Source organism: Herbiconiux sp. (genome assembly GCF_023264855.1).
Taxonomy (GTDB): Bacteria; Actinomycetota; Actinomycetes; order Actinomycetales; family Microbacteriaceae; genus Herbiconiux.
Genome location: NZ_JAHFUW010000016.1, coordinates 1 through 56,664, shown reverse-complemented (window position 1 = coordinate 56,664; position 56,664 = coordinate 1). Strand labels below are relative to the sequence as shown.

The 56,664-nt window shown below is 70.4% G+C and carries 53 protein-coding genes and 1 pseudogene (1 of these 54 only partly in view); 25 read left to right on the top strand and 29 right to left on the bottom strand.

What is annotated here, in order from left to right:
- The 7 genes from Q0D75_RS08765 to Q0D75_RS08735 all read left to right on the top strand — a co-directional run.
- Positions 1 to 51, top strand: partial view of a response regulator transcription factor gene (locus Q0D75_RS08765; RefSeq protein WP_291051920.1) — the end only. It extends 573 nt beyond the left edge of the window; only the last 51 of its 624 coding nucleotides appear in the window; its start codon lies off the left edge, out of view; the stop codon is at positions 49 to 51.
- 107 nt (positions 52 to 158) lie between these two features.
- Positions 159 to 686: a metallophosphoesterase gene (locus tag Q0D75_RS08760; protein WP_291051918.1), complete on the top strand. Its 528-nt coding sequence runs from the start codon at positions 159 to 161 to the stop codon at positions 684 to 686.
- A 72-nt stretch (positions 687 to 758) separates the two neighbouring features.
- Positions 759 to 1,361: a histidine phosphatase family protein gene (locus Q0D75_RS08755; protein ID WP_291051915.1), complete on the top strand. Its 603-nt coding sequence runs from the start codon at positions 759 to 761 to the stop codon at positions 1,359 to 1,361.
- A 63-nt stretch (positions 1,362 to 1,424) separates the two neighbouring features.
- A complete protein-coding gene (locus tag Q0D75_RS08750; protein WP_291051912.1) occupies positions 1,425 to 2,327 on the top strand; it encodes a neutral zinc metallopeptidase in 903 nt (300 codons plus the stop codon).
- A gap of 36 nt (positions 2,328 to 2,363) precedes the next feature.
- Positions 2,364 to 2,693: a tryptophan synthase subunit alpha gene (locus Q0D75_RS08745; protein WP_291051910.1), complete on the top strand. Its 330-nt coding sequence runs from the start codon at positions 2,364 to 2,366 to the stop codon at positions 2,691 to 2,693.
- A gap of 108 nt (positions 2,694 to 2,801) precedes the next feature.
- Positions 2,802 to 3,110: a Fe-S cluster assembly protein HesB gene (locus Q0D75_RS08740; RefSeq protein WP_291051908.1), complete on the top strand. Its 309-nt coding sequence runs from the start codon at positions 2,802 to 2,804 to the stop codon at positions 3,108 to 3,110.
- 166 nt (positions 3,111 to 3,276) lie between these two features.
- Positions 3,277 to 4,968, top strand: coding sequence for a thiamine pyrophosphate-binding protein (locus Q0D75_RS08735; protein WP_291051906.1), 1,692 nt, complete (start codon positions 3,277 to 3,279; stop codon positions 4,966 to 4,968).
- A 22-nt stretch (positions 4,969 to 4,990) separates the two neighbouring features.
- On the opposite strand, the gene Q0D75_RS08730 is transcribed toward Q0D75_RS08735, so the two are convergent.
- Positions 4,991 to 6,916 carry an FAD-binding monooxygenase gene (locus Q0D75_RS08730; RefSeq protein WP_291051904.1) on the bottom strand — a complete coding sequence of 642 codons (1,926 nt, stop codon included), beginning with the start codon at positions 6,914 to 6,916 and terminating at the stop codon, positions 4,991 to 4,993.
- A 75-nt stretch (positions 6,917 to 6,991) separates the two neighbouring features.
- Positions 6,992 to 8,365 carry an MFS transporter gene (locus tag Q0D75_RS08725; RefSeq protein WP_291051901.1) on the bottom strand — a complete coding sequence of 458 codons (1,374 nt, stop codon included), beginning with the start codon at positions 8,363 to 8,365 and terminating at the stop codon, positions 6,992 to 6,994.
- A gap of 140 nt (positions 8,366 to 8,505) precedes the next feature.
- Between Q0D75_RS08725 and Q0D75_RS08720 the strand changes: the two genes are divergently transcribed.
- Both Q0D75_RS08720 and Q0D75_RS08715 read left to right on the top strand, forming a co-directional pair.
- A complete protein-coding gene (locus tag Q0D75_RS08720) occupies positions 8,506 to 10,551 on the top strand; it encodes a primary-amine oxidase (RefSeq protein ID WP_366513431.1) in 2,046 nt (681 codons plus the stop codon).
- 7 nt (positions 10,552 to 10,558) lie between these two features.
- Positions 10,559 to 11,203, top strand: a complete 645-nt coding sequence (locus Q0D75_RS08715) for a hypothetical protein (protein ID WP_291051898.1) — start codon at positions 10,559 to 10,561, stop codon at positions 11,201 to 11,203.
- A gap of 82 nt (positions 11,204 to 11,285) precedes the next feature.
- Here Q0D75_RS08715 and Q0D75_RS08710 read toward each other — a convergent pair whose 3' ends face one another.
- From Q0D75_RS08710 to Q0D75_RS08690, 5 genes are all read right to left on the bottom strand, one after another.
- Complete coding sequence (locus tag Q0D75_RS08710) at positions 11,286 to 12,179, bottom strand: phosphatase PAP2 family protein (protein ID WP_366513428.1); 894 nt, start codon at positions 12,177 to 12,179, stop codon at positions 11,286 to 11,288.
- Positions 12,176 to 13,177, bottom strand: a complete 1,002-nt coding sequence (locus tag Q0D75_RS08705; protein ID WP_291051895.1) for a diacylglycerol kinase family protein — start codon at positions 13,175 to 13,177, stop codon at positions 12,176 to 12,178. Before Q0D75_RS08705 ends, Q0D75_RS08710 begins: the two co-directional genes overlap by 4 nt.
- Before the next feature lie 25 nt (positions 13,178 to 13,202).
- Positions 13,203 to 13,796 carry a TetR family transcriptional regulator C-terminal domain-containing protein gene (locus Q0D75_RS08700; protein ID WP_291051892.1) on the bottom strand — a complete coding sequence of 198 codons (594 nt, stop codon included), beginning with the start codon at positions 13,794 to 13,796 and terminating at the stop codon, positions 13,203 to 13,205.
- An 87-nt stretch (positions 13,797 to 13,883) separates the two neighbouring features.
- Entirely contained in the window at positions 13,884 to 15,443 is a 1,560-nt protein-coding gene (locus Q0D75_RS08695) for an APC family permease (RefSeq protein WP_291051888.1), read from the bottom strand.
- A gap of 181 nt (positions 15,444 to 15,624) precedes the next feature.
- Positions 15,625 to 16,350: a helix-turn-helix domain-containing protein gene (locus tag Q0D75_RS08690; protein ID WP_366513427.1), complete on the bottom strand. Its 726-nt coding sequence runs from the start codon at positions 16,348 to 16,350 to the stop codon at positions 15,625 to 15,627.
- A 145-nt stretch (positions 16,351 to 16,495) separates the two neighbouring features.
- On the opposite strand from Q0D75_RS08690, the gene Q0D75_RS08685 reads away from it, so the two are divergent.
- The 5 genes and pseudogenes from Q0D75_RS08685 to Q0D75_RS08665 all read left to right on the top strand — a co-directional run bounded on the left by Q0D75_RS08685 (position 16,496) and on the right by Q0D75_RS08665 (position 23,071).
- Complete coding sequence (locus Q0D75_RS08685) at positions 16,496 to 17,152, top strand: TetR/AcrR family transcriptional regulator (protein ID WP_291051882.1); 657 nt, start codon at positions 16,496 to 16,498, stop codon at positions 17,150 to 17,152.
- Positions 17,149 to 18,894: pseudogene (locus Q0D75_RS08680) on the top strand (MDR family MFS transporter). The gene Q0D75_RS08685 and the pseudogene Q0D75_RS08680 overlap by 4 nt, the downstream one beginning before the upstream one ends.
- Before the next feature lie 189 nt (positions 18,895 to 19,083).
- Positions 19,084 to 20,523 (top strand): aldehyde dehydrogenase family protein, encoded by a 1,440-nt coding sequence (locus Q0D75_RS08675; protein ID WP_291051879.1) that lies wholly within the window; start codon positions 19,084 to 19,086, stop codon positions 20,521 to 20,523.
- Entirely contained in the window at positions 20,523 to 21,386 is an 864-nt protein-coding gene (locus Q0D75_RS08670; RefSeq protein ID WP_291051876.1) for a molybdenum cofactor biosynthesis F family protein, read from the top strand. The genes Q0D75_RS08675 and Q0D75_RS08670 overlap by 1 nt, the downstream gene beginning before the upstream one ends.
- Positions 21,383 to 23,071 (top strand): amidohydrolase, encoded by a 1,689-nt coding sequence (locus Q0D75_RS08665; RefSeq protein WP_291051873.1) that lies wholly within the window; start codon positions 21,383 to 21,385, stop codon positions 23,069 to 23,071. The genes Q0D75_RS08670 and Q0D75_RS08665 overlap by 4 nt, the downstream gene beginning before the upstream one ends.
- Before the next feature lie 99 nt (positions 23,072 to 23,170).
- Here the strand turns inward: Q0D75_RS08665 and Q0D75_RS08660 are convergent, their stop codons facing one another.
- Together Q0D75_RS08660 and Q0D75_RS08655 are read right to left on the bottom strand one after the other, a co-directional pair.
- Positions 23,171 to 23,431 carry a type II toxin-antitoxin system RelE/ParE family toxin gene (locus Q0D75_RS08660; RefSeq protein ID WP_291051871.1) on the bottom strand — a complete coding sequence of 87 codons (261 nt, stop codon included), beginning with the start codon at positions 23,429 to 23,431 and terminating at the stop codon, positions 23,171 to 23,173.
- The gene (locus Q0D75_RS08655; protein WP_291051869.1) at positions 23,428 to 23,691 is read right to left on the bottom strand and encodes a type II toxin-antitoxin system Phd/YefM family antitoxin; all 264 of its coding nucleotides are present in this window, start codon (positions 23,689 to 23,691) and stop codon (positions 23,428 to 23,430) included. Before Q0D75_RS08655 ends, Q0D75_RS08660 begins: the two co-directional genes overlap by 4 nt.
- A gap of 61 nt (positions 23,692 to 23,752) precedes the next feature.
- On the opposite strand from Q0D75_RS08655, the gene Q0D75_RS08650 reads away from it, so the two are divergent.
- Positions 23,753 to 24,253 (top strand): GNAT family N-acetyltransferase, encoded by a 501-nt coding sequence (locus tag Q0D75_RS08650; protein ID WP_291051866.1) that lies wholly within the window; start codon positions 23,753 to 23,755, stop codon positions 24,251 to 24,253.
- Between the two features lie 27 nt (positions 24,254 to 24,280).
- Positions 24,281 to 25,297, top strand: coding sequence for an alcohol dehydrogenase catalytic domain-containing protein (locus Q0D75_RS08645; protein ID WP_291051864.1), 1,017 nt, complete (start codon positions 24,281 to 24,283; stop codon positions 25,295 to 25,297).
- Positions 25,298 to 25,301: 4 nt separating this feature from the next.
- On the opposite strand, the gene Q0D75_RS08640 is transcribed toward Q0D75_RS08645, so the two are convergent.
- The 7 genes from Q0D75_RS08640 to Q0D75_RS08610 form a co-directional block, all read right to left on the bottom strand.
- The gene (locus tag Q0D75_RS08640) at positions 25,302 to 26,390 is read right to left on the bottom strand and encodes an epoxide hydrolase (protein ID WP_291051861.1); all 1,089 of its coding nucleotides are present in this window, start codon (positions 26,388 to 26,390) and stop codon (positions 25,302 to 25,304) included.
- A 19-nt stretch (positions 26,391 to 26,409) separates the two neighbouring features.
- A complete protein-coding gene (locus Q0D75_RS08635) occupies positions 26,410 to 27,138 on the bottom strand; it encodes an ATP-binding cassette domain-containing protein (protein WP_291051859.1) in 729 nt (242 codons plus the stop codon).
- Positions 27,135 to 28,892, bottom strand: a complete 1,758-nt coding sequence (locus tag Q0D75_RS08630) for an ATP-binding cassette domain-containing protein (RefSeq protein ID WP_291051856.1) — start codon at positions 28,890 to 28,892, stop codon at positions 27,135 to 27,137. Before Q0D75_RS08630 ends, Q0D75_RS08635 begins: the two co-directional genes overlap by 4 nt.
- Complete coding sequence (locus tag Q0D75_RS08625) at positions 28,879 to 29,736, bottom strand: branched-chain amino acid ABC transporter permease (protein ID WP_291051854.1); 858 nt, start codon at positions 29,734 to 29,736, stop codon at positions 28,879 to 28,881. Before Q0D75_RS08625 ends, Q0D75_RS08630 begins: the two co-directional genes overlap by 14 nt.
- Before the next feature lie 14 nt (positions 29,737 to 29,750).
- Positions 29,751 to 30,950 carry an ABC transporter substrate-binding protein gene (locus tag Q0D75_RS08620; RefSeq protein ID WP_291051851.1) on the bottom strand — a complete coding sequence of 400 codons (1,200 nt, stop codon included), beginning with the start codon at positions 30,948 to 30,950 and terminating at the stop codon, positions 29,751 to 29,753.
- A 579-nt stretch (positions 30,951 to 31,529) separates the two neighbouring features.
- The gene (locus Q0D75_RS08615) at positions 31,530 to 32,927 is read right to left on the bottom strand and encodes an HNH endonuclease signature motif containing protein (protein ID WP_291051848.1); all 1,398 of its coding nucleotides are present in this window, start codon (positions 32,925 to 32,927) and stop codon (positions 31,530 to 31,532) included.
- 163 nt (positions 32,928 to 33,090) lie between these two features.
- Entirely contained in the window at positions 33,091 to 33,939 is an 849-nt protein-coding gene (locus Q0D75_RS08610; protein WP_291051845.1) for a MoaF C-terminal domain-containing protein, read from the bottom strand.
- 177 nt (positions 33,940 to 34,116) lie between these two features.
- Between Q0D75_RS08610 and Q0D75_RS08605 the strand changes: the two genes are divergently transcribed.
- Positions 34,117 to 35,628: a GMC family oxidoreductase N-terminal domain-containing protein gene (locus Q0D75_RS08605; protein ID WP_291051842.1), complete on the top strand. Its 1,512-nt coding sequence runs from the start codon at positions 34,117 to 34,119 to the stop codon at positions 35,626 to 35,628.
- Positions 35,629 to 35,707: 79 nt separating this feature from the next.
- Here Q0D75_RS08605 and Q0D75_RS08600 read toward each other — a convergent pair whose 3' ends face one another.
- The 6 genes from Q0D75_RS08600 to Q0D75_RS08575 form a co-directional block, all read right to left on the bottom strand.
- Positions 35,708 to 36,673 carry a helix-turn-helix domain-containing protein gene (locus Q0D75_RS08600; RefSeq protein WP_291051980.1) on the bottom strand — a complete coding sequence of 322 codons (966 nt, stop codon included), beginning with the start codon at positions 36,671 to 36,673 and terminating at the stop codon, positions 35,708 to 35,710.
- A gap of 130 nt (positions 36,674 to 36,803) precedes the next feature.
- On the bottom strand, positions 36,804 to 38,207 hold the full coding sequence (locus Q0D75_RS08595; protein ID WP_291051977.1) for an NAD-dependent succinate-semialdehyde dehydrogenase: 1,404 nt from the start codon (positions 38,205 to 38,207) through the stop codon (positions 36,804 to 36,806).
- 83 nt (positions 38,208 to 38,290) lie between these two features.
- Entirely contained in the window at positions 38,291 to 39,382 is a 1,092-nt protein-coding gene (gene hpaD / locus Q0D75_RS08590; protein ID WP_291051840.1) for a 3,4-dihydroxyphenylacetate 2,3-dioxygenase, read from the bottom strand.
- 29 nt (positions 39,383 to 39,411) lie between these two features.
- Entirely contained in the window at positions 39,412 to 40,968 is a 1,557-nt protein-coding gene (gene hpaE, locus Q0D75_RS08585) for a 5-carboxymethyl-2-hydroxymuconate semialdehyde dehydrogenase (protein ID WP_291051838.1), read from the bottom strand.
- A gap of 2 nt (positions 40,969 to 40,970) precedes the next feature.
- Entirely contained in the window at positions 40,971 to 41,696 is a 726-nt protein-coding gene (locus Q0D75_RS08580) for a GntR family transcriptional regulator (protein ID WP_291051835.1), read from the bottom strand.
- On the bottom strand, positions 41,686 to 43,221 hold the full coding sequence (locus Q0D75_RS08575; RefSeq protein ID WP_291051833.1) for a fumarylacetoacetate hydrolase family protein: 1,536 nt from the start codon (positions 43,219 to 43,221) through the stop codon (positions 41,686 to 41,688). The genes Q0D75_RS08580 and Q0D75_RS08575 overlap by 11 nt, the downstream gene beginning before the upstream one ends.
- Before the next feature lie 98 nt (positions 43,222 to 43,319).
- On the opposite strand from Q0D75_RS08575, the gene hpaH reads away from it, so the two are divergent.
- From hpaH to Q0D75_RS08555, 4 genes are all read left to right on the top strand, one after another.
- On the top strand, positions 43,320 to 44,105 hold the full coding sequence (gene hpaH / locus Q0D75_RS08570; protein ID WP_291051830.1) for a 2-oxo-hept-4-ene-1,7-dioate hydratase: 786 nt from the start codon (positions 43,320 to 43,322) through the stop codon (positions 44,103 to 44,105).
- 38 nt (positions 44,106 to 44,143) lie between these two features.
- Positions 44,144 to 44,968: an HpcH/HpaI aldolase/citrate lyase family protein gene (locus tag Q0D75_RS08565; RefSeq protein WP_291051975.1), complete on the top strand. Its 825-nt coding sequence runs from the start codon at positions 44,144 to 44,146 to the stop codon at positions 44,966 to 44,968.
- 77 nt (positions 44,969 to 45,045) lie between these two features.
- Positions 45,046 to 45,372, top strand: a complete 327-nt coding sequence (locus tag Q0D75_RS08560; RefSeq protein WP_291051827.1) for a helix-turn-helix domain-containing protein — start codon at positions 45,046 to 45,048, stop codon at positions 45,370 to 45,372.
- Entirely contained in the window at positions 45,369 to 46,697 is a 1,329-nt protein-coding gene (locus Q0D75_RS08555) for a type II toxin-antitoxin system HipA family toxin (RefSeq protein ID WP_291051825.1), read from the top strand. The genes Q0D75_RS08560 and Q0D75_RS08555 overlap by 4 nt, the downstream gene beginning before the upstream one ends.
- A 25-nt stretch (positions 46,698 to 46,722) precedes the next feature.
- On the opposite strand, the gene Q0D75_RS08550 is transcribed toward Q0D75_RS08555, so the two are convergent.
- Together Q0D75_RS08550 and Q0D75_RS08545 are read right to left on the bottom strand one after the other, a co-directional pair.
- On the bottom strand, positions 46,723 to 47,001 hold the full coding sequence (locus Q0D75_RS08550) for a hypothetical protein (protein ID WP_291051822.1): 279 nt from the start codon (positions 46,999 to 47,001) through the stop codon (positions 46,723 to 46,725).
- A gap of 176 nt (positions 47,002 to 47,177) precedes the next feature.
- A complete protein-coding gene (locus Q0D75_RS08545; RefSeq protein WP_291051819.1) occupies positions 47,178 to 47,375 on the bottom strand; it encodes a hypothetical protein in 198 nt (65 codons plus the stop codon).
- Between the two features lie 116 nt (positions 47,376 to 47,491).
- Here Q0D75_RS08545 and Q0D75_RS08540 point away from each other — a divergent pair, with 116 nt between their 5' ends.
- From Q0D75_RS08540 to Q0D75_RS08530, 3 genes are all read left to right on the top strand, one after another.
- Positions 47,492 to 47,809, top strand: a complete 318-nt coding sequence (locus Q0D75_RS08540) for a hypothetical protein (protein ID WP_291051817.1) — start codon at positions 47,492 to 47,494, stop codon at positions 47,807 to 47,809.
- Between the two features lie 154 nt (positions 47,810 to 47,963).
- On the top strand, positions 47,964 to 48,740 hold the full coding sequence (gene aqpZ / locus Q0D75_RS08535) for an aquaporin Z (protein ID WP_291051814.1): 777 nt from the start codon (positions 47,964 to 47,966) through the stop codon (positions 48,738 to 48,740).
- 163 nt (positions 48,741 to 48,903) lie between these two features.
- Positions 48,904 to 49,656 (top strand): GntR family transcriptional regulator, encoded by a 753-nt coding sequence (locus tag Q0D75_RS08530; protein ID WP_291051811.1) that lies wholly within the window; start codon positions 48,904 to 48,906, stop codon positions 49,654 to 49,656.
- A gap of 11 nt (positions 49,657 to 49,667) precedes the next feature.
- Here Q0D75_RS08530 and Q0D75_RS08525 read toward each other — a convergent pair whose 3' ends face one another.
- The 5 genes from Q0D75_RS08525 to Q0D75_RS08505 form a co-directional block, all read right to left on the bottom strand.
- A complete protein-coding gene (locus tag Q0D75_RS08525; protein ID WP_291051809.1) occupies positions 49,668 to 51,032 on the bottom strand; it encodes an FGGY family carbohydrate kinase in 1,365 nt (454 codons plus the stop codon).
- 80 nt (positions 51,033 to 51,112) lie between these two features.
- Entirely contained in the window at positions 51,113 to 52,159 is a 1,047-nt protein-coding gene (locus Q0D75_RS08520) for a cell wall-binding repeat-containing protein (RefSeq protein WP_291051806.1), read from the bottom strand.
- A 14-nt stretch (positions 52,160 to 52,173) separates the two neighbouring features.
- Positions 52,174 to 53,664: an FGGY family carbohydrate kinase gene (locus Q0D75_RS08515; protein ID WP_291051803.1), complete on the bottom strand. Its 1,491-nt coding sequence runs from the start codon at positions 53,662 to 53,664 to the stop codon at positions 52,174 to 52,176.
- Positions 53,661 to 55,133 carry an FGGY family carbohydrate kinase gene (locus tag Q0D75_RS08510; RefSeq protein ID WP_291051801.1) on the bottom strand — a complete coding sequence of 491 codons (1,473 nt, stop codon included), beginning with the start codon at positions 55,131 to 55,133 and terminating at the stop codon, positions 53,661 to 53,663. The genes Q0D75_RS08515 and Q0D75_RS08510 overlap by 4 nt, the downstream gene beginning before the upstream one ends.
- A gap of 47 nt (positions 55,134 to 55,180) precedes the next feature.
- Positions 55,181 to 56,023, bottom strand: a complete 843-nt coding sequence (locus Q0D75_RS08505) for a class II fructose-bisphosphate aldolase (RefSeq protein ID WP_291051798.1) — start codon at positions 56,021 to 56,023, stop codon at positions 55,181 to 55,183.
- Positions 56,024 to 56,416: 393 nt separating this feature from the next.
- Between Q0D75_RS08505 and Q0D75_RS08500 the strand changes: the two genes are divergently transcribed.
- Positions 56,417 to 56,664: substrate-binding domain-containing protein (locus tag Q0D75_RS08500; RefSeq protein WP_291051795.1), on the top strand; the 248-nt coding region annotated here is incomplete at its 3' end.

The following is a 56,664-nucleotide window of genomic DNA, read 5'->3' as shown; positions in this document are numbered from 1 at the left end:
GACCGCGCCTCTGCGGTGGCCCAGGCGATCCGCCGCGGTCTGCTCAGCTGACGCGCCGGAACGCGACGACCCGTTCGGGGGCTACTCAGGCCGCGCGGCCGGATGCTGCATCAGCGGGGTGCAACGACGCCCCGTCGGGGCGGTGCCACGATGGAGCCATGGCGAGCCGCATCCTGTTCCTGGCCGATACGCATCTGCCGAAGCGGGCCAAGGTGCTCCCGCTCGAGGTGCTCGCCGCGGTGGCCGAGGCCGACGTCGTGATACACGCGGGCGATTGGGTCGACCTCGCGACGCTGGAGCTGCTCGAGGCCTCGAGCCGGCGCCTGATCGGGGTGTGGGGCAACAACGACGGGCTCCCGCTGCGCGAGCGCCTGCCCGAAGTGGCGCGCGCCGAGATCGACGGGGTGCGCTTCGCGGTCGTCCATGAGACCGGGGCCGCCGCGGGCAGGGAGCGGCGGATGGACGAGCAGTTCGGCATCGACGCCACCGCGGGAGGATCCACCCCGCCGCAGGTGCTGGTGTTCGGGCACAGCCACATCCCCTGGGACACGGTGACGCCGGGCGGGATGCGCCTGCTGAACCCCGGTTCCCCCACCGATCGCCGCCGGCAGCCGCACCGCAGCTACCTCAGCGCCACCGCCGACGCGGGTGCGCTGCGGGACGTGGAGCTGCATCTGCTCAGGTGAGTCGCGTCAGGCGAACGCGACGGCCCGTTCGGGGGCTGCTCCCGCCTTCACCACAGGTGGGAGGATGCCCCTGTGCTCCACGACGACCCGCCCCGCCCTGCGCCGACTCATCCCGACGAACCCCTGCTGCTCGTGCTCGCCCGCCACGGGCGCACCGCCCTCAACGCCGAAGGGCGGCTGCGGGGGCTCGCGAATCCGCCGCTCGACGAGGTGGGTGCAGCCGAGGCCGAGCGCTTGGCCGCCGCCCTCGCCGGGTTCCGCTTCGGGCGCGTGCTGTCCAGCCCGCTCGATCGGGCGGTGAGCACGGCGGCGATCATCGCCGGGGCCGCCGGGGTGCCCGCCGCATCCGACGACCGCTTCAACGACCGCGACTACGGGCCGTGGACCGGGCATCCGAAGGACGACGTGGTGGCCGAGTTCGGCAGCGTCGACGACGCCCCGGGGGTCGAGCCGCGCGAGGCGGTGCTGGCGCGCGTGCTGCCGGCGCTCGACGACGTCATCGCCGACGGGCCTCTGGTCGTGGTCACGCACGACGCCGTCATCCGGCCTCTGCTGCAGGCGATCGATCCCGAGCTCGGCGATCTCGTGGTCGACACCGCCAGCTGGAACCTGCTCGAACGCGTCGACGGCGGCTGGGTGGTGCTCAGCACCGACAACAAGCCGGCCGCGCCGTGACCATCCTCCGGGAGACCGGCACGGGCCGAGCCGTCGGGGCGCTAGCGCAGTAGTTTTCTCGGTATGAGCTTCAACCCCGATTCGAAACTCGACCCGAGCAAGGTCTCCAAGCGCACCGGCGGCCGCGGCCGCACCGCGGCGATCGGCGGCGGAGGGGCGATCGTGGTGGTCGGTCTGGTGCTGCTGTCGCAGCTCGTGGGCGTCGACCTCACCGGTTTCGCGGGGCTCGTCGGCGGGGGCGGCGACTCGGGGTCGAGCAGCCAGTCGGAGACCGCCCTCGACTGCCAGACCGGGGCCGACGCCAACGCGAACGTCGAGTGCCTGATGGTGGGCGCCGCGAACTCGCTCGACACCTACTGGATCACGACCGCCCCGGCCCTCGGTGTGAACTACCACTCCCCCGACGACTTCGTGCTGTTCGAGCAGGCGACGAGCACCGGATGCGGCCAGGCCTCGAGCGCGACCGGCCCGTTCTACTGCCCGCCCGACGAGACCATCTACCTCGACACCGCGTTCTTCGGCGAGCTGCGCTCCCGCTTCGGCGCCTCCGGCGGCACGCTCTCCGAGATGTACGTGGTGGCGCACGAGTGGGGCCACCACATCCAGCAGCTCACCGGCACGCTCTCCTCGACCGACCACTCCGTCACCGGGCCGGCCTCCGACTCGGTGCGCACCGAGCTGCAGGCCGACTGCTTCGCCGGGGCCTGGACGGGCGCGGCCTCGACGACCGCCGACTCGAACGGAGTCGTCTTTCTCGAACCGGTCACCTCCGAGCAGATCGCCGACGCGCTGAACGCGGCCTCGGTGATCGGCGACGACCGCATCCAGCAGCAGAGCGGCGGCCAGGTCGATCCCGAGAGCTGGACCCACGGCTCCAGCGCCTCCCGGCAGAAGTGGTTCGAGACCGGCCTCAACAGCGGACCGGCCGCCTGCGACACCTTCTCGGTCGACGCCTCGCAGCTCTGATTCGGTCCTGGGCGCGCACCGGCTTAGGCTCGAACGGTGAGCAGTTACGAGCCCCGACCGCGCGGACGCGCGAGCCTCGAAGTGCTGCGCGCCGAGGCGAACGACGAGTTGCAGACCGTGGTGCACGAGCGCCTGCTGGCCGGCGAAGACCCCTGGGAGTTCATGGAGGAGCTGCCGAGCGTCGACGAGATCGTCGTCTACCTGCTGCGCGCCGACAGCATCGCCGGCGACAACGGCCGGGCTCCGACGGCCGCGCGCGACTACCGGGTGCTGCGCCAGATCGCGCTGGAGTACCCCGAGCTCACCCGCACGGTGTGGCGCCTGATCGGGCGGCACAGCTCGAGCATCGACGGCGTCAGGGTGTGAGCAGCCGAGTCTGAGTATCCTCGCAAAGCCTTCCGGGATCGGGTTGTGCGCATCCTGCAGACCAGGAAGGGTGGAGGACTTCTGACCGCAACGATGGAAGGAGAGCTCATGCTCACCCTCACCGACAATGCCGCAGTAGTAGTGAACAACCTCACGCAGCGCACCCTGGGACAGGATCCCGTCGCGGCCGAGACCGCGCCCGAGCAGGGCGGTCTGCGGATCGCCAGCACCCCGGCCGGCGACAACTTCGAGGTGGCCGTCGCACCGCGTCCGGAACCCTCCGACCACGTGGTGGAGACGGCCGGAGCCCGCGTCTATCTCGAGCCGGTAGCCGCCACCGCCCTCGACGACAAGGTGCTCGACGCCCAGGTCGACGAGCAGGGCGCGGTGCGCTTCTCGCTCGCGCACGCGGGCTAGCAGGCGCGACCCTCCGAGCAACCCGCCCCTCATCCCCGTAGGATGATCAGGTCTGGTCGGGCGAGCGACCAGTGCCTGAAAAAGGGGCACGAAGCCGGGCAGCCGTGAGGCGCCGCGCGAGACACATACGGATTCCTCCCGTCACTGTCTCGAAAGGCCGTTCATCGTGCCCACCGTTTCCGCGCACGTCGCGCACACCCTCTCCCGCTTCGTCGACCACGTCTTCGGCGTGATGGGCAACGGCAACGCCTACTTCCTCGACGCCCTCGAGCGCGACACCGCCGTGCAGTACACCGCGGTGCGCCACGAGGCCGGAGGGGTCGTGGCCGCCGACGCACACTACCGTGCGGGTGGCGGTCTGGCAGCCGCCACCGCCACCTACGGCGCCGGTTTCACCAACACGCTCACCGCACTGGCCGAGGCCGTGCAGGCGCAGGTGCCGCTGGTGCTCGTGGTGGGCGACGGGCCGACCTCGGGGCCGCGCGCCTGGGACGTCGATCAGATCGCCCTGGCCTCGGCGGTCGGGGCCCGCACCTACACCGTGGGGCGAACGGATGCCGCGGCCACCACGGTGATCGCCATCGAGCACGCCCTCACCTACCGCGTGCCCACCGTTCTGGCCATCCCGTACGACGTGGCCACGCTCGAGGCGGGCCCGGTGCCGGCTGCACCCGAGCCCCGCCTGCCGCAGCCCCTGGCACCCTCGGGCCCCTTCGCCGAAGGCGCCGTCCACGACCTCGCGGCCCTGCTGGCCGGGGCGGAGCGGCCGCTGCTGCTGGCCGGCCGCGGCGCCTGGCTCGCCGGCGCCGGACCCGCCCTCGGCGAGCTGGCCGAGATCACCGGAGCCCTCACCGCCTCCACGGCGCTCGGCCGCGGCCTCTTCCCCGACGCCCGCTTCGACCTCGGGGTCACCGGCGGTTTCGGTGCCGAGCGCGCGATGGAGCTCATCCGCGAGTCCGACGTCGCCGTGGTGTTCGGCGCCTCGCTGAACCAGTTCACGATGCGCTTCGGCGCCCTCTTCGCGCCCGGCACCCGGGTGGTGCAGGTCGACGTGGCGCCGACCGCCACACACGCGAACGTGGGCGGGTACATCCGGGGCGATGCCGCCGTGGTGGCCGGGCAGCTGGTCGAACTGCTCCGGGCGGGCCGGACGGGCGGCACGAGCAGCACGGGTGGCACGGCGTCGAGCGGATGGCGCGAGACCGCCGACCTCGCGGGCGCTCTCGACGGGGCGCAGGCACGTCATCCAGGCGACGCCCTCGCCTCCGACGGCCGGCTCGACCCGCGCTCGGCAGCCCGGCGTATCGCCGAGCTCCTGCCGCAGAATCGCGTCGTGGTGTGCGACGGCGGCCACTTCATGGGCTGGCCCAATGCGTACTGGCCGGTCGCCGCCCCCGACCGGATGCTCATGGTCGGCACCGCATTCCAATCGATCGGTCTGGGCTTCGCGAGTGTGCCCGGTGCCGTGCGCGCGAAGCCGGATGCCACCGTGGTGCTGGCCACGGGCGACGGCGGCGGCCTGATGGCGCTCGCCGATCTCGAGACCGCGGTGCGGGTCGCCGGCGGGCACGGGCTCGCCGTCGTGTGGAACGACGCCGCCTACGGCGCGGAGGTGAACCTTTACGGACTCAAGGGCCTCGCAGAGGCACCGATGCTCATCCCCGAGGTGGACTTCGCGGCGTTGGCCTCGGCCGTAGGTGCGCACGGTGTGGTCGTGCGCGCGCTCGACGACCTCGACGTTCTCGGCGAATGGGCCGCCAGATCGGCCGGCGAACGTCCCTTCCTGCTGCTCGACCTGCGGATCTCGGGTGCGGTGCTGTCGCCGCACCAGGAGGAGATCATCCGCGTGAACTCGTAGCGACCGGGCTCGCCCGGGTGGTCTAGGCGAGCACGGCGGCGGGCTTCTTTGCCGGCAGCAGGTTGCCGGCGAAGAAGTCCGCCAGCTCGGCCCGGGCGGTGAGCGGGAGCACGTGCGCGACGTACTGATCCGGGCGCACCACCACGACGCATCCGTTCTGCCGGTCGATCTCGCGCAGCGTGAAGATGTCGTCGCCCGGAGCGGCCGCGTAGACCTTCTCGTAGTCGATCAGGTCGAACGGCCCCGTGCGCGGCAGGAACACCTTCGGCACCCGCGTGATGTCGACCTCGGTGTGCCGCTGCGGGAAGACGGCCTTCACGTCGAACACCGCATCGGATGCGGCCCCCTCGGGCGTGTAGGCCACCACCGGCGAATCGGGCGCGGTGGCGAGCCACTCGGCCCACTCGGCGAAGACGCCCTGGTCGCCGCTGCCCGCGGACTCCGGGGCGAAGGCGTACAGCCGCCAGCGCCCGTCGGCCCGCGCGTGGTGGCCGAGGTGGATCGGGTTGCCGTCGGCCACCCGCACGGTGGGCACCGACTTGAAGCGCTTGCCGATGGGGAATCCGCCGGCCAGTTCTTGGTGCACGGCCTCGCCGATCAGCATCGACGGCGGGTACTGCGTCATGAAGCCGGCGGGGAACTCGATCGTGCGCACGTAGAACTCGGCGAGCTCCTCGGGGCTGTCGAACTCCTCGGGCTTCCTGGCCATCAGGGTCGACCACTCCTTGTCGAAGTCGATCAGATTCTTCGCGATCACCTGCCGTTCATCGGAGTAGGTCTTCAGCAGGCTCTCGGGACTCTTTCCGAGCAGCACCTGCGCCAGCTTCCAGCCGAGGTTGAAGCCGTCCTGCATCGACACGTTCATGCCCTGGCCGGCCTTGGCGCTGTGCGTGTGGCAGGCGTCGCCCGCGATGAACACCCGCGGGCAGCGCTCGTCGCCGTGCGGCACGTCGTCGAACTTGTCCGTCAGGCGGTGGCCCACCTCGTAGACGCTCGACCAGGCGACATCCTTCACGTCGAGCGAGTACGGGTGCATGATCTGGTTCGCTTTGGCGACCGCCGCCTCGACCGTGGTCTTGCGCACGGCACCGTTGTCGGCCGGGTCGACCTCGCCCAGGTCGACGTAGGTGCGGAAGAGGTAGCCGCCCTCGCGCGGGATGTGCAGGATGCTGCCCGCTTTCGACTGGATGGCGCACTTCAGGCGGATGTCGGGGAAGTCGGAGACCGCCAGCACGTCCATCACGGCCCAGGCGTGGAAGGCCTGATCCCCGTCGAGCGTGCGGCCGATCGACTGGCGCACACCGCTGCGGGCGCCGTCGCAGCCCACCACGTACTTGGCGCGCACGCGGCGCTCGCGGCCGGCATCCGGGCCCGCCGTCATCCGCAGGGAGACCTCGACGGGGTAGTCGCCCGAAGAGCTCGCGCCGGCCTCGTCGATCTCGAGGCCCAGGAACTCGTACCCGTAGTCGACCTCCATGCGGGCCGGTGCGTTGCGCGCAGCCTCGGCGAAGTAGTCGAGCACCCGCGCCTGGTTCACGATCATGTGCGGGAACTCGCTCACGCCGTGCTCGTCGTCGACCGGGCGCGAGGTGCGCACGATGCTCGACGGATCGGCCGGATCCGGTGCCCAGAACGCCATCTCGCTGATCTGGTACGCCTCGCTGATGATGCGCTCGGCGAACCCGAAGGCCTGGAAGGTCTCGTTGCTGCGGGCCTGGATGCCGTCGGCCTGGCCGATCTCCAGCCGCCCCGCCCGGCGCTCCACCAGTCGCGCGTCGATCTCGGGGAACTGAGCGAGCTGGGCGGCGAGGATCATGCCGGCCGGGCCCGCCCCGACGATGAGCACGTCGACCTGATCGGGGAGCTCGGCCGGGCGGTCGATGCCGACGCCGGCGGCCGGGGCGATCCGCGGGTCTCCGGAGACGTAACCGTGGTGGTGGAACTGCATGGGATGTCCTTCGGGTCGGTGCAGAACGCTGCGGTCGAGGGGGCGGGTGAGGTGGGCGAGCGCCGGATGCCGGGCTCAGGCGCGCTTGGCGCCGTAGATCGGGCTGGCGGCCTGCTCGGCCTCGTGGTCGGGCCCGAGCGGGATGCCGCTGCGGTCGCGCAGCAGCAGGGTGGCGACGAGACCCACCACCGTCATCCCGGCCAGGTACCAGGTGACCGACATGGTCGTGCCCGTCGCCTGCACCAGCGCGGTGGCGATGGTGGGCGCGAAGGCGCCGCCGAGGATCGCGCCGATCGCGTACGAGATCGAGACGCCCGAGAAGCGGATCGAGGCGGGGAACAGCTCCGAATACAGCGCCGCCTGCGGCCCGTAGGTGAGGCCGAGCCCGATGGTGAGGATGGCGACACCGCCGAACAGTCCGCCCACCGTGCCCGTGTTCACGAGCGGGAAGAGCGCGAAGACGCCGATCAGCTGCAGCACCCAGCCGAGGATGTAGGTGGTGCGGCGCCCGATCCGGTCGGAGATCCAGCCGGCGAAGAGCGTCGACAGCAACCAGGTGACCGCGCTGCCGGCCACCGCCCAGAGCACCGGGCCGCGCTCGAGGCCGATCGGGCCGTCGGGGTTGGTGGCGTAGTTCTGGATGTAGCCGCCCGTGGTCATGTAGCCCACGGCGTTGTTGCCCGCGAACACGAGTGCGGCGATCACGACGAGCAGCAGGTGCTTGCGGAAGAGCTGCACGATCGGCATCCGCGCCTTCTCCTTGCGGAGGGCGAGCTCTTCGAACACCGGGCTCTCCTCGACCTTGCGGCGCACCCAGTAGCCGATCAGGATGAGCACCACGCTGAGCAGGAACGGCACCCGCCAGCCCCACTCGAGGAAGGCGTCGCCGGGCGCGATCACGGCCATCAGCGCCATGATGCCGGAGGCGAGCAGGAGACCCAGTGGCACACCGAGCTGCGGCGAGGCGCCGAACAGGCCGCGCTTCTTCGTGGGAGCGTGCTCCACGGCCATCAGCACCGCGCCGCCCCACTCGCCCCCGGCCGAGATGCCCTGGATGATGCGCAACAGGATGAGCAGGATCGGCGCGAGGATGCCGATCTGCGCGAACGTCGGCAGCAGGCCGATCAGCGCGGTGGCGGCGCCCATCAGGATCAGCGTGAGCACGAGCACCACACGCCGCCCGTACTTGTCGCCGAAGTGGCCGGCCAGGAAGGCGCCGAGCGGCCGGAACAGGAAGCTCACGCCCACGGTCGCGAACGACAGCAGGATGGCGGCCTGCTCGCCGGCGGGCTGGAAGAACAGCTGCCCGAACACCAGGGCGGCGGCCGAGGCGTAGACGAAGAAGTCGTACCACTCCACGGTGGTGCCGATGATCGTGGCGAACACGACGCGGCGGCGATCACCGACCGCGGCCAGGGATCCGGTAGGGGTGAACCTCGTTGAGCTCATCGGATGTACTCCTTCGTACAGGCTGTCGTCGTTGTCAGTGCCTTCGTGGCTGCGCCTCGTGGGCTGCGTCGCGGCGTTCGGTTCGTTCGATTATCGAACACGCTATTCCACTATCGAACCCATGCTAAGTCGGGTTCCGGATCAGCGCAACCGGCTCTTGCGCCCCGTCGCGCCCGCCTCCTATTATCGAGCAATCGCTAAATAAAGCAGAGGATGCTCGCATGACCGCTCCGGATCCGCTCCGCCCGTCCCTCTCCGCCGACGAGATCGGCGCCCTCCGCGTCGCCGTCGAAGCCGCCGGACTGGGCGGACCAGGCGTGCGCTACTCCTATGTCGGCGTGCGCGAACCCGACAAGGCGCTGGTGCGGGCCGGGGGTGCCGGCGGCGCGGTGCCGCGCGAGGCATCCGCTCTGCTGACCGATCTGACGGCCGAGGGCGGCCCGGTGCTGCGCGACGTGATCGTGACGCTCGACGCGACGACCGGCGTCGGCTCGGTGACCGCCGTGCGCGACGTCGACCCCGCCCGCGAGGGCTGGGGGCCCACCTTCGACGAGGACTTCGCCACCGCCGAAGCCGTCGTGAAGGCCGACCCCGCCTGGGTCGACGCCATCGCCCGCCGCGGCATCACCGACCTCGACCAGGTGCGCGTCGTGGCGCTCTCGGCGGGCGTGTTCGGCTACGCCGACGAGGTGGGGCGCCGGGTGTTCCGCACGCTGGCGTTCTGGCAGGCGCATCCGCGCGACCTGGCGTGGGCGCATCCGATCGACGGCGTGGTGGCCCACGTCGACGTGACCAGCGGCAGCATCCTGCGCCTGATCGAGACCGACGTGGTGCACGTGCCGCAGGAGTCGGGCGACTACCTCGACCCCGAGGTGCGCGGGCCGCTGCGCAGCACGCTCAAGCCGATCTCGATCACCCAGCCGGAGGGCGTCTCTTTCACCCTCGACGACGACGTGCTCGAGTGGGAGAACTGGCGGGTGCGCCTCGGCTTCAACGGGCGCGAGGGGCTCACGCTGCACGGGCTGGCGTTCCGCGACGGCGAGCGGATGCGGCCGATCATCAACCGGGCCTCCGTGTCGGAGATGGTGGTGAACTACGGTGACCCCACCCCGACGCACGCCTGGCAGAACTACTTCGACGTGGGCGAGTACCAGTTCGGGCGGCTCGCGAACTCGCTCGAGCTCGGCTGCGACTGCGTGGGCGAGATCACCTACCTGGATGCCGTGGTGGCCGACGACTTCGGTGCGCCGACGACCATCCGCAACGCCGTCTGCATCCACGAGGAGGACTACGGGATCCTCTGGAAGCACAAGGACGACTTCGCCGGCACCTCGGAGACCCGCCGCCAGCGCCGCATCGTGATCTCGTTCTTCGTGACCGTCGGCAACTACGACTACGGCTTCTACTGGTACCTCTACCTCGACGGCACGATCGAGCTCGAGGCGAAGGCGACGGGCATCGTGTTCACCTCGGGGCATCCGGGGGGCGACTACCCGTACGCCACCGTGCTCGCGCCGGGCCTCGGCGCACCGGTGCATCAGCACCTGTTCAGCGCGCGGCTCGACATGGCGGTCGACGGTGACCTGAACGCGGTCGACGAGCTGGATGTCGCGCGCGTGGCGTCGGGGCCCGGCAACCCGTGGGGCAACGCCTTCACCCGCACGGTGACGCGGCTCGCCACCGAGAAGGCCGCCGTGCGCGACGCGGATCCGCTGGCCGGCCGGGTGTGGCGGATCAGCTCGGCCACAGCCACGAACCGGCTGGGCGAGCCGACCTCGTACGTGCTGTTCCCGCAGGGCGCCCCGACGCTGCTCTCCAGCGACGACTCCTCGGCCCGGGCGCGTGCGGCCTTCGCCACGCACCATCTCTGGGTGAGCCGGTACGACCGCGAACAGCTCTGGGCGGCGGGGCGCACCGTGAACCAGCATCCCGGGCACGCGGGCCTGCCGGACTACATCGCCGGCGACCGCGACATCGACGGGCAGGATCTCGTGGTGTGGCACACCTTCGGGCTGACCCATTTCCCGCGGCTGGAGGACTGGCCGATCATGCCGGTCGACTACGCCGGATTCACACTCAAGCCGCACGGCTTCTTCGACCGCAACCCCACGCTCGACGTGCCCGCGACCGAGTCGGCGCACTGCGCGCCGGGGCATCACGCGGGGCACGCGCACGACGAGCACTGATCTGCCGATGCACCTGCTGCTGTCGGTCGTCATGGTCGCTGCGGCGGGCGTCGGGGTCGTGACGGCCGCCGCGGGCCGGCGGCCGCATCCGCTCGCCCTCGCGCAGGCCGTGATCGCGACCGGCGCGATGCTGCTGCACGCCGTGGGACTGCTCGGCGCGGGCTCCGTGCTCGGGGTTACCGGGCTGTTCGCGGTGGCCGCGCTGCTGGTGGTGAGCTCGCTCGCAGGTCTGGCACGTGCGCGCCGCTCGCCTGCGGCGCTCACGCGAGCCGTGATGGGCATCGCCATGGCGTTCCTGCTGGTGGCGACCTCGTCGTACGCCGGCCCCGACCCGCTCGGTTCGTCGGGGGCGTCTGCCGCTGTCGGCGCACCCGTCACCGCAGACCCCACCGGCGGGGCCTTCACCACTGGCACCGCCGCGGCCACCACCGCCGGTACCGGGGCGGTCGCCTCCGCCACGCACCACTCCGCGATGGCGGCGGGGGCCGGCTCGGGTTCCGCCCTGACCGCAGCGCTGCTCGGGGCTCTCGCCCTGGCCACGGCGACCGCGGTCGGCGTGCGGATGCTGCGCACCCGCCGCTACGGCACCGGTGTCGAGTGCCTCAGCATGGGGGTGTGCCTGGCCGGCATGGGCGCCATGGCGCTGGTCTGATCGACCTCCGCCCGATCCATTGGTCGCATTTTCGGTCGTTCACTTGCGATCGAACGCACGAAAGTGCGACCAAAGGAGCCCGTCAGGGGTGCGCGGGCGCGGGTGCCACCTCTTCGCGGCGTTTGCGCGTGGTGAGGTACAGGCGGTGCGCGGTGATGATGATCGCGAGCCAGGCCGCGCCGAGGATCCAGCCGGCCAGCACATCGGTGAACCAGTGGTGACCGAGGAAGACACGGCTGAGCCCCACCGTGATCGCGAACACGGCCGCGCCCACGGCGAGGGCCACCCGGGCCCGCCTGGTGTGCCGGCGCAGGATGAGCAGATACGCGATGATGCCGATCACCACGACCGCGTTGAGGGTGTGCCCGCTCGGGAAGGAGGGCGAGTACTCGAACGGCGGCACGGCATCCGAGAGCGGCGGGCGCTGGCGATTGATCAGCTCCTTGCCCGCGACCGTCATGAGCAGCGATCCGCCGCCGGCCGCGACGATCAGCACGACCGGGGTCCACGACTTCCGATGAACCGCGAGGATGATCATGCTCACCACGGCGATGGTCGGCATCCCGATGGTGCCGGCGATGTCGGTGTACCCGGTGATCACGGCATCCGCCACCGGACTTCGCAGGGTGAGGGCGAAGTCGAGCAGGGGACGGTCCAGGCCCGCGACACCGTCGGCATCCGCCACCGCGTCGTACACCGCCACGGCCAGGAGGCTGAGCGCGAAGGCGATGCCGGCGCCGATGACGATCGTGACGACGAGGGTGAGGTACGGACCGAAGAAGTCCGACACGCGGCGCGACCCCGCCGCCAGCACGCGGCCGGCTGGGGTGTACCAGTGCGTGAGGTCGGTCTCACCCAGGTAGCGGTCGACCCGCAGCTCGCCCGCGACGCCCGGATCGGGGCCGACGACGGGAGGCCGCTCCGGGAGGCCGGGCGTGCCGGAGTGTGCGGTCTTCTCGGGGAGGTCGGGGCTCACGAGGCGGTGTCGTCCACGGCGCCGATCGTCTCGGCCGTCTCGGCCGTGGCGGTCGGGGTCAGGCCGATGGCCTTGCCGGCCGGAACGGGCAGACGCACGATCAGCGAGCCCGGGTCGACGCCGAAGCGCCCGCGAGTCGTCTCCCCCACCGGGTCGCCGTCGAGCTCGGCGAGCACGGGCTGATCGAGCTCGAACTCGAACTCGCGGCCCGGCCACTGCTTGATCGAGGCGAGGCCGTTGCGGTTGCGGGTGGCCACATCGATGGCCACGCCGAGCCAGCCGGCCACGGCGTTGGGCTGCAGCATCACGAGCTCGAGGTCACCGTCGTCGAGCACGGCGCCGGTGGCGAGCTCGATGTTCGCCACCACCGAGCTGCAGTTGCAGGCGAGCACCATGAGGGTGTTGGTGGGCTCCTCGGCCTTGCCGTCGACGGTGATGGTCGCCTCGAAGCCGCCCTTGAACAGTGCGGGTGCGCCGGCGGCGACGTAGGCGCCCCAGCCGACCTTCTTCTTGAGCTCGTCATCGGTGTTGTCCATGATCTGCGCGTCGAGACCGACGCCGCCCATCACCACGAAGACGCGCTCCTCGCCGTCGTCGAAGGTGGCGGTGCCCACGTCGATCGCGCGGTCCTGCCCGAGCAGGGCGATCTCGACCGCGTCTTCGAGAGACCCGAGCGGCAGGCCGAGGTTGCGCGCCAGCAGGTTTCCGGTACCGCTCGGCAGCAGCCCGTACGGCACCTTCGTGCCGCGGAGCACCGCGGCGACCGCGCGCACGGTGCCGTCGCCGCCCATCGCGCACACCAGGTCGGCGCCCGCATCGAGAGCCTCGTGGGCGGCGGCGGTTCCGGAATCCTCGACCGTCGTCTCGAACCAGAGAGGCTCGTTCCATCCGGCGCGCTCGGCGCCCTGGGCCACGGTCGCCTTCACGGCGTCGACGTCGGCGAACTTGGACGGGTTGATCACGACGGCGACGGTGCGCTCAGCGGCTTCAGTGGGCATGCTCGGACTCTATCCTGAGTGCCGCTCAGTGGCGACGCCAGGGGCGGAGGGCGTGCTCGACCAGGGACCACTGGCGGGCCGCGACACCGATCGAGGTGCGCACCACGTACTCCACCTGCTGGCCGGTGGTGAGCACGAGGAGGGTGTCGACGAGGTCGGCGACGGGGGTGTCGGCGCGCAGGGCGCCGTCGACCACGGCCTCGTCGGCGTGGGCGGTGAGGATGGCGCCCCAGCGGTTCTCGACCTCGATCTGCGTGTGACCCATCTGCGGCTCGGTGGCCACGCGGCCCCAGAAGATCACCACCACGGCGGCCTCCTCCTGGGTGACCTGCTCGAGCGGGAGCATCTCGCGCACCGCCGCTTCGAGGGCGGGCAGGCCGCGCAGCCCCTCGGTGCGGTTCAGGATGCGGGCGGTCGTGTTCTCGAAGATGTGGTGGAAGGCGGCCGCGATCACCGCGTCGAAGTCGTCGAAATAGTGCCAGAGCGAGCCCGTGGCCACGCCGAGCTCCGTCGCCACCGCCCGGCTCGTGCCGGCGCGGCCGCCATCGCGGGCGAGCACCCGCAGGTAGGCGTCGACGATCTCGGTGCGGCGCTTCTCACGGTCGACGATCTTGGGCACGGTGCCATTCTCCCGGATCCGGCCGCGCGGCCGGACGCCGCCCGCCGCGCCCCACCCGTCTCAGGAGGGCGCGGCGCATCCGTCCGCTCAGCCGAGCTCGTTCGGGTGCTCCTCGGCCCCATGGCCGATCTGCTCGTACACCCGCGGGTTGCGGCGGCGCAGCACCAGGCCCCAGACGATGCCGATCAACCCCGGAACGATGACGATCGCCGGCAGGATGAACGTGGTCGCGGTCGCCGGAGCCGTCGGGTCGCTGGTGAGCAGCACGGTGAAGTTCGCGATGATCAGCACGAGCACGGTGGCGAGCGCCACAGCCGCGAGGGCCGGCGCGATCACCCGCGACCAGGGGCCGGCATCCGCATCCCGATGCCGCCGGAAGAAGCCGATCACCGCGATCGACACCACCGTCATCAGCAGCACCAGGCCGAGCGCTCCGGCGTTGGTGAGCCACGTGAACAGCGTCAGCACCGGGAAGAGCTCGGTGGGCAGGCCCTCCGGCGGCACCCACGAGGCACCGGCGATCGCGAAGACCGCGACGACCACCACGGCGAGCACGGTCTGGGTGAGCGATCCGACCGCCGGCGCCCCGCTGCGTTCGCGCACCCGGCCGAGCGCGGCGGGCAGCACGCCCTCGCGGCCGAGCGAGAAGAAGTAGCGGGCGACCGCGTTGTGGAAGCTCACCAGCGCGGCGAACAGGCTCGTGATGAAGAGAACATGGCCGAGGTCGGCGACGATCTGGCCGAGGTGCAGCGCCATGAAATCGAAGATGAGGTCGGGTCCCTGGGTGGCCGACTCGCCGATCACGGCGCTCGGCCCGATGCCGACCGTCATCGCCCAGGCGGACACCATGTAGAAGAGGGCGATGATGCCCACGGCGAGATAGGTGGCACGGGCGACGGTGCGCTTGGGATCTTTCGACTCCTCACCGTAGATGGCGGCCGATTCGAAGCCCATGAACGCGGCGATGCCGAACGCGAGCACGGCGCCGATGCCCGGAACGAAGAGGTTCGCGGGGTCGAGCGCGGCCACGCTCGGGCCTTCGGGTGCCACGGCGAACGAGGCCACGTCGAACACGATCACCACGACGAACTCCAGCACCACCAGGATGCCGAGCACCTTGGCCGAGAGATCGACCCGGTTCACGCCCAGCACGCCCACCACGGCGATGCCCACGAGCACCGGCACCCACCACGGCACGCTGATGCCGAACCACACGGCCAGCTGCGACGACACGGTGAAGCCGAACAGCCCGTAGATGCCGATCTGCATCGCGTTGTACGACACCAGCGCCACGAGCGACGACCCGACGCCGAGCGGACGCCCGAGCCCCTGGGCGATGTAGGCGTAGAAGGCGCCGGCGTTCACCACGTAGCGGCTCATCGCGGCATACCCCACCGCGAACACCGCCAGCACGAGGCCGAGCAGCAGGTAGGAGAGAGGGACGCCGATCACGCCGGTGACCGCGAAGGCGGTCGTCACCCCGCCCGCGAGCACGGTCAGCGGCGCCGAGGCCGCGATGATCATGATGGTGACCGCCGGCACACCGAGGCGCCGCCGGCTCGCCCCGGCCCCGGTGGTTCCGGCCCCGGTGGTGGCTGCGGCCCCGGTGGTGGCCGCCCCGGCGGCGGTAGATTCCGTGCTCGTCATGGCGACGCACCTCCAACTCTCCGGTACCGCCCCGTCGCGATCCCGAAAGCCATTATCGAGCGGATGCTCAGAAACGGATCAGCCCAGAGCGCTCGGCCCTTGACTCAGAGCGAACGGATGCGTGCGCGTGCGGCCCCCGGGCGCTCCAGGCTCATGCGCTCCGGCCCCGGACGCTCCGCCCTCAGGCGACGTCGGCGGCGATGCGGGCGGCGGACTGCTGCAGGCGTTCGGCGATCGCCGCGGCGGGGACGTCGTGATGCACGTAGACGACAGCGAGGGCGGCGGCGGCACGGCCGGGCACGCGGAGCGGCACGGCGATCGCCGAGAGACCGGGGATGACCTCGTCGTGGCTCGTGGCGAAGCCGCCCTCGAGCGGGCCCGTGGCGAGATCCGAGAGCTGCGCGAGCCGTGAGGCCTCCGAACCGTCCGCCACCGCCGCATCGCGGAGCGCCTTCCGCTCGGCCGCCGTCAGGATCGACTGGATGGCGGCACCGGGCGCCCCCACGAGCAGCGAGTGCCGCGTGCCGGGGCGCTGCGCCACGGTGGCGCGGCCGTGCCGCGGCTCGACACTGAAGAGCGTCACGACCTCCGAGCCGTCGAGGATGGTGAGGAACGCCGTCATCTCGAGCTCGGCCGCCAGCGCCCCCAGCTCGGGGAGCGCGGCGCTCTGCAGATCGCGAGCCACCGAGCGGGCCAGCGCCGCGAGCCGCGGCCCGAGTTCGAGCAGGCCCCCCGCATCCCGCACCACCAGCCCGTGCTCCTCCAGCGTGCGCACGATCCGGTAGGTGATCGAGCGGTGCAGCCCGAGCCGCTCGCTCAGCTCGCCGATCGAGAGCGGCTTCTCCGCATCGGCCAGCAGCTCGAGCGCGGTGATGCCCCGCGAGAGTGTCTGCGATGCGGCGGCCATGCCCACCATCCTGGCGCATCACGCGCGGGCGGATCATCACGACGCAGAGGAGTCGACGAGCTGGGCAGCCGGCGACGCTGTGAATTACTGCAGAGAGCGCAACTTTGCGCGTCCGCAAGCTTGCAGATCGTGCAATAATGCAGTTATGCAGAATTCAGTGGACGGGGGCCTGAGAGAGCGCAAGCGCGCCCAGACCTCTGAAGCCATTCATGTGGCAGCGGCAGAACTGGTGCTCGAGCGCGGGCTCGAGGCGACCACCATCGACGCCGTCAGCGAGCGCGCCGACGTGTCGCCTCGCACCTTCTTCAACTACTTCCCGTCGAAAGAAGACGCCGTCCTCGGCATCGACGAGATCGCCGTCTCGGCCGAGCTCGACCGCGAGCGCGACTACACGGGCGATCCTCTCGCCGCCACCTTCGACCTCGTCTACGCCCTGTTCGAGGCGAGCGGCGGGCGCCACGCCAAGACGGCCCTGAAGCGCGAGGTGCTGCAGAAGAACCCGCAGCTGATGACCCGCCAGATGCTGCGCGTGGCCGAACTCGAAGGCCGGCTCAGCGGCATCCTCGCCGGATGGCTGGCCGACGACCCGCGCTTCGCCGGCGGCACCGAGTCCGAGCTCCTCGAAGAGGCCCAGGTCATCCTCGGCATCTGCCTCGCCACCGTGCGGGTGAGCATGCGGCGCTGGGCGACGAACAGCGACGGCGACCCCGGGGGCGCGCCCGAAGCATCCGCCCCCGACCCCCGCAGATCTTACGAGCAGGCCATCACCTCGCTCAGAACCGTATTGGAGAAACTCTCATGACGACCACCGTCGCCACGCACTCGAAACAGACTCCACCGGCGAAACCCGCCGATGGGCACACCGAGGGCACCCCCTCGACCCGCACCATCCTGCTCGTCTTCGCGGGCCTCATGGTCGCGATGCTCCTGGCCTCCCTCGACCAGACCATCTTCAGCACGGCCCTGCCCACCATCGTGGGGCAGCTGAACGGCGTCGAGCACATGCTCTGGGTCACCACCGCCTACATCCTCGCCTCCACCATCGTGATGCCGGTCTACGGCAAGCTCGGCGACCTCATCGGGCGCAAGTGGCTGTTCATCGGCGCGATCTCGATCTTCCTCATCGGCAGCGTGATGGGCGGCCTCGCCGACTCGATGGGAACGCTCATCGCCGGTCGCGCCGTGCAGGGCCTCTGAGGCGGTGGCCTGATGATCCTGGCGCTCGCCATCATCGCCGACGTCGTGCCCGCCCGCCAGCGCGGCAAGTACTCGGGCATCATGGGCGCGGTCTTCGCCGTGTCCAGCGTGGCCGGCCCGCTGCTCGGCGGCTTCTTCACCGACGGCCCCGGCTGGCGCTGGGCGTTCTGGATGAACATCCCCCTGGGCATCCTGGCCATCGTCTCGGCCATCTTCTTCCTGAAGCTGCCCAAGCGCGCGTTCAGCAAGCCGAAGATCGACTTCCCCGGCATGATCGTGCTGGCCCTCGCCGCGACGAGCCTCGTGCTCTTCACCACCTGGGGCGGCACCACCTACGACTGGAACTCGCCGATCATCATCGGCCTCATCGTCGCCACCGTCGTGTTCGCCGTGCTGTTCGTGTTCATCGAGAGCCGCGCCGCCGAGCCCGTCATCCCGCTGAAGCTGTTCACGAACCGCAACTTCAACCTCACCACCGCCGCCGGTCTCATCACCGGCGTGGCCATGTTCGGCGCCCTCGCCTACATGCCCACCTACCTGCAGATGGTCACCGGGGTCGGGGCGACGGATGCCGGCCTCCTCATGATCCCCATGATGGGCGCGCTGCTCGTGGCCTCGATCGGCTCCGGCCAGATCGTCTCGCGCACCGGCAAGTACAAGCTCATCCCGATCGTCGGCATGTTCGTGACCGCACTGGGCCTGTTCCTGCTCTCGACCCTCACGGCCACGACCGCCATCCCGATCATGTGCCTCTACCTCGCCGTGATGGGCCTCGGGCTCGGCATGTCGATGCAGATCCTGGTGCTCGTCGTGCAGAACTCGTTCCCCCGGGCGATCGTGGGAACAGCCACCTCGTCGAACAACTTCTTCCGCCAGATCGGCTCGTCGCTCGGCGCCGCCATCGTGGGAAGCCTGTTCGTGACACGACTCACCGACATCCTCGCCTCGAGCCTGCCGGCGGGTTCGACCGGCGACGGCGGCACCAACTCGCTGACTCCGGCCATCGTGAACGCGCTGCCGGATGCGGCCCGCTCGGTGATCGTGAACGCCTACAACGACGCGCTCACGCCGATCTTCCTGCTGATGGTGCCGCTCGTGCTGGTGGCCGCCGTGCTGCTGATGTTCGTGCAGGAGAAGCCGCTGGCCACCCGCATCGAGAAGACGGATGCGGAGAAGGTGGACGGCGAGAAGGCGGACGGCGACACGGACGCCACCGCCGCGGCATCCGGGGACGATGAGATGTCGCTCAGCCGCGAGCTGCTCGACGAGTCGCTCTCGACCGGGGCCAACCCCACGGCCGAGCCGGTGCTCTCCGGCCGCACCGGGTCGATCCGGGTCACCGACTAGCACCTCCACCCCCGAAGGGCCCGGCTTCCTCGTCGAGGAGCCGGGCCCTTCGTCGTGAGCCGAGCCGCGCATCCGGGCGCTCCTGCACAATCCCCGTTCCTCCAGAGACAAACGGATGCCCGCCCTCCCCGCCGACACTGGACCGACGGCGCACCGAAGCGCCCGGAACCACGTGCAAGGGAGCAGACCATGGCGAAGAGCCTGTACATCGACGGAAGCTGGCAGGACGCCACCGGCGGGAGCTTCGAGACGATCGACCCGGCCACCGCGAACGCGATCGAGGAGGTCGGCAACGCCTCCGAGGCCGATGTCGACGCCGCCGTCGCCGCAGCACGGGCCGCTCTGTCGAAGCAGGAGTGGGCGGGCCTCCTGCCGGTGCAGCGCGCGCACCTGCTGTTCAAGCTCGCCGACGCCATCGAGGCCCACGCCGAAGATCTCGCCCGCCTCGAGACGCTCGACCAGGGTCAGCCGCTCGGCATCTCGCGCAGCGTGAGCGTGGCGGGCGCCGCCGAGCACTTCCGCTACTACGCGGGCTGGGTCACGAAGATCCAGGGCACCACGAACCCGGTCTCCTTCCCCGACACCCTGCACTACACGCGGCGCGAGCCGGTGGGCGTGAACGCGCTGGTCACGCCCTGGAACTTCCCGCTGATGATCCTCGCCTGGAAGCTCGCCCCCGCGCTGGCCACCGGCAACACCGTGGTGATCAAGCCCAGCGAGGTCACGCCGCTCACCAGCATCCGTCTGGTGCAGCTGGCCGAAGAGGTTGGCTTCCCGGCCGGCGTCATCAACCTGGTCACCGGTGGCGGCGATGTGGGCGCCCTGCTCTCCAGCCACATGGACGTCGACCACCTCTCGTACACCGGGTCGACCGCCGTCGGCCGCATCATCACCAAGGCCAGCGCCGACTCGAACCTCAAACGCCTCACCCTCGAACTCGGCGGCAAGGCGCCGAGCATCATCGCGGCCGACGCGAACATCGACGCGGCCGTGGGCGGCAACCTGATGGGCGGCACCCTCAACAGCGGCCAGGTCTGCGCCGCGTACACCCGGTTCTACGTCGACAAGAAGCGCGAGCAGGAGTTCGTCGACAAGCTGTCCGGCGGCCTCTCCGGCCTCACCCTCGGTTCGGGCCTGGACGAGTCGAGCCAGCTCGGCCCGCTGGTCTCCGAGAAGCACATCGGCCACGTCGAGCGCCTCGTGCGCACCGGCGTCGACGAGGGCGCCTCCCTCGTCACGGGCGGCAACCGCACCGGCGAGAACGGCTACTTCTTCGAGCCCACCCTGTTCACCGGGGTGACGGATGAGATGACCATCATCCGCGAAGAGATCTTCGGCCCGGTGCTGGCCGTCACCACCTACGACGACGCCGACGAGCTCGACGCGCTGATCGCCCGTGCCAACGACTCGCAGTACGGCCTGGCCGCCACCATCTGGACGCAGGACATCGCCACCTCCCAGCGGCTGGCCAACGGCATCAAGGCCGGCGCCGTGTTCGTGAACATGCCGCCCATCCCCGACATGGCCGCTCCCTGGGGCGGGTACAAGGCCTCCGGCTGGGGCCGCGAGATGGGGCCGTGGGCGATCGACGCCTACACCGAGGTCAAGTCGGTCTGGCTGCACTACTGATGAGCACGGCACTGAACCCGTCCGACACCTCCACCTGGTTGCCGCTGGACGGGCTCGCGCCCGGCTTCGACGCCAACCGCGCGCCTCTGTCGTCGGTTCTGGCCGGCCGCACCCTCACGGTGACCGACCCGCGCGGCACGCGGATCGTGCACCGCTTCGGCGACTCCCGTGTCGACTGGGAGTACCGGCCCGGCGAGGGCGACCCCATCGCGGCCGCCGCCCACAGCGACGACTACGAGGCCTTCGACGTCGACGACGAGCTGGTGTACGTGCAGTTCCACCACGAGTACCTGCCCGAGGAGGCGGTGTCGATGGTGCTCGATCTGCGCTCGGGCGAGGTGCTCACGGTGATCAGCATCGTCGGGCCCGAGGGCCAGGTGCCGCGGGTGCAGCAGATCGTCGCGCCCGGGCGCCTGGAGGAGGTGGCGTCGCCGGCCGGCCCGGCCACCCCGGCGGCCCCGCATCCGTCGACCGAGTTGATCGGCCGGCGCGCCTTCTGGGTCTACAGCCCCGAGCACGCCTACGAGCACCTCTACCTCTCGCCCGAGTGGTACACCTGGCAGTGCCTGGCGGGCCCCGAGCGCGGACTCGCCGATACGGATGCCAACACGGTCTGGCAGATCCGCCCCGGTATCTACCTGTTCGCGTGGCGCGAGAAGGTCATTCCCTGCGCCTCGGTGACGATCGCCGACCACCGCAGCGCGCAAGCCCTGCGCTCGCACGGTGCGCTCTTCGGGCTCGACGGATCGGGCGCGGGGTACGTGCACTTCACGTTCGGGGCGCACGGGCGGCTGCTGTCCACCACCGTGCATCCGGAGGGGTTCTCGCCCGAGCAGTTCGGCGGGGTGGAGGCCGCGTCGTGAGCGCGCCCGTGCTCGCCGTTCGCCTGTTCACGAACGGACGCATCTTCACCGGGCACCCGGGCGGCGAGCGCTTCGTCGAGTGCGTGGCGGCGAGCACGGCCGACGGCCGCATCCTCGCGCTCGGCGGCGAGGCCGAGGTGCGCGCGGCGGTCGACGCGTGGGTTCAGGATGCCGGTGCGCCCGATCCGCAGATCGAGCTCGTCGACCTCGGGGGCGCGTTCGCCATGCCCGGCTTCGTCGACGTGCACAACCACCACGCCCTGGCCGGGCGCAGCGCCCTGTTCGAGCTCGAGGTCTCGCCGACGGCCTCTCTCGACGAGTTGCTCGACGCGGTGCGCGGGCACGCGTCGACCCTCGGGGCCGACGACTGGGTCGTGGGCGGCGCGTGGGGCAGCACCCTGCTCGACGAGCTCGCGACCCGAGATGCGCTCCGCCGCCTGGACGACGCCGCGGGCGGGCGGGCCGTGATGCTCGCCGACGACAGCCGGCACAACCGCTGGGTGAGCTCCCGCGCGCTGGCGCTGGCCGGCATCGGAGACGACTTCGTGCCGGAGGGCGGCGGAGTCGCGCTCCGCGATCCGTCGACCGGCGCGCTCACCGGCGTGCTGCTCGAGGCGGCCGGCATCCCGGTCGCCGAGGCGCAGGCCCGCGCCGGCGGCCTCGATGCCGCCCAGCACCGCGCGAGCTCGAAGAAGGGCGTCGAGATGCTGTCGGGCTTCGGCGTGACGGCGTTTCAGGATGCGGCGGCCTCGCTCGACATCCTCGCCGCTCTCAAGGGTCTCGACGACGACGGGGAGCTGGATGCCTGGGTGGTCAGCTCGGTGCTCGTGAACGACGAGATCTTCGGCTTCTCCCCCATCGGCGACGAGCTGATCGAGCGCGCGGAGGCCTTCCGCAGCGCCCACCACCGCCCCGACTTCGTGAAGATCTTCCTCGACGGGGTGCCGCCGGCGCGCACGGGCGCCTTCCTCGAGCCGTACCTGCCCGACGACGCCCACGGCGATCACTTCCACGGGCACAGCACGATGGATCCGGACGAGTTGTACGACTGGCTGCGCCGCACGGCCGCGCGCGGGCTCTCGGCGAAGATCCACTGCACGGGCGACGCTTCGGCCCGGCAGGTGCTCGACGTGGTCGAGCGGCTGCGCGCGGAGGGCGTGACCGCGCGGTACCAGATCGCCCACGGCCAGTTCGTCTCCGACGCCGACATCGCGCGCTTCGCCGCCCTCGACGTGGCCGCCGACATCTCGCCGTTCATCTGGTTCCCGGGCGTGATCCCGGATGCCATCGCCGCGGTGCTGCCCGCCGGCCGGGCCGAGCGGATGCAGCCCAATCGCGCGCTGCTCGACTCGGGAGCGCTGGTGGCCGGCGGATCCGACTGGCCGGTGAGCGAGTCGCCGAACCCGTGGGAGGGGATCGAGAGACTGGTGACGCGCGCCGACCCTCTGGGCCGCGCATCCGGAACCCTCTGGCCCGAGCAGGCCATCTCGCTCGAGGACGCCCTCGCGGTGTTCACCCTCTCGGCCGCCACGGCCATGGGCCTCGGCGCCGAGACCGGTTCGCTCGCGGTCGGCAAGTCGGCCGACCTCATCACCCTCGACCACGACCCCTTCGAGGTGCCCCCCACCGCCCTGCACACCCTCAGAGTCGCCCGCACCTACTTCGCCGCCCGCCGCGTGCACTGACCCCCGCGCGCCCCGCGCCGCCCACCCGTCACGGTGTGCCGCTATGACCCACGAATAGCGGCACACCGTGACGGGTCGACATCGGTTGCGCCTCGCCTGTCAGCGGTCGTAGACCTCACGACGGTGGGCTGCCCGAACGACCGAGACGACCAACTCGTCATCGAGCACGTCGTAGATGACCCGGTAGTCACCGACGCGGATACGCCAGGCCGTCTGTTCTCCGACCAGCTTCTTGGCCCCGTGAGGACGCGGATCGTCTCCCAGGTCGTCGATCGCATCGAGCACGCGGTCCCGAGCCGGACGCGGAAGCTTTCTGATCTGCCGGGCGGCGGCTCCGGTGAATTCGACCTCGTAGCTCACGAAGCCAGGTCGGCCCGCAGTTCAGCTAGAGGCACTCGAGTGCCGTCATCCGTCGCCTTGGCCTCACGATAGGCCGCGACGTCTTGCGCCATCTCGAATTCTTCCAGCGCCTCCAGATCGGCGACGCTGACGAGCACCGCAGCGAGCTTGCCGTTGCGAGTCACCCCGATGCGCTCCCCGGCGTACATCGTGCGCCCGAGCACGTCAGAGAGCTGACTGCGCAGCTCGCGCGTGGTGATCTCGCTCTTCACACTGTCCATGTGTACATGGTAGCACTTAGCGTTATTGTGTACACACATCGACCTCCGCTAGCCTCTGCGCATGATCGAACTCACGCTGCCGCCCGCACTGCTTCCGCCGTCGACCTCGGTGAAGACCTCTTACCTCGTCGGCGAGCAGGCCGACATGCTGCACCGCGGGGAGGACACCGCGTGGCTGCGCGAGGCCAGTCGCGACTTCGACGCGTTCGTGGCCGAGCGCACCGGCGTGCGGGAGCGGTGGGGCGTTCCGTCGGAGCTCTTCTGGTACACCTCGGGCGAGTACTACCTCGGCTCGCTCGTCATCCGGCACCGGCTGACCGACGACGAGGGCGGCGGGCACATCGGATACCACGTGGTCTACCCGTGGCAGCGCCAGGGGCACGCCACACGGATGCTGCACGACGCCCTCGCACGCTGCGCCGACCTGGGCATCGAGCGGGCGCTGCTTACCGTCGCGCCGGACAACGCCGCCTCGCTCGAGGTCGTGCGCCGTAATGGCGGCGTCGCCGACGGCATCAACCACGAGGGCGAACTGCGCTTCTGGGCCGACACCCCCCGCTGACCGGCATCCGCCCCTACGATGTGGAGCATGAGGGCGTACGTGATCACCGGGCCCGGCGAGGGCGCCGTGCAGGATGTGGAGGCACCGGCCGCGACGGCCGGGAACGTCGTGATCGACGTCGAACGGGTGGGCGTCTGCGGCACCGACGCCGCGTTCTACAGCGGGCAGATGCCGTTCCTGCACAACGGGCTGGCGGAGTATCCGCTGCGCCTCGGCCACGAGTGGAGCGGCACGGTCACCGCCGTCGGCGAGGGGGCGGATGCTGCGCTGCTCGGGCGCCGCGTGACCGGCGACACCATGCTCGGCTGCGGAACCTGCCGCCGCTGCCTGGGCGGCCACCAGCACGTGTGCGAGTTCCGCTTCGAGGTGGGCGTGCGCGGAGGCTTCCCGGGTGCCCTCGCCGAGCAGCTCGCGATGCCCGCGCGGGCCATCCATCCGCTTCCCGACGAGCTCGACCCCGACCTGGGCGCTCTCGTCGAGCCCGGCGGCAACGCCCTGCGCGCGGTCTGGGGCGCGGCACTCACCGAGGGCGATCGCACCCTCGTGCTCGGCGCCGGCACCATCGGCCTGCTCGCGGCGATGTTCGCCCGGGCGCAGGGAGCCGAGGTGCACCTGATGGGCCGCTCGGAGCGATCCCTCGAGTTCGCCCGCACGCTCGGTTTCGACGGGGTCTGGACCGCCGACGAGCTGCCGGATCTGCCGTTCGGCGCGGTCATCGACGCCTCGAACGGCCCCGCGCTCCCGGCGAAGGCGCTCGAGCTCGTGGAGCCCGCCGGCCGGGTGGTCTACATCGGGCTCGCGAGCACGCCGAGCCTCGTCGACACCCGGAACCTGACCCTGAAGGACGTCACGGCCGTGGGCGTGCTGAGCGGTTCCCCGAGTATGAGCGCCGCGATCGACCTCTTCGCCGCCGGCGCCATCGACCCGCGCCCGCTCATCGGTGCGACGGTCGGCCTGTCGGCGGTCGGTGCCGTGCTGTCCGGCGAGCGCCCAGCCGACGCGGGCCCCGGCCCGAAAATGCTGGTCGACCCGCAGTCGGCGTGATGCCTCAGCCCGCGAGACCGATGGCTGCGCGCACCCCGGTGAGGTAGTCGCCCGGGCGTTCGAAGGCCGCAAAGTGACCTCCCCGTTCGAACTCCTGCCAGTGCTGCACCGCGAAGAAGCGCTCGGCGAACGCACGCGGGGCGTTCACCAGGTCTTTCGGGAAGACCGTGAACGCCGTCGGGGCGGTGATCGGCTCCCAGGCCATCGCCGAGCCTTCGGCATAGGGCGAGAACGACGTGCCGATGCAGTTCTCGAACCAGTACGACGAGATCCAGGTCAGCAGGTCGTCCTTCGGGAAGATCGACTCCACGTCGCCGTCGCAGTCGGTCCAGCCGTGCAGCTTCTCCAGGATCCAGGCCGCCAGCCCCGCGGGCGAGTCGCCGAGAGAGGCGGCGAGGGTCTGCAGCTTGGTGGACTGCTCGTGCATGTAGCCGCCCTCGGCCGCCTGCCAGCGCGCACCGTGCTGCACGTAGGCCTGCTCGGCCGGGTCGAGATCGGTGGGCGGATTCTGCAGATAGTGCAGCTGCGACACATCGGTCAGGTGCAGGGCGGCCACCTCGTCGCGCCGTTCGGCGGCGAGCGCCTCGGCCACGTCGCAGCCGATGTCACCGGCCGACAGGATGTACCGGTCGTACCCCAGGTCGGCCAGCGCCTCTCCGACGACCGAGGCCATCGCCTCCGACCCGAGGCCGCGCTCGGGCACCGGATGGGCGAACGGGAAGCCCGGCAGCGCGGGCACCACCAGGTTCACGTCCTGCAGCTGCGGCAGGATCCGCTCGAAACGCAGGATCGAGTCGGGCCAGCCGTGCAGCAGCACCACGGTCGGGGCATCCGGACCCACCCGCTGATGGATGGCCCGCAGCGGCCGCTCCCGGCCGGCGACGACCCAGGGGTAGCTGCGGATGCGCTCTTCATGCGCCCGCCAGTCGTACTCGGTGCACCAGTACTCGACGAGCTCGGCCAGGTACTCCGGCGGAACGCCCCTCGACCATCCCGGAGCAGCTGCCACCGGGGCCGGGCGGTACCGTTCCAGACGCTGCCGGAGATCGTCGAGCGCTTCGGGAGACACGGCGGCGGGGGCATCTGTGGACATGCCCTCAACCTAACCCCCGCTACCCCAGGTACGCCTTGCGGAGCGTGTCGGGCTCGTCCAGCAGGCGGGAGGCGGGGCCCGCGTAGCTGACGCGGCCGCTCGTGATGACCAGGGCATCCGTCGAGATGCCGAGCGCGAGCTGCGCGAACTGCTCCACCAGCAGCACACCCACACCGGTGGCCGCGAACTGCTGCACGATCGGCAGCAGCCGGAGGAACACCACGGGCGCGAGGCCGAGCGACATCTCGTCGATCAGCAGCACCTTCGGGCGCGCGGCGAACGCCCGGGCGAGCACCACCATCTGCTGCTCGCCACCGGAGAGCAGCGCGGTCGCCGAGTCGAGGCGCTTCTCGAGCTCGGGGAAGTACTCCAGGGTGCTCTGAACGACGGATGCGTCGCGCGAGGCCAGCTGCAGGTTCTCGCGCACGGTGAGCGAGGGGAAGATCGCTCGCCCCTGCTCGACGTGCACGATGCCGAGCTTCGCGCGGCGGCGCCGGGAGAGCTTGGTGATGTCGACGCCGTCGAAGACGGCCGATCCGGAGCCCGCCTGGATCACCCCCGAGATCGACTCGAGCAGGCTCGTCTTGCCGGCGCCGTTCGGGCCCACCACCGCGGTGATGGAGCCGGGCACCACCGCGAGCGAGACATGCGAGATGACGGGGCCGATGCCGCGGCTCACCGTGAGGTCGTCGAGCACCAGGGTTCCGGATGCTCCGGCCCCGGCGGTCACGTCTGCGTGCGTGTTCACAGCATCTCCGTCTCGCCCATGTAGGCCTTCAGTACCTCGGGGTCGTTCATCACCGTCTCCTGCGAGCCGCTCGCGAGCACCGCGCCGAAGTTCAGCACCGTGATGCTCGAGCAGACGCTGCGCACCAGATCGAGGTCGTGCTCGATGATCAGGATGCTCGTGCCGTAGCGCGCCGGGATCATCCGCAGCCGCTGACCGAACGCCACGTGCTCCTCGTGCGAGAGACCCGCAGCGGGCTCGTCGAGCACGAGCAGCCGGGGCTTCGCGGCGAGGTTCGCCGCCACCTCCACGAGCCTGCGCGTGCCCACGTCGACGTTCACGATGCGGGTCGAGGCCGGCGGGCAGCCGATGAACGCCAGCACCTCGGCGATCGCCACCGGCTCGGCCTCGCCGCGCGCGATGAACGCCACGTAGTCGCCCACGGTGAGGCTCGGCGGCACGCGGTCCTGCTGGAAGGTGCGGCGAAGGCCGAGACGCGCCCGCTTGTGTGGGGGCAGCCCGTCGAGCGCATCGCCGCCCAGCCGCACGGTTCCCTCGTGCTGGGGCAGGAAGCCGGCGACCGCATCCACGAACGTCGACTTGCCGGCGCCGTTCGGGCCGATCAGTCCGACGATCGCGCCCTCGTCGACCGTGAGATCGACGTTCTGCAGCGCCTTCACCTGCCCGAACGACACCGAGAGGCCGGTGACCGTCAGCAGCGGCTTGCCCGACCCCGAGCCGGACCCCGACGCCTGGAGGCTCGCCTCGAACGCCTCGTCGCTCAGCGGCACGAGCCCGGTCGAGGTGCCCGCACCGCGCCGGTGCCGCCGCTTCGTGAGGGCGTTGCGCAGATCCTGACCCAGGTTCGAGTTGGTGGTGAGCGCCTGGATGCCGAGCGCGCCGAACACCACGAAGCCCCAGTCCTGAGGGATCCCGAAGCGCTTCAGCAGCTCCGGGATGAGCACCCAGAGGATGCCGCCGAATACCGCCATCTCGATCAGGTACGCGCCCGAGACGATCGCCAGCACGTAGAGCGCGAGCGACTGGATGGTGCTGAATCCGGCCGGGTACGCGGTGCCCACCTGGCCCGCGATCAGGCCGCCCGCGATGCCCGCGATCGCGGCGCTCACGGCGAAGGCCGAGAGCTTGGCGAGCCGCACGCTGGTGCCCGCCGAGGCGGTGCCGCGCTCGGAGAACGCGACCGAGCGCCATCCGCTGCCGAACCGGCTGCGCTGCAGGTAGTGCACCGCCACCGCGATCACCACGAGCACGATCGCGCAGAAGAAGAAGAACCCGCGGTCATCGAGAAAGCCCTCGGGTCGCGGCACCTTCGTGCCCTGCGGAGCGCCGGGGAACTGGGTCTTCAGAAGGGTCGCATCCGCCGCCGCCGCGAAGCCGAGCGTCACCACGGCGAGGTTCACGCCCCGCAGCCGCAGCGCCGGCAGACCGATCACCACACCGGCGAGACCGGCCACGACCCCGCCCGCGACGAGCCACAGGATGTAGCCTCCCGGCACGTCGAGCACGGTGAAGAGCGAGACGATCCAGGCGCCGACGGCGGCGAAGGTGAGCTGGCAGAGCGCGATCATGCCCGCGGTGCCGGTGACGATGCCGAGGCCGAGCAGCGCGATCGTCGCCACGATGGCGGTGATCGCGAGATACACGAGGTAGGTCGGCAACAGCGCGCTGAGCGCGAACGCCACCAGCACGGCGACGACGCCGAAGACGAGGGGCGAGATCCGGCGGGAGCGGAAGAGCGTGTCAACGAGCGGCATCCCACACCTCCTTGCGCTGGTTCCAGAGAAGGAAGACGACGATGAGCACGAGCGGGATCCAGTCGCGCACGAGCGACAGCTCGGGGAACTGGGCGGTGGCCCCCTGCAGCATCCCGAGCCCGAGACCGCCGATCACGGCGAGGTCGAGCCGGCGGAAGCCGCCGACCAGGGCCGCGGCCGAGGCCGGGATGACCAGCAGCGAGAGCGAGGCCGCGTCGCTGGTCTGGGTGGGGGCGACGATGGCGATGGCCACCGCCACGATCAGGCCGGTGACCAGCCAGACGCCGATGGCGAACGGCTTCACCGGAACGCCCATCAGCTCGGCGGCCACCGGCCGGTCGGCGATCGCCCGGAGGGTCGTGCCGACTCCGGTCTTGGAGAGCACCACCTTCGCGGCGATCGCCACCACGATGGCCAGCGCCACCATCACGACGGTCACCTGGCTGACGACCACCCCGCCGACCTCGAAGGCGGGGCCCGGGAAGATCGCCCGGAAGGTCTTCGGCTTGGTGCCGAACAGGATGTACGACATCGAGATCAGCAGCAGCAGCGAGGCCACCGTCACCGCCGAGCGGGCGCTGATGGATGCCTCGGGCAGCCAGGTGGCGATGATCCAGCCGATCAGCCCCGAGAGCACCACCCCGCAGAGGATGCCGAGGAAGACGGCGAGCCCCTGCGGGACATCCGCTTCGGCGAACATCACGGCGATGAACGCGCCGAACATGCCGATCGCGGCTTGCGAGAAGTTGATGACCTTCACCAACTGCGCCATGAGGGTGAGGCAGACGGCGATCACGGCATACACGCCGCCCGCCGCCAGCCCCGCCAGTGCTCCCTGAAGCATCTGAGCTCGACGCCTTACTTCGCGAACGACTCGGCGGTCACCCAGGTGTCGGCCGCGTTCGACCAGGTGGTCGCTCCGGGCTCGATCACGATGGGCCAGCCGGCCGTGTTGGAGGAGTGCGCGTCATCGGGACCGAACAGCCACGGGGTACCCGCCATCGGGGTCTCGTAGCCTTCGGTCTGGGCCTTGAACGCCGCCGTGACGGTCTCGCGGGTGATGTCGCCGTCCATGCTCTTGAGCATCTCGATGAAGTTGTTCGCCGCGAGGTAGCCGCCCTGCGCGAACGAGGTCAGCGGTACGTCGTGCTTCTCCATCAGCGCCCGCCAGTCGCTGTTCGCCTCGTTCGACTCGTCGGTGTACGGAGCGAACTCGGCCGGAACGTACACGCCCTTGCCCACGAAGCTCGCCGCCTCGGCGAACTGCGCCGAGTAGGCCGAGGTGAGGAAGAGGAAGGTCATGTCGGTCATGCCCTGCGCCTCGGCCGCCTTCAGCACGCCCGCGGCATCCGGCTCGACGCCGTTGCTGTAGATGGCGTCGCAGCCGGCCTCCTTGGCCTTGATCACGTAGGGCGTGTAGTCGGATCCGCCGTACGGCACGGTGTCGTCGAGCATCGCGAAGTCCTTGCCGGTGGCCGCGGTCCAGTTGTCGAAGGCCTCCTGGTAGGCCGCCCGGGTGGAGCCGGCGATCTCGAGCAGGCCGCAGATCTTCTTGAGGCCGAGCGTCTCCGATCCGTAGCTCAGGGTCAGCTGCGTGTCGAGGTAGGGGCCCGCGTTCGTGGGCGAGATGTTCGGGGTGCTGAAGCAGAACGGGTCGACGCCGGTGCCCTGCACCGAGACGATGCCGCTCTGCTCGTAGTAGTCGGCGTTGACCTCGCAGTCGAGCAGGCTGGCCGAGCCCACGAGGGCGACGGCGTTGGTGCTCTCGACCGCGTCGCGAGCGGCGGAGGACGCTGCCGAGGGGTCGCCCTTGTCGTCGAGGGCGGTGTACTCGATCGGCCGGCCGTCCAGGCCGCCCGCCGCGTTGAACTCGTCGAACACGGCCTGCGCCGCGGCGGAGGCCTCGGGGAAGGTCGCGGCGCCGCTCAGCGCGTTGACCGAGGCGACGACGATGGGGTCGCCGGTCGCGGTGGATTCGTCGGCGTTGCTGCCGGAGCATCCGGCCAGCACCAGGGCGCTGCTCGCGGTGATCGCCGCGAAGACGATAGTGCGCTTCATGTTTCGCATGTGCGTTACCTCTCGGGATTCCGTGCGCGACCTCGGTGTCGCGCATCGGCACTGCTCAGCTGCGGGAGCTGTGGTTCTGGTTCACAGTAGGGACGGCCTCGCGCCCCCTGCTTGTCACCGACGGCACACGTCTTGACTCTCCGCGAAGTCTCCCCAGGCGGCTGCCTCGGAGTGAGGTCGTGCGTATTTTGCGATCCGAGGTGGCCGAAGGCGAGTCCCCTGGTGCTCGGGAGCAGACGGTGATGGCTCGGAAAATGGCGCCTCAACGTTGGGCGGAGGCGAGTTTGGCCCAGCGGGTCGCGATGGCCCGCTGTTGCGTCACGGCGGCGAGGTTCCGTTCGACGACGTTGCGTGCTTAGTAGCCGACCTCATCGAACTCTGGCGAATCTCAACTGACCCAGATGCGAGCAGGCTTTTGTCGACCCAGCCATGACCATCGTCGGCAAGCGCGAAGCGCGCGGCAGCCTCGTACGGTTCGGTGTCCGGAGGCTTGGCTTGGCAGGTTGCTGCCGCGCGCTTCGCGCTTGCCCACGATGACCGTGCCCGGTTCTCAAAGGCGAGCGCGCGTGATCAGGCGGCTGGGCGGTGGGTGGTGCGTCGGCGGGTGGTCGGGATCGGTGTCTGCTCGATGTCGATCCAGCGAGGTGGGATGAGGTGCGGCACCCCCGATTGCATGGTGAGTTTCCAGGATGACTTGTGCAGGTGCGAGTGATGGAAGTGACAGAGCAGCACGCCGTTGTCGATATCGGTACGACCCGGTGGATGATCGGCGGAAACCCATTCGTTGGCGTGGTGTGTTTCGCAAAACGACGGTGGTCGGTCGCAGTCGGGCCAGACGCATCCGCCGTCTCGCGCTGCGAGCGCCCGGTTCTGGGCCGGAGTGAAGAGCCGTTCTGTTTTGCCGTGGTAGAGCACCGCGCCGCGGTCGTTGAAGAGTGTTACGGCGGTGGGGGAGCTGCAGCGCAACTGCGCGATCGTGGAGGCGGGGACGGGTTCGTTGATGCCGTCGATCCACCCGACGCCGCGCCCTGTTTCGAGGTTGTCGAGGGTGATGTGGACGTTGAGGGTGGTGGTGGCGCCGTTGAGGCGGGGCATATCGGGGGCGCCGGCGGCGCGGGCGATGAGTTCGGTGATCGTGTCGGCGTTCTTCTGCACCTGCGAATGGATGTCAGCGGTGGCGGTCTGCGCCACGTATTCGTCTTCGGTCAGGAACCGCGGCCCACTAGAGGGTGAACCTGCGATGCGGGGGCTCTGCATCGCTTGGATGCTCGCCAACCACACACTGCCCTGCTCGGGCGTTAGCGCGAACCGGCCGCGGATCATGCCGTCACTGGCCTGGCCGATGGTGAGCGAGCGCTGCTGCTGGAGCCGCTCATCCCGAGGCTCGGCCCCATCGGGGTCGATGACCTCACGAAGATGGGTGGTGAGCCTGGAGGTCTGATCGGCAGTGAGATGGTTCGTGATGGTTTCGTCGACGAGGGTCTGCTCGGCGCTGGCCACGACATCGGGGGCGCATCCGCGCTCTGCGAGTTCGGCGCAGCGGCTGGCGATGATCGATGCCGTCTCAGCCCCGAGGGAGCCTTCGTCGAGGGCCTGGGCTACGGCCGGGAACGGGGCCGGACCTTCGCCGCCACCCAAAAGTACGGTGCCGCGAAGTCTGCGCCCGATCTCGAGGCGTGACTTGCTCTCCCGCGCCGACGTGCCGGTGACGGTCGAGACGAGCTTGACCGGGCTGGTGAAGTTCTGCGATCGGCTCAACCCCTCATCACCGAGCTCGCTACGGGACCGCACCCCGACCTCCCCGGCAACCCGAATCTGCCAGGCCGAGAGCGCCCGCCCGGCCGCCTCAATTGCGGCCATGACCTCGAGCAGATCCTCGTCACCGAGCCCCGCCATCGCGGCATCCTTCTCGCCCGCGTCACCACGGAGATCGGCGGCGATCCCTTGGAATCGAGCGGCTATTTGCATACTGAGATTCTATCAGAAACACCTGATGAAAGCTCGATTAATTTGCGGAGGATAGGCGCACGATCGCCCCCGGAACCCACCGAAACCACCCAGCCGACCAGGCCGCCAGACGCCGGTAACACCTTCACACCTCTGCCACGCCCCCTCCCCCGCATCCGACCGATCAGACGGGCTGCACGTCGGGGTAGGTAACGGCACCGAGGGGGTAGATGTGGCCGCCCGCGCGGGAGTGGGCCGCGGCGTCGGAGGCCGTGAGACCGAGGAAGACGCCGGTGGTGCGCAGGTCGTAGCCGAGGTCGTGCAGCCACACGCTCGCCACGGCGATCTTGAACTCGCGGAAGCAGAAGAGGTAGAGGCCGTCGTCGAACTTCCAGACGGTGGAGCGGTCGACGTCGCCGTGCCCGCGCTGCACACCCTGCAGGCACTGCCACATGTAGCGCTCCGACGACATGTAGGTGTGCTCATAGAGGTGCTCGGGGCTGTAGCGGTAGACGTTGCGCTTGCCGATCAGGTCGCGCGAGGGAGCCGGCGCGGGCCCTGAGGGGGCAGCGGCCGGGCCCGCCTCGGTGGCCGTGAGCACACCGGGGTGGAAGGTCTGCGTCACCTGCGGCTCGCCGTCGGCGGCGGCCTCCTCCGAACTGCGGATGCGCGAGTGCGTCACGAGGGCACGCCCGGTGCGCGTCGACCAGATCACCGTGATCGCCTCCCGCTCGCGGCTGCGGAGCTCGAGGTTGACGAACACGACTCCGGGGCGCACCTGCACGGCGTCGTAGGGGTCGACGGATGCCGGGCCGTCGGATGCCCGCCCCGTACCGAACGCGGGCGACGACCAGCGCGCGAGCCCCGCATCCGGGAACTCGAGGCGAAGCCGATCCCCACCCAGGTCGAGCTCGACCCATCGGCCGGTCAGGTCGGCGGAGGGCAGGCGGTAGGTGTCGATTCCGGCGGCGAACTCGTCGTAGCTGCGCCACTGGTCGCCCGCGGCCTCAAGGTGGTCTGAGATGTCGGCCATGGTGATCCCTTTCGTCGTCGGAGGGGGGATGCCGCCAGCTTTTCCGCAGAGCCGGGGGCCGAGGTTGTCGGGCCGGGCACGGGGATTGACTCTCAGCGAACGGATGCTCCGCCGGGGTCCCGCGGCCGGGCGCGCTCTGGCACCGTGGTCGCAGTGTCATCAGAGAGGAGACGCAGGATGATCGAACGTCCGGATGTGATCGTGGTCGGTGCGGGGTCGGCGGGGTCGGTGCTGGTGCGCCGCCTGGTGGATGCCGGGCGCCGCGTCGTTCTGCTGGAGGCCGGTGGGCACGACACGAATCCTGCGATCCACGACCCGGCCCGTCTGGGCGAGATCTGGCACAGTGCCGACGACTGGGACTACTTCACCGTTCCCCAGGCGCACGCCGCCGACCGCCGCCTGCACCTGCCCCGCGGCAAGGTGCTCGGCGGATCGCATGCCCTCAATGCCATGATCTGGGTGCGCTGCGCCCCGCAGGACTTCGACCACTGGGCCTCGCTCGGCAACGAGGGCTGGGGCTGGGACGACGTGCTGCCCGTCTACAAGAGCATCGAGAACTGGCACGGCACCCCCTCCGAGCTCCGCGGCACGGATGGCCCGCTCGACGTCACCACCTACGACCTCGCTCCCATCCAGCAGTCGATCATCGACGCTGCGGTGCAGAGCGGCGTTCCCGAGAACCCCGACTACAACGGCGAGCGCCTCGACGGCGTCTCGAAGGAGCAGGTGACGGTGCGCGACGGCAAGCGCCTGAACACCTGGCTCGCCTACGTGCAGCCCGTCATCGACAGCCCCCTGCTGGATGTGCGCACCGGCGCCTGGGTGCACCGTGTGCTCGTCGAGGGCACGCGCGTGATCGGCGTCGAGTACGAGCAGGAGGGCGCGCTGCACCAGGTGTACGCCGACGAGACCGTGCTCTCGGCCGGCGCCATCGACTCCCCGCGCGTTCTGCTGCGCAGCGGAATCGGCCCGGCCGACGACCTGCGCGAGCTCGGTTTCGACGTGGTCGTCGACTCTCCCGGCGTGGGCCGGAATCTGCACGACCATCTGCTCAGCCCGGTCATCTTCTCGACCGAGCGGCGCATCGATCCGCCGGCCGCCGGCAACGGCGTCACCGAGACGCACCTGTTCGCCCGCAGCCGCCCCGACCTCGAGCTGCCCGACACGCAGCCCATCCACTTCAGCGTGCCGATGTACGAGCCGTGGATGACCGGGCCCGAGTGGGGCTTCACCCTGATGGGCGGCATCGTGGCGCCGAAGGCCCGCGGGCGCCTCACCCTGGCGGGCTCCGACCCGCACGCCGAGGTGCTGATCGACATCGACGCGCTCGGCCACGAGGACGACCTCGCCGCGCTGGTGTGGAGCGTGCGGCAGGTGCGCGAGATCGGCCGGGCCGCCGCCCTGGCCGAGGGCTGGGGCGCGACAGAGCTCTACCCGGGCCCGGATGTCGACGACGACGAGGCCCTGCGCGACTACGTGCGCCGCACTGCCATCACGTACCACCACCAGGTCGGCACCTGCAAGATGGGCGTCGACGAGCTGGCCGTGGTCGACCCGCGTCTGCGGGTGCGCGGGGTGACGGGCCTCACCGTGGCCGACGCCTCGATCATGCCGCGGATCACGACCGGAAATACCAACGCCCCGGCCGTGCTGATTGGCGAGAAGGCGGCGGAGTTCCTGCTGGATTGAGTCCTGCGCGGCTGGCGGTGCGGATGCTCGGCCGACTCGCAGAGAGCGCGGCCGGGTATCCGCTCAGGGCGTCAGCAGCTCAGGGCGTGAGCCGCAGCGAGGCGAGCCTCAGCTCGCTCGGCGAGGCGCCGTGCGCCGCCTTGAACACGCGCGAGAAGTGCGCAGCGTCCAGAAATCCCCAGCGCGCTGCGATCGCGCCCACCGAGAGGTGCGCGTTCAGCGGGTCGACCAGATCGCGGCGGCACCGGTCGAGCCGACGTTCCCGGACCCAGGTCGACACCGTCGTGCCCTTCTCGCGGAAGAGTCCGTGCAGGTGCCGGGTGGAGATGAAGTGCGCGGCGGCGATCTGCGCCGGTCCCAGCTCGGGCGAGCCGAGGTTCGCGTCGATGTAGCCCCGGATCTGCTGCATCAGCAGCTGGTGCGAGTCGCCGGACGACGCCTCCAGGTCGAGCTCGCTGGCGAACATCGTGGTGATCAGGTCGAGCGCGGTCTGCACCAGCCGCGGCCCGGCGAGCCCGCCCACCCGGTCGATGTTCTGCGACACCGTGTTCAGGAACGGGATGATCATGCCGCCGAGCCCGTCGTCGCTGGAGAAGCGGTGCGCGGTGAGCTGCCCCACCATCTCCGGCGGAAGGCCGATGCTCTCGCGCGGGAACATCAGCACGAGCATCCGGATGTCGTCTTCGAAGACGAGCGAGTACGGCCGGTCGGTGTCGTAGATGGCCAGGTCGCCGGGCTGCAGCAGCGCCTCCCGGCCGTCCTGGATGAGGAGGCCGGTGCCCGCGACCTGCAGGCTCGCCTTGTAGTACCGGGGATCGTTCGCCTCGATCAGCAGCGGGGTGCGCTCGACGGTGTGCCGGGTCGCCGTCACCTCGGTGACGTGCACGGCGTCGACGTCGACCGTGCGCAGGCGGCCCCAGAACGGGCCGGCGCCGAGGCTGCCGACCTCCAAGGGCACGAACGAGCCCGCCACGGCGTCTCGGAAGTCGCGGAATCCGTTCGACACCGTGGCACGCACGGGGCCGGTCGGCCGGGGAGAAGCCATCTCGTTCACGTATTACCACCTTGTAATAGCGAGTCGTCGCCCGCCGGGGTTCAGGGCGGGCTGGTTGTGATTTTATCGCGCCGCGAGTCGGGGCGATCCGGTGAACCCCGGGAGGTTCACCGGATCGTGATCACGCGAACGGATCGGGTGTCAGCACGTACTTCGTCTCGAGGTACTCGTGGATGCCCTCGAAGCCGCCCTCGCGGCCTAGCCCCGACTGTTTCACGCCGCCGAAGGGAGCCGCCGCGTTCGACACCACGCCCGTGTTGAGGCCCATCATGCCGGTGTCGATCGAGTCGATCAGGCGCTGGCCGCGGGCCAGATCCTTCGTGAACACGTACCCCACCAGGCCGTACTCGGTGGCGTTGGCCTTGGCCACGGCGTCGGCCTCGTCGGTGAAGCGGATGATCGACACCACCGGCCCGAAGATCTCCTCGCTCAGGATGTCGCTGCCCTGCTGCACGTCGGCGAGCACCGTCGGCTCGTAGAACGAGCCGCGACCCTCGACGGCGGATCCGCCGGTCAGCAGGGTGGCCCCGCGCCCGACGGCGTCGTCGACGAGCGAGCCGACCTTGGCCACGGCCTTGTCGTCGATCAGCGGCCCGATCGTCACGCCCTCTTCGGTGCCGCGCCCGATCCGGAACGCCTTGACCCGCTCGGCCAGGCGACGGCCGAACTCGTCGGCCACCTTCTCGTGCACGATGAAGCGGTTCGCCGCGGTGCAGGCCTGGCCGATGTTGCGGAACTTCGCCAGCAGCGCGCCCTCCACGGCCTTGTCGAGGTCGGCGTCGTCGAACACCACGAACGGGGCGTTGCCGCCGAGCTCCATCGAGGTCTTCAGCACGTTGTCGGCCGCCTGCTTGAGCAGCTGCACGCCCACCGGGGTCGAACCCGTGAACGACAGCTTGCGCAGCCGCGGGTCGGCGATGATCGCGCCGGAGACCGGGCCGGTCGTGGTCGTGGTGACGACGTTGACCACACCCTTGGGTAGGCCGGCCTCTTCGAGCAGCTTCACCAGGAAGAGCGTCGTCAGCGGGGTGAGCGCGGCGGGCTTGATCACGCTCGTGCAGCCGGCCGCGATGGCGGGCGCGAGCTTGCGGGTGGCCATCGCGAGCGGGAAGTTCCACGGGGTGATGAGGAAGGTCGGGCCGACCGGGCGCTGGGTGACGATCATCCGGCCGGTGCCCTCGGGGTTCGAGCCGTAGCGGCCCGAGATGCGCACGGCCTCCTCGCTGAACCAGCGCAGGAACTCGCCGCCGTAGGCGACTTCTCCCCGCGCCTCGGCGAGCGGCTTGCCCATCTCGATGGTCATCAGCAGCGCGGCTTCTTCTTTGCGCTCCTGCAGCAGGTCGAAGGTGCGGCGCAGGATCTCGCCGCGTACGCGGGGCGGGGTCGCGGCCCAGTCGGCCTGCGCGGCGACGGCCGCATCCAGGGCCCGGGCACCGTCGTCGACGCCGGCATCCGCGATGCTCGCGATGACCTCGCCGGTCGCGGGGTCGTAGACGTCGAGGGTCTTTCCGGATGCCGCATCCATCCACTCGCCGCCGATGAAGAGCCTCGTGGGAACGCCGTCGAGCAGCGCCTGCTCGGCCGGAGCGAGGCCCGTGCCGGCGGCGCTCACAGCGTGTTCCCGAGCTTGAAGCCCTCGACCGTGTCGTCCTTGCGGGTGTACGAGAAGCCGTCGGCACCGACGGTGACCGCCATCTCGCTGGCATCGGTGCGCTTGATCACGGGCTGCGGGTTGCCGTCGAGGTCGAGCACCAAGGAGGCCTCGGTGTACCAGCTCGGCACCACCGGGTTGCCCCACCAGTCGCGGCGCTGGTTGTCGTGCACGTCCCAGGTGACGACGGGGTTGTCGGGGTCTCCGGTGTAGTAGTCCTGCGTGTAGATCTCCACGCGGTGACCGTCGGGGTCGGTGATGTAGAGGTAGAACGCGTTCGAGACGCCGTGCCGGCCGGGGCCGCGCTCGATCAGGTCGCTCTTGCGCAACGCGCCGAGCTTGTCGCAGATGTAGAGGATGTTGTGCTTCTCGTGCGTCGAGAACGCGATGTGGTGCATCCGCGGGCCGTCGCCGCCGGTGAGGGCGGTGTCGTGCACGGTGTCCTTGCGGCGCAGCCACGCGGCGTAGGTGACGCCGTCTTCGTCCTGGATGTCTTCGGTCACCCGGAAGCCGAGGTCTTCGAGGTACTTGCGGCCGCGCGGCACGTCCGGGGTCACCTGGTTGAAGTGGTCGAGGCGCACGAGGGCGCCGGGGCCATAGAGGTCGTAGCGCCAGGCCAGGCGTTCGACGTGCTCGACCGAGTAGAAGAACTCGTACGGGAAGCCCAGCGGATCGGTGACCCGCACGGAGTCGCCGATGCCGTTCACGAAACCGTCGCTGCGGCGCTCGGTGCGGCAGCCGAGTTCCTTGTAGTAGGCCTCGGCGAGGTCGACGTCTTCGGGCGTGCGCACCCGGTAGGAGAAGGCGGCGACCGCGGCGATCGGCCCCTGGCGCAGCACGAGGTTGTGATGGATGAACTCCTCGAAGCTGCGCAGGTAGATCGCGTTCTCGTCTTCTTCGGTCACCACGAGGCCGAGAATGTCGACGTAGAACTCGCGCGACTTGGCGAGGTCGGTCACCACGATCTCCATGTACGCGCAGCGCAGGATGTCCGGCGGCGTCGCGGAGGGGGTGGGGATGGGTCCGGTCAGGATGTCGTCATTCGTCATTGAACTGTCTTTCTCGAAGTCGTGAGGGGTCAGTGGGCGGCGGGGGCGTTGGCGCCGAAGCGGGCGGTGTGCACGGGGCCGAGGGTGATGTGCACGGCCTGCTGGTCGCTGTAGAAGTCGAGCGAGCGGTAGCCGCCCTCGTGGCCGAGGCCGCTCGCCTTGACGCCGCCGAAGGGGGTGCGCAGGTCGCGCACGTTGTGCGAGTTGAGCCACACCATGCCCGAGTCCACGGCCTGCGCGAAGGTGTGCGCGCGCTCGAGGTTCGAGGTCCAGATGTAGGCGGCGAGGCCGTACTTCACACCGTTGGCCAGCTCCAGCGCCTCCTCCTCGGTGTCGAAGGGCGTGATCGCCACGACCGGGCCGAAGATCTCCTCCTGGAAGATGCGCGCATCCGGAGCCACGTCGGCGAACACCGTCGGCTCGACGTAGTTGCCGGTCGGCAGGTGCGCCGGGCGTCCGCCACCGGCGAGCAGGCGGCCCTCGCTCTTGCCGATCTCGACGTAGCTCATCACCTTGGCGAAGTGCTCGGGGTGCACGAGGGCGCCCACCTCGGTCTTCGGATCGTGCGGGTCGCCCACCACGATGTTCTTGGCGCGGGCGGCGTAGCGCTCGATGAACTGCTCGTAGACGGGGCGCTCGACCAGGATGCGCGAGCCGGCCGTGCAGCGCTCGCCGTTCAGCGAGAACACGCCGAACAGGGTCGAGTCGAGAGCGGCATCCAGATCGGCGTCGGCGAAGATCACGGCCGGCGACTTGCCGCCGAGCTCCATCGACATGCCCTTGAGGGTGGGCGCGCAGTTCGCGAAGATCAGCTGCCCGGTCGAGCTCTCGCCGGTGAACGAGATCAGCTGCACGTCGGTGTGCTTCACCAGTGCGTCGCCGGCCTCCTCACCGAGACCGTTCACGAGGTTGAACACGCCGTCGGGCACGCCCGCCTCGCGGAAGATGTCGGCCCACAGGCTCGCCGAGAGCGGCGTGAACTCGGCCGGCTTCAGCACCACGGTGCATCCGGACGCCAGGGCCGGGGCGAGCTTCCAGCTCTCGAGCATGAACGGGGTGTTCCAGGGCGTGATCAGGCCCGCGACGCCCTTCGGCTTGCGGTTGACGTAGTTGAGCTGACGGCCGGGCACCTTGTAGGTGTCGTCGGCCTGCGCCACGATCAGGTCGGCGAAGAAGCGGAAATTCTCGGCCGCGCGCTGCGCCTGGCCGAGCGCCTGCGTGATCGGCAGCCCCGAGTCGAACGACTCCAGCTCGGCGAGGCGGGCGTCTCGCGACTCCACGATGTCGGCGATCTTGTTCAGGATGCGCGAGCGGGCCCGCGGCAGCATCCGGGGCCAGGGGCCCTCGTCGAAGGCCTTGCGGGCGGCGGCGACGGCGAGGTCGATGTCGGCTTTCTGGCCGGCCGCGGCCTGCACGTAGGTCTCGTTCGACACCGGGTCGAGCACGTCGAAGGTCTCGCCGCCGACGCTGTCGACGAAGGCTCCGCCGATGTAGTGCTGGATGCGCTCCGGCAGACCCTCGGGGATGTGCGGGATGGGGGTGGCGGGCTGAGTCGCCTGGGTGGTGGGGGTTTCCTGGGTGGTCATGGTCATCGTCCTTGATTCACGGGATGGGAGTGGTGAGCCTGATTGGCCTGGTGATGGAGGAGGGCGTCGAGCGTTCCGGTGCGGTGGGCGCGAGCGGCGAGCTCGATGTCGAGGGCGGGTGCACCGCTCTCGATCAGCTGCAGCAGGCGTTCGTGTTCCTCCACCGACTCGCGGGCGCGGCCGGGCACGAAGCCGAAGACCGAGTCGCGCAGCACGGCGAGGCGCTTCCAGCCGCGGTGCACGAGGTCGAGGATGTGCGGGTTCGGGCAGTGCTCGAAGATCACGGCGTGGAACTCGCGGTTCAGCTCGGTGAAGCGGTGCGGATCGAAGTGGTCGAGGCAGTCGCGCATCGCCGCATTGATGTCGCGCGCTTCGACGAGGTCGAGCGGCGTCACGAAGGGGGCCGACAGCGAGGTCGCCATCCCCTCCACGAGGCTCAGCGTCTCCATCGTGTAGAAGTACTCGCGCTCGTCGACCATCGCGACCTGCGCGCCGATGTTGCGCTCGAACGTGACGGCACCCTCGGCCTCGAGGCGGCGGATGGCTTCGCGCACGGGCACCACGCTGATCTCCAGCTGCTTCGCGATCTGGCCGAGCACGAGGCGGTAGCCGGGTGTGTAGCTGCCGTTCTCGATGCGCTCCTTGATGTAGGAGTAGGCGCGCTCGGACTTGCTCTGCGCCGACTGGGCCTGCGTCACGGTCTCGGTCTCGGGGATCTCATTCGCCATCGCGGGTGGCCTCCGTCTGGTCGTTCGTGGCCTGCTCGTTCGTGGGCTGCTCGTTCGCGGCCTGCTCGGCGAACCGCGCCTTCCAGGCCGCGTTCATTGGGTAGAGCCCGTCGACCGACTCGCCCTCGGCGACCCGGGCGGCGATGAACTCCTCCTCGCGCTCCTGCACGATCGCGGCGTCAACCACCTCGTCGACCAGGTGCGGCGGAATGACGAGCACCCCGTCGTCGTCGCCCACGATCACGTCGCCGGGCTGCACCGCGGCGCCGCCGCAGGCGATCGTCACGTCGACGTCCCACGGCACGTGCCGGCGCCCGAGTACGGCGGGGTGCCCGCCCTGCGAGTAGGCCGGGATGCCGAGCGCCGAGACCGCGGCGATGTCGCGGATGCCGCCGTCGGTCACGATCCCGGCCGCGCCCCGCACCTGGGCGCGAAGGGCGAGGATGTCGCCGACGGTTCCGGTTCCGGATTCGCCGCGGGCCTCGATCACGAGGACGTCGCCGGGATTCAGCCCGTCGAAGGCGCGCTTCTGGGCGTTGTAGCCGCCGCCGTGGGAGGCGAACAGGTCGGAGCGGGCGGGGATGAAGCGCAGCGTGCGGGCACGGCCGATCATCTTCTCGCCCGGATGCGTGGGCCGCACGCCGTCGATGCTCACGTCGTCGAAGCCGAGCTTGCGCAGCTGCGAGCTGAGGGTGGCGGTGGCGACCGAAGCGAGCTTCGTGCGACGCTCCTCGGTGAGCTGCCAGGCGGGTTCGAGGCCCGCGGCCTCGGGGCTGCCCCAGGCCTCGGCGCGCTGCAGGTCGTCGATCTTCGGACCGGCGCCGAAGGCTCCCGGGCGTGACGCGCCCTCGACCACGTGCGTGACGAGACGGCCGGTCGACGGCGTGCCCGCAGCATCCGGAGCGTCGACCTCCACCTCGACGGTCTGCCCCGGCAGCACCACGCTCGACCCGGCGGGGGTTCCGGTGAGGATGACGTCGCCCGGCTCGAGCGTGATCAGCTGCGAGAGGTCGGCGACGAGCTGCTCGAACGGGAACACGAGCGTGCCGGTGGTGTCGTCTTGCACGAGCTCGCCGTCGACCCAGGTGCGGATGCGCAGGGCGGCCGGATCGACCGTGCGGGCGTCGATCAGGGCCGGGCCGAGCGGGGTGAAGCCGTCGCCGCCCTTCGAGCGCAGGTTCGAGCCCTTGTCGGCGTAGCGCAGGTCGTAGACGCCGAAGTCGTTCGCCGCGGTGACGGATCGCACGTAGGCCCAGGCGCCGTCCTGGGCGACGCCGCGGGCGGTCTGGCCGATCACCAGGGCGATCTCGCCCTCGAAGGCCAGCAGCTCGGTGCCGGCCGGGCGCTCGATCGGCGTGCCGCTGGCGGACACCGAGGTGCTGGGCTTGACGAAGTAGGAGGGCTGGGCGGGCGTGCGGCCGCGCTGCGCGATGCGGCTGGGGTAGTTCAGGTGCAGGGCGATCACCTTGCCGGGGCGGTCGGCGCCGGCCGGGTCGAATGGGGACCGGACTTCTTCGTAGGTCATGCACAAATGATATACGATATGATCGACGATGCAAGCAATCATTTTCGTGCCAGCATGAAACGACCCTCCGGCACGGAGCGAGAAGAGACGAGGACGTCATGCTCGACGAGGAGACGATCACCGCGATCGCGGACGAATTGGTGGAGGCGGCCCACAGCCGCACGCCGGTTCCCCTGATCACCGCACGCCATCCGGAGATGACCATCGAGGATTCGTACCGGGTGCAGTCGCTCTGGCGATCCCGCAACGAAGCCGCCGGCCGCACGCTCGTCGGCCACAAGATCGGCCTCACCTCGAAGGCGATGCAGGCGGCGACCGGCATCACCGAGCCCGACTTCGGCATCATCTTCGACGACATGGTGCTCGAGAGCGGCGCCGTGCTCGACTGGGGCGTCTACACGCATCCGCGGGTCGAGGTGGAGCTCGCCTTCCGGCTCAAGTCCGACCTGTCGGGCCCCGGATGCACGCTCTTCGACGTGCTCGCGGCCACCGAATACGTGGTGCCGGCCCTGGAGATCCTCGACTCGCGCATCGAGATGGAGGGGCGCACCATCGTCGACACCATCAGCGACAACGCGGCGATGGGCGTGATGGTGATCGGCGGGCGCCCCGTGCGGCCCGACGAGCTCGACCTGCGGTGGGTGGGCGCGATGCTCTACCGCAACGAGGGCATCGAGGAGACCGGTCTCGCGGGCGGCGTGCTCAACAACCCCGCCAACGGCGTCGCCTGGCTGGCGAACAAGATCGCGCCGCACGGCGACACGTTGAAGGCGGGCGAACTCATCCTCGCCGGGTCGTTCACCCGGCCGATGTGGGTGTTCGCGGGCGACTCGGTGTTCGCCGACTACGGACCGTTGGGAGTCGTGACGTGCACGTTCCAGTGAGTGCATCCGGTGCATCCGGTGCATCCGTCCCCGCCCCCATCGAGCCGGACGCCGGCTTCGCCGCCGCGCTCGCCGCCCACGACCGGCCACTCGCCGGCATGTGGGTGTGCAGCGGCAGCCCGCTGATCGCGGAGCTCTGTGCGGGCTCGGGCCTGGACTGGCTGCTGATCGACGCCGAGCACTCCCCCAACGGCCTCGAGTCGCTGCTCGCGCAGCTGCAGGCGGTGCACGGCTACCCGATCCTGCCGGTGGTGCGGCCTCCGGTGCTCGACCCGGTCATCATCAAGCAGTACCTCGATCTCGGAACGCAGACGCTGCTCGTGCCCATGGTCGACACGGCCGAGCTGGCCGAGCTCGCCGTGCGCAGCGTGCACTACCCGCCCCGGGGCATCCGGGGCGTCGGATCGGCGCTCGCGCGGGCCTCACGCTGGAACCGCACCCCCGAGTACCTCGCCACGGCAGCCGAGCGCATCTCGGTGATCGTGCAGATCGAGTCGGCCGAGGCCGTGGAGAACATCGAGTCGATCGTGGCGGTCGACGGCCTGGCCGGCGTCTTCCTCGGCCCCTCCGACCTCGCGGCCTCGATGGGCCACCTCGGCCTGCAGGACCACCCCGAGGTGATCGCCGCGGTCGAGCACTGCATCGCCGTGGCCGTGGCCGCGGGAGTGCCGGCCGGCGTGAACGCCTTCGCCGAGCCGCTCGCGCGCCGCTACCTGGCCGCCGGCGCCGCGTTCATCCTGGTGGGTGCGGATGTCGCCCTGCTCGCCCGCGCATCCGAAGCGCTGGCCGACCGCTACATCCCGGCCCCGGGCCAACCCGGAACGCAGCCGAGCACGGGAGAGCCCGGCCGCGCGAGCTATTGAAGAGTTTACCGCCGCAAAATCCCGCCATTAAGCGCTATAATGGCGATAATATTCGGCGCTAATGAGAATGGATGATCGTGGCGGCCACAAGCCCGGCAGTCTCCCGCGAGCTGGCGCGCCTCGGCGCCCATGTGCGTTCGTGGCGGAAGATCGCCGGGCTGACCGCCGAGATGGTGGCTGACCGCGCCGGCGTCTCCCGCGACACCCTCCGTGCGATCGAGACCGGTCGCTCCGCATCGACCGAGAACCTCCTCGCCGTTCTCCGGATCCTGGGCCTCCTGGCGCCCGTGATCGAGGCCACAGACCCGATCAACAGCGAGTTCGGCGTGCAGAACCTCGCGCGCGCCTCGGTCGAGCGTGTGCGAGTGCCCGGTCGCAGATCACGGACCGAGGAGGATTCGTGAACGACCGCCCCACTCGGGCGACCGTCCACGTCGTCCTGCCCGACGGCGTCGAGGTGACCGCTGGAACGGTGACCAGTGAGGGCGCACCCGGGAGCGCATCCCCATCGCTGGTCTTCCGCTACGCCGACGAGTACCTCGCCGAGCGCCGCGGTTACGACCTCTCGCCCGACCTGCCTCGAAGCCTCGGCCCACTGCGCACCTGGGCCGGGCGGCCGGCGCTGGGCGCTCTGGGCGACGCCATGCCGGATGACTGGGGCAGGCGGATCATCCGCGCCGGCACCAAGGCCGTCACGTCATTCGACTACCTGGTGCACGTCAACGACGCGACACGCCAGGGAGCCCTCCGGCTCAGCGACGACCGGGGATACCTCGGGGCACATCCGCACCCGGTCGCGAAGGTGCACGACCTCGAGCGCATCATCACGGCCGCCCGCGCGTTCGAGCACGGCGTCGAATCCGACGACGAACTACGAATCCTCCTCGACGCCGGCACGAGCGCCGGGGGTGCACGCCCCAAGGCGATCGTGAGCCGGGAGGGTACGCTCTGGATCGCCAAGTTCGCTCGCGAGACCGAGTTCAACAATCCCATGGCGTGGGAGGCCGCTGCCCTCGATCTGGCTCGCGCCGCCGGCATCGACACCCCGCCGTTCGAGCTCGTCCGCATCCGGGATTCGAACTCCATCCTCCTGACTCGCCGCTTCGACCGTGACGGCGTCCGGCGCATCGGCTACATCAGTGCCCATTCGCTCGTGACGAAGGTCGACAGCGATCCGTCGTCGTACTCGCATCTGTCGGACACTCTCGCCCTGTCCAGCTCTGCTCCGGCGCGCGATCAGGCCGCTCTCTTCCGGCGGATCGCACTGAACCTGCTGATCGGGAACGTCGACGACCACCTGCGCAATCACGGCTTCCTGCGTGTGGCCGAGGGCTGGAGCATCTCCCCGGTCTTCGACCTGGAACCGAATCGCCAACCCGATCGAGTGGAGGCCACTCCGATCACCGACGGCGGCGAGCGGATGGGTCGCGACATCCGCGAGCTCCGCGACACCCATGATGCCTTCCGGCTGAGCCGTCACGCTGCCGAGAGCATCATCCGAGACGTCGCCGAACGCACGACCGACTGGCGCGGCGCCGCGATCGCCCGCGGTATCTCGCCCGAGGCGGCGCACGCCATGCGCCATGCGTTCGAGAACCGCAATCGCGACCATGCCCTGTCGATGGGCGAGAAGGAACCCGGCGGCTCGCCGGCGAGCGAGAACTCAGGAACGCCTCGTCGACGCCGGGGCGACGCGGGGCTGGGCGGAAATCGCGGCCGCTTCGCGTGAAGCCGTGCGCGAGCCCCGCGCGCGGTCAGCGGCGGCGGAGGGCTCCCGTGATGCGCTGCCAGAGCGGGGGCTTGGCGGGCTCGTGCAGGTTCTGCAGTTCGGGGAGGGCGCCGAGCTCTTGCACCTGCACGTGTTCGCTGATGAGAACCGTGCCGGCCTCGGGGCGCGCCGCCGCCGAGCCACCGAGCGAGGGGCGGCCCTGCGAAACCCACTTGAGGTAGTCGGCGTAGGGATCGCCGTGCGGCGCGGAGAGGCCTGATGGGCTCATCGCGGGGCTCGCCCGGCGATAGTTCTGTCGCCCCATCGCCGTCCCCTTTCACCCAGGCCCTTCCACTCAGGCCCTTACATCCAGAATCGTCCTCCGAGAGCGGATGCCGCGCATCCCCCTTCGGAATTCGTTACCCGTTCGTTTCCAACGCAACGTGCCTTCGCCGGAACCGGGCCGCTCTCTCGAGCGGTTCACCCATCGTCTTCCGGCGGTCAGGCGGCGCGTGCCAGCACGAACTCGCGCTCGACGGTCACGACGACACCGTCGCCGCGACACTCGATGCAGAGGTCGACCTGATCGAGCTCGAAGCCCTGGCGCGGGTCGGCGCCCGAGCCGTCACACCGTTCGCATGTCTCGAAATCGTTCATGCGCCCATTGTGCGCCGCACCACCGACATCGGCGGATGCCACGCCGTTCACCGACCGCACTCCCGGGTGGCAGGACCCGAGCCGCGCTGCCGGGACGACCCTCCCGATGGGCACTTCTCCCCATCGACACCCCCGATGCCCCCACCTAGCCTCGGAAGATGACCCGCCACCGCGAAGCCACCGACGACGAGACGTTCGAGGACTTCCTCTGGGAGGTCGACGTCACCCGACGGCGAGCGCCGGCCGAGCATCCGGCGCCCCTGCCGACTCGGCCAGCGGCACCGGTATCGGCACCCGCACCCACACCCGCAGCGACACCCACGCCCGCACCCCAGGCCTACCGTTCCACACAGCCCCGACCGGGCACCTACCACCCCCGGCTCCGCTTCTCCCGGCACCTGCTCGCCCAGCTGGCCGGCGCGGTCTTGCTCGTCGGCGGCACGGCGGCGCTCGTGCTCATCGCCGTGACGCGGTGAACGACACACGTCGTCACAGTTTCACACAGGCAACACTCAGCCACTAGCCTGAGGAGGCGCGCCGAACTCAGGGGGGAATCGGGACGCCTCGGGGGTCGACCCGCTGGGGGTCTTCATTCGTGCGCGCCCCTCGCCGCTGATGATTGGATCGACCGTGTCGTACCCCGCTGCTCCTGAACCCTCCGAACCCTCGCTCGTCGCGAAGCTGATCGCCGAGGTCGCGGGAACCTTCCTGCTCGTGTTCGCCCTGGTGGGCGCCGCCACGTTCTCGGCCACCTTCGGCTTCGCCGACGGCACCCCGCTCGGCGTCGGCTTCCTCGGCGTCGCCCTCACCCTCGGCCTCACGGTCATGATCGGCGCCTACGCCTTCGGCCCGATCTCCGGCGGTCACTTCAACCCGGCGGTCACCCTGGGCCTGGCCGCGGCCGGCCGCTTCGCCTGGAAGGATGCGCCCGGATACATCGTGGCGCAGCTGGTCGGTGCGATCGTCGGCGCCACCGCGATCTTCGCCCTCGCCTCGGGCGGCCCCGGGGGCTTCCTCGACGACGCGATCGCCGGCGGCTTCGTCTCCAACGGCTACGGCGAGCTCTCCCCCGGCGGCTTCGGCATCGGCTCGGCGATCGCCGCCGAGATCATCATCACCTTCCTCTTCCTGCTGGTGATCCTCGGCGTCACGCACGCCCGTGCGGTCTACGGCTTCGCGCCGATCGCGATCGGCTTCACGCTCACGATCATGCTGCTGGTCACCATCCCGATCGACAACGCCTCGCTGAACCCGGCCCGCTCCATCGCCACGGCAATCTTCGGCGGAGGCGACTGGCTCGCGCAGCTCTGGGTGTTCATCGTGTTCCCGATCGTCGGCGCGCTGATCGCCGGCTTCAGCTACCGGTTCCTCTTCGACTCGGTGAAGAGGCTGCCCGCGCAGAACTGACCCGCGCCGCACCGAAGGCCTCCGCACGACTCCGATCGGCGGGGGCCTTCGGCATGTGCGGGTCACCCTCGGGCATTGCACGGCTGTTGTCCGCGCTGTCTGTACATTTAGCTCAGACGAATCCGACCAGACACAGTACGATGGCGGGCAAAGGAGAGGTGCAGTGTCGCAGACGATCGAGCGGGAGTCCCCGGTCCCCTATTACGAGCAGTTGTTCGACATCCTGAGAGACCGGGTGCGCAGCGGCGACTTCCCCACCGACGAGCGGCTGCCGAGCGAGCTCGAACTCTGCCGCGAATTCGGCCTCTCCCGCGCAACAGTACGCCAGACCCTGTCCAAGCTGGAGACGGAGGGCTACGCGCGTCGCGTGCCGCGCCGGGGCGTGTTCGCGGCCGTGCCCGAGCAGTCGTCGGGCTGGATCATCCAAGACGCCCAGGGCTTTCTCGAACTGCAGCTGCGCCACGGCCAGACCGGCATCACCACGACCGTGGTGGATGCGCGATTCCGTGTGCCGCCCGCCCACGTCAGCGAGGCACTCGGCCTGGATGCCACCGAAGAGGTGTTCGCCCTGGAGCGCGTGCGCTCGCTCGACGGCCGGGTGGGCATGTTCAGCACCAACTGGTTCCCGGGCGGCGCCGGGCAGACCATCGCCGCCGCCGACGACGTGCTCGCGGGCACCGGATCGGTGAACGTCACCCTGCGCGAGGCCGGTTTCATCACCAGCAGCGCCCGCCGCGTCATCCGCTCCCTGCCGGCGCCCGAGACGGTGGCGGCGCACCTCCAACTGCCCCCGGATGCCCCGGTGCTGCAGGTGGGGTCGCTCTCCTGGGGCCACGACGAGCAGCGCTTCGACTACTACGAGACCTGGGTGCGCACCGATGTGGTGCCGCTCGAGGTCAACGTCGCCGCGAGCTGACCCCGCGAGGATCAGAGCCGGCCGAGAGCGACGGCCGGATCGGGCGCCCAGCCTCGGGCGCGGGCGGCGAGTAGGGCAGCGCCGACGGCGGTGACCTCGGGCTCGGCGATGACGGCGGTCGGGCGGCCGGTGACGGCGGCCTTGATCTCGAGCCAGCCCGGCGAACGGGCCCAGCCGCCGGCGAGCCGCACCTCGCGGGGCCTGGCCGCATCGTCGTGCGGAGCAGACTCGGCGACGCGATCCACCGCGAGCACGGCATCCCGCCCGACCGCGGCGAGCGCGCCGAGCACCGCCGAGGCCCGGGCCAGCGGGTCGCTCGGAGCGTCGAGCGAGTACGAGGGGCGGCCGCCGCCGCGCGGACCGGGCACGAAGTAGCCGGCATCCAGAACCGGCTCGGGCTCGACGCCGCCCTGCAACAGGAGTCGGATCCGGGCCGCCACCTCCGGATCCTGCGAAGCCCACTCCACGTTGCGGGCGAGCTCTTCGACCCGCAGCAGCGTGCTGCCCTCCGAGCGGATGCCGGGCGCCACGTCGACGTGCTCGTGCCGCCGCAACCCGGGTCGGAGCGACTGCGCCACGATCACCTCGGCCGTGCCCATGGAGTCGAGCACCGCGCCGGGCACCAGCTGGTCGACGCCCCAGCCGCCGATCGGGTGATCGTGGCCGCCCGCGACGGTGATGGCGTCGGATGCCAGCACTCCCGCCGCGCGAAGCGCCGGAGAGTCCACCGCGCCCACGACGTCGCCGGTCCGCACCACGGGTGGCAGCAGGTCGGCCGAGCCGAGCGTCAGCGCGACCCGTTCGGCCGACCACTCCCGGTCGGCGGCGCGCCAGGCGCCGGTGCGCGAGGCGAGGGTGTCGCTGAGGAAGGCCCGGCCGCTCCAGCGCACCCCTGCCAGGTCGGCGAGCGCCACCCAGCTGCGGGCTGAGGCGACATCCGCACCCGCACCCTCGAGCTCGGCGCGCGACCAGGCCCAGCCCACGAGCGTGCGTACCGGATCGGTCTCGGCGTCGAAGGCCTCGTCGTCGCGCAGATCGGCGCGAAGCGCGCGGAAGACCCCGTGCCGACGCGGATCGAACCAGGCCAGCGCCTTCGAGAGCGGCCGCGATGCGGAGTCGACGAGCACGCCGTCCTCCCCCACACCCGCCGCGCAGATCGCGTGGATCTCGTAGTCGTCGCCGCAGGCCTCGAGCACCATCTCCTCGATGGCGGCGAACAGCGCGTCGGCGTCGACCCACTGTCCCTCGGCGTCGCGGGGCGTCGGCCGCCCGGCCCGCGCGAGCACCGCGCCGTCCTCCCCGATCAGCACGACCTTGGCGTTGGTGGTTCCGACGTCGACGCCGCACGCGACGGGCCGCCGACTGCTACTGCCCACCACCGCACCTCCCCTAGACCGAACCGGCACCAAGACCGAACCGATCCTATTGCGCGAGGTGCGCCCCAGCCTGGGGAGTGTCAGGAACGCACGTAGTCTTTCAACTGCTCGAGGACGCCGTCCGAGATCGTATTGGGGCCACCGAGCACACCGATCTGGTCGGGGTTCAATCGCCGTAGTTCCCGTGCGACCGCGTCGGGGATCGCGTCACCGGCTACCAGGAGAACAGGTGAACCGAAGGCGGTGGCGGCGGCCGACCCCGCCAAGGCATCGGAAAAGACTGCCCCGGATGCGATCAGGACGGCATCGAGGTTGGAGCAGAACTCATCTCGTGAGGTGTTGACTGACACCTCGAACCGGTCCACACCCGAGATGCGGGTCGTGCTCGCGAAGGCGGCCAGACGGCCGACGACGGCATCGCTGACGGAGCTCGGTCCCCCCACCACGATGATCCGCTCCAGGTCGGGGAAGCTCGCGAGAGCACGCACAATCGAGACCGGCACCTCGTCTCTCTCGACCAGCAGTACCGGCCCATCCTCGGCACCCGCCGCGGCAGAGGCCGAGAGCGCGTCGGCGAAGCCGCTCCCGGAGGCTACATAGGCGGTGCGAGTGGATCGCGAAAAGGCGCTGCGGGCGATATTCGCCGACACCTCGAAACGATCGGCCCCAGCGATTCGGTCGACGATCGGCGCGAAACTGCCGAGCGAGCTCTCGAGCTCGGTCGAGATCGTGGCCGTACCGCCGAGCACGACGATCCTCCGCGGCGCCAGCCGGATCAGTTCGGAGCGAACCTCGGGCGTCACGTCCGTGCGCGTGACCAGCAGAACCGGTGCCCCGTCGAGGCCCGCCGCCGCCGAACCGGACAACGCATCCGGAAAAGTCTCACCCGAGGCGATGTAGACCGTGCCGCCGGTGGAGACGAACGCCGCCTGGGAGATCGTGGCCGAGACGGCGTATCGATCGGACCCGCCGAGACGGTAGACCCCCGGTTCGTCGGGCGGAGCGATCGGGCAGTCTTTGACGCCCTCCGCTCGAGCCGGACTCGCCCCGGCCGCCCCGGCCGCCCCACTCAGCGATGCAAGCACGACGACCGCGAGAGCGGCCCTCAGGACTGACTTACTCTTCATCCCGACCTCGATCCTCATTCGTTTATTGAGTGTACCTCACTTTGATCGCAGCCTGGCCGGACGGGATCCGGGTAGAGGGAGGCATAGCCGAGGGCGGACTGGGCCGCCCGGTGCTGGGCTCCGATGTGCGGCTCGGGGGAGGCCGGGGGCAGGGTGGTGACGGAGACCGGCCACGAGGGGAAGGCACCCGTGAGGGTGGAGGCCGCCTGCAGGGCCGCGCCCTTGGTGACGTACTCGTCGAAGGCGGGCAGGGCGACCGGCACGTCCACCATCTGGGCCAGGATCTGCTGCACGGCCGGACTCTGCGCCGCACCGCCGATCAGCAGCAGGCGCGACACCGAGATCCCGCAGGAGCGCAGCGCGTCGAGCATCACCGTCTGGCTGGCCAGAGTGCCCTCGATCACCGCGCGGGCGAAGTTCGGCCGGGTGAAGTTCAGCAGCGAGGCGCCGAGCAGCGAGCCGCGCTCATGCGGCAGGTCGGGGGTGCGCTCGCCCTCGAAGTACGGCAGCAGCGTGAGTCCGCCCGACCCGGGCGCGGCCTCGAGGGCGAGCGCCGAGAGTTCGGCGTGCGTACAGTCGAGCAGTGCGGCGCCCAGGTCGAAATTGCGGGCCGCATTCAGCGTCGCCACCAGCGGAAGGTGGTCTCCGGTCGCATCCGCGTAGCTGCAGACGTACCCGGCATAGTCGTGAACCGGTGAAGCGGTGCGGGTGTAGACCACCCCCGAGGTGCCGAGCGAGAGCACGACGTCACCCTCTGCCAGCCCCAGCGCCAGCGAGGCGGCGGCGTTGTCACCGCTGCCCACCCCGAGCGGGATGCCCGCCGGGATGCCCGGAAGACCGCCGCCGGTCAGCCCCGCCGTGTCGAGGGGCCCCAGGATGCGCGGCAGCACCGCCGCGTGACCGAAGGCGTGCTCGAAGAGATCCGGCGTGTACTGCTCGGTCTCGCCCGACCAGTAGGCGGTTCCGCTCGCCTCCGAGCGATCCGTCGTCAGCCGGTCCAGCCCCGCGGCGCCCGAGCCGGCCCCGAAGCCCATCAGCCGCCAGGTGAGCCAGTCGTGCACCACCGCGACCGCGGCCGTCCGGCGCGCGGCGTCGGGATCGACGTCCCGCAGCCAGCGCAGCTTCACCACGGTGTCCGACAGCGTGAGCGGCAGTCCCGTGCGCCGGATCCACTCGTCGCGCCCGAGCTCCTCGTTCAGCGCCACCATCTGCGGATGCGATCCGGTGTCGTTCCAGAGCGGCGACTGCGCCGTCACGGCCCCGCTCGCATCCAGGAAGATCGGCGTGTGCTGCTGCCCGCTCACCGCGATCGCGGCGACGTCCTGCAGCCCGCCGGCGCGGTTCACGGCGAGCAGCAGGGCGTCCCACCAGCACTCGGGGTCGAGGATCGTGGCCGCCGGATGCACGGCCTTGCCCTCACGCACCATCCGCCCCGTCTCCAGATCGCGCACCGACACCTTGCAGCTCTGCGTGCTCGAGTCGATCCCGGCCACCAGCGTCGTCATGCGGGGAACCCCAACAGGTACTGCCACTGCGCCCGGACACCATCGGCCCACTCGGCCAGAACGGCGGTGCGCGCCGGGTCGGGCCGCACCTCTTCGGGCGAGCAGTCCGCCCACGAGGCGACGGTTCCGGATGCGAGCGCCTGCGCGCCCCGCGACACCACTTCGGGAAACTGCGAGACGCTCAGCGGGCGCCCGAGCAGGTCGGCTTTGAGCTGCATCCAGAGCGGATTGCGGCCGGCGGGCCCGATCACCTTCACCAGCACCGGCTCGGCGCGGAACAGCGCCAGCACGTCGCGGAACTGCAGAACCAGGCCGAGGAAGCAGCCGAACACGATGTCGTCGGCCGTCGCGTCCGTCGCCAGTCCGGCGATGATGCCGCGTGCCCGTGCGTTCTTCGTGGGCGGCGGGCTGCCGCGGAACTGCGGCAGCACCAGCGGAGCGGTGCGCGGGTCGAGCGACCCGGCGAGGTACCGCTCGTGCACGCGCGCGACGGTCGCGGTGAGCTCGTCCGGCGACTGACCGAAAAGGCCCTGCAGCGTCTGGAACGCGGATCCGCCGGTCGGAATCGAGGCGAACAGGGCGTAGTCGGCGCCGTCGCCCACCAGACCGTTCGCGAGCTTGGACGCCTCGGCGTGCTCGTCGAGCACCGGCGCGGTGCCGAGCAGCAGCAGCCCCTCGGTGGTGCCGGTCGAGTTCAGCAGCTCGCCCTGCGCGAGCCCCGCACCCACGGCACCCACGATGTGGTCGTGCCCGGCGACGTGCACCACGACGTCCTCGGCCAGGCCGGCCGCCTGCGCGAACTCCGCGGTGACCACCGATCCCGAGGTCGCGGCTCGCAGCTCCGGGAACAGGGAGACCGGCAACCCGAGCAGCCCGCACACCTCCGCCGACCACCCGCGGGTCGTCAGATCCAGCGCCATGGTGCGGCTGGCCAGCGAGTACTCCGACCAGCGCCGGCCGGTCATCCGCGCCGCCAGGTATTCCGACACGTTCAGCCACTGGAGCCCGTCGAGAGCACCGGATGCCGCACCGGCGCCCGCGGCATCCGTCACCCGATCGGCCGCCCACGCCACCTTCGACAACCCGTAGTTGCCGTTCACCGGCAGCCCGGTCACACGGTAGATGCGCGAGCGGTCGGCCGCCGAGAGCCGCGCCAGGTACTCGGCGCCGCGGTGGTCGTGCCACAAGATCATCGGCGAGGCGAGCGAGCCGTCGGGCCGCACGAGCCCGCCCGACTCCCCCACACCGGTGATCGCGATGCGCCGCGTCGACGCCCGCTGCCCGGCCGGGAGCCCGGCGGCGAAGCCGGAGACGACCGCCCACAGCGCGTCGACGTCGTAGATCTCGCCCCAGGCATCCGCGACCGTCGGGGTGGCCTGGCGTGCCGAGGCGAGCAGGGTTCCGGCGGCATCGAACAGGCAGAGCTTGACGCTCGTGGTGCCCACGTCGACGGTGATCGTAGGTAGCACTGGGGGTTTCCTTGCTTCAGGTGCGGGTGCGGGCGCGGGCGCGCCGCCTAGGCGACCGAGGGGTTCAGGATGCGGATGCGGCGCTCGACGACGTCGGCGATGGCGATGACGGAGTCCTTCGCCACCCGGATCAGGGAGGTCTCGTCGGGGTTGGCGACGAAGGCCTCGCCGTAGCTGCGGATCATCGCGTTCCGCAGATCGCTGGCCACGTTGACCTTCACCACACCGAACTCGTTCAGCCGGCCGAGCTGTTCGGCGGGCAGGCCCGATCCGCCGTGCACGACGAGGGGCACGCTGCCGGCCGCCTCACGAACCCGGGCGAGCAGGTCGAAGTCGATGCGGGCGTTCGGCGCGAAGCCGTGCACGTTGCCGACCGAGACAGCGAGCATGTCGACGCCGACGGCCTCGATGAACGGGGCGACCTGGGCCGGGTTCGTGGTGTTCGCGTACTCGGGGGCGACGTCGTCCTCTTTGCCGCCGATGCTGCCGAGTTCGGCCTCGAGGGCGATGTCGGGGCCGCACATCGCACGGGCCTTGGCCGAGGTGGCGACGTTGTCATCGAACGAGGCCTCGGAGTCGTCGATCATGATCGAGGTGAAGCGGGCGGCGAGAGCCGATTCGACCGCGTCGAGCGACTTGCCGTGGTCCAGGTGCAGGGCCACGGGCACCGAGGTGTCCGCCAGGCGGCGCGACACCATGTCGTAGATGTACTCGTAGCCCGAGAGCGCCACGTTGGTGGGGGCGACCTGGATGAAGGTGGGCACCCCGACCCGCTCGATGGCGTCGACGATCCCCATCGTCGTCTCGAGGTTGGTGGTGTTGAAGGCGCCGGCCACGAGGCCGCGTGACACGCATTCGTCGATTACTTCCAGGCCACTGACCAATGCCATTGCAAGTCCTTCCGGGGTGGATCGCGGTTCGGCCTTCACAGTAGCGTCCTACAGTCCGTATTGTCGAGTCTGTACGTACAGAACAGACGACTCGTGCAGGTCGCGATCTGCGATGTATGTTCTGTACGTACAATCCGTACGACCTGTTCGGAGTCCCGGCGTGCCGCCGGAGCATCCGTAGTCCTGCCACTTCAGAGAGGAAGTCCGCAATGCGAACCACAGCGAAAACGGGAGTCGTGCTTGCCGGCCTGACCGCGAGCGCCCTGCTGCTCGCCGGATGCTCGAGCGAGGGATCCACCGCGATCAGCGCCGACACCCCCCAAGAGCGAAATCCTGCTCAGCTACTCCCAGCCGCACACCGACCCGTTCCAGAACGCCGAGAACGTCGGCTCGATGGAGCGCTTCGCGGAAGAGGGCTACGGCACCATCCCGGCCACCAACGCCGACCGCGACGCCGCCCAGCAGCTCACCGACATCCAGACCCTCATCAACAAGGGCGCCAAGGGCCTGGTCATCTCGGTGGGCGACGCGGATGCCATCGTGCCGGCGATCGAGTACGCCAACGACGCCAGCGTGCCGATCGTGGCCATCGACGAGGCGCCCGCCTCGGGCAACATCGCCATGATCGTGCGCGCCGACAA

Excerpts from the sequence above, each read along its gene's own strand:
- Q0D75_RS08760 (WP_291051918.1), top strand. The coding sequence starts at position 159 with ATGGCGAGCCGCATCCTGTTCCTGGCCGATACGCATCTGCCGAAGCGG.
- Q0D75_RS08750 (WP_291051912.1), top strand. The coding sequence starts at position 1,425 with ATGAGCTTCAACCCCGATTCGAAACTCGACCCGAGCAAGGTCTCCAAG.
- Q0D75_RS08740 (WP_291051908.1), top strand. The coding sequence starts at position 2,802 with ATGCTCACCCTCACCGACAATGCCGCAGTAGTAGTGAACAACCTCACG.
- Q0D75_RS08730 (WP_291051904.1), bottom strand. The coding sequence starts at position 6,916 with ATGCAGTTCCACCACCACGGTTACGTCTCCGGAGACCCGCGGATCGCC.
- Q0D75_RS08725 (WP_291051901.1), bottom strand. The coding sequence starts at position 8,365 with ATGAGCTCAACGAGGTTCACCCCTACCGGATCCCTGGCCGCGGTCGGT.
- Q0D75_RS08715 (WP_291051898.1), top strand. The coding sequence starts at position 10,559 with ATGCACCTGCTGCTGTCGGTCGTCATGGTCGCTGCGGCGGGCGTCGGG.
- Q0D75_RS08705 (WP_291051895.1), bottom strand. The coding sequence starts at position 13,177 with ATGCCCACTGAAGCCGCTGAGCGCACCGTCGCCGTCGTGATCAACCCG.
- Q0D75_RS08695 (WP_291051888.1), bottom strand. The coding sequence starts at position 15,443 with ATGACGAGCACGGAATCTACCGCCGCCGGGGCGGCCACCACCGGGGCC.
- Q0D75_RS08690 (WP_366513427.1), bottom strand. The coding sequence starts at position 16,350 with ATGGCCGCCGCATCGCAGACACTCTCGCGGGGCATCACCGCGCTCGAG.
- Q0D75_RS08685 (WP_291051882.1), top strand. The coding sequence starts at position 16,496 with ATGCAGAATTCAGTGGACGGGGGCCTGAGAGAGCGCAAGCGCGCCCAG.
- Q0D75_RS08675 (WP_291051879.1), top strand. The coding sequence starts at position 19,084 with ATGGCGAAGAGCCTGTACATCGACGGAAGCTGGCAGGACGCCACCGGC.
- Q0D75_RS08670 (WP_291051876.1), top strand. The coding sequence starts at position 20,523 with ATGAGCACGGCACTGAACCCGTCCGACACCTCCACCTGGTTGCCGCTG.
- Q0D75_RS08655 (WP_291051869.1), bottom strand. The coding sequence starts at position 23,691 with ATGGACAGTGTGAAGAGCGAGATCACCACGCGCGAGCTGCGCAGTCAG.
- Q0D75_RS08650 (WP_291051866.1), top strand. The coding sequence starts at position 23,753 with ATGATCGAACTCACGCTGCCGCCCGCACTGCTTCCGCCGTCGACCTCG.
- Q0D75_RS08645 (WP_291051864.1), top strand. The coding sequence starts at position 24,281 with ATGAGGGCGTACGTGATCACCGGGCCCGGCGAGGGCGCCGTGCAGGAT.
- Q0D75_RS08640 (WP_291051861.1), bottom strand. The coding sequence starts at position 26,390 with ATGTCCACAGATGCCCCCGCCGCCGTGTCTCCCGAAGCGCTCGACGAT.
- Q0D75_RS08630 (WP_291051856.1), bottom strand. The coding sequence starts at position 28,892 with ATGCCGCTCGTTGACACGCTCTTCCGCTCCCGCCGGATCTCGCCCCTC.
- Q0D75_RS08625 (WP_291051854.1), bottom strand. The coding sequence starts at position 29,736 with ATGCTTCAGGGAGCACTGGCGGGGCTGGCGGCGGGCGGCGTGTATGCC.
- Q0D75_RS08620 (WP_291051851.1), bottom strand. The coding sequence starts at position 30,950 with ATGAAGCGCACTATCGTCTTCGCGGCGATCACCGCGAGCAGCGCCCTG.
- Q0D75_RS08615 (WP_291051848.1), bottom strand. The coding sequence starts at position 32,927 with ATGCAAATAGCCGCTCGATTCCAAGGGATCGCCGCCGATCTCCGTGGT.
- Q0D75_RS08610 (WP_291051845.1), bottom strand. The coding sequence starts at position 33,939 with ATGGCCGACATCTCAGACCACCTTGAGGCCGCGGGCGACCAGTGGCGC.
- Q0D75_RS08605 (WP_291051842.1), top strand. The coding sequence starts at position 34,117 with ATGATCGAACGTCCGGATGTGATCGTGGTCGGTGCGGGGTCGGCGGGG.
- Q0D75_RS08600 (WP_291051980.1), bottom strand. The coding sequence starts at position 36,673 with ATGGCTTCTCCCCGGCCGACCGGCCCCGTGCGTGCCACGGTGTCGAAC.
- Q0D75_RS08595 (WP_291051977.1), bottom strand. The coding sequence starts at position 38,207 with ATGGATGCGGCATCCGGAAAGACCCTCGACGTCTACGACCCCGCGACC.
- hpaD (WP_291051840.1), bottom strand. The coding sequence starts at position 39,382 with ATGACGAATGACGACATCCTGACCGGACCCATCCCCACCCCCTCCGCG.
- hpaE (WP_291051838.1), bottom strand. The coding sequence starts at position 40,968 with ATGACCACCCAGGAAACCCCCACCACCCAGGCGACTCAGCCCGCCACC.
- Q0D75_RS08580 (WP_291051835.1), bottom strand. The coding sequence starts at position 41,696 with ATGGCGAATGAGATCCCCGAGACCGAGACCGTGACGCAGGCCCAGTCG.
- Q0D75_RS08575 (WP_291051833.1), bottom strand. The coding sequence starts at position 43,221 with ATGACCTACGAAGAAGTCCGGTCCCCATTCGACCCGGCCGGCGCCGAC.
- hpaH (WP_291051830.1), top strand. The coding sequence starts at position 43,320 with ATGCTCGACGAGGAGACGATCACCGCGATCGCGGACGAATTGGTGGAG.
- Q0D75_RS08550 (WP_291051822.1), bottom strand. The coding sequence starts at position 47,001 with ATGGGGCGACAGAACTATCGCCGGGCGAGCCCCGCGATGAGCCCATCA.
- Q0D75_RS08540 (WP_291051817.1), top strand. The coding sequence starts at position 47,492 with ATGACCCGCCACCGCGAAGCCACCGACGACGAGACGTTCGAGGACTTC.
- Q0D75_RS08520 (WP_291051806.1), bottom strand. The coding sequence starts at position 52,159 with ATGAAGAGTAAGTCAGTCCTGAGGGCCGCTCTCGCGGTCGTCGTGCTT.
- Q0D75_RS08515 (WP_291051803.1), bottom strand. The coding sequence starts at position 53,664 with ATGACGACGCTGGTGGCCGGGATCGACTCGAGCACGCAGAGCTGCAAG.
- Q0D75_RS08505 (WP_291051798.1), bottom strand. The coding sequence starts at position 56,023 with ATGGCATTGGTCAGTGGCCTGGAAGTAATCGACGAATGCGTGTCACGC.